Genomic DNA, 53,113 nt, shown 5'->3' with positions numbered 1-53,113 from the left:
CTACCACCCCCCCCATTCTTAAATTCCCCCCCCCCCCCCCCAACCCTTCCTGGTGGGGGGGGGCCCCCCCCCCCCCCCCACCTCCTTGGGTCACCAGGTGACGGGCAGTTCGTGCACGCCGTAGACCATCCCGTTGAACTTGAACGGGACCTGGTCCAGGTCGGTGGCCAGTTTCAGCGTCGGAACGCGCCGGTAAAGGGTGCCGTAGACCACCTGCAGCTCCATGCGGGCCAGCGGCTGGCCCAGGCACTGGTGCACACCGAACCCGAAGGCCACGTGGCGGCGGGCATCGCGCTGGATGTCGAGCCGGTCGGAGTCGGTGAACGCCTCGGGGTCGCGGTTGCCCATCTCGTTCACCATGATCAAGCCTTCACCGGCGCGCACGGTCTGGCCGGCGACCTCGAAGTCCTCCGTCGCGACGCGTAACCGTCCGTTGTGCACGATGTTGAGGTAGCGCAGGAGTTCCTCCACGGTGGAGGCGACGAGCGCCGGATCGTCGGCCTCACGCAGCAGGGCCAGCTGCTCAGGATGCTCCAGCCGGGTGAGAGTGCCCAGGGCGATCATGTTGGCGGTGGTACGGGACCCCGAGCAGTTCGCAGATCACCAGCGACGGCACCGGCAGCGCGAACGCCTCCACCAGGTCCGCCGGGTTCGGGCCGGCCAGCAGGTCGTCGATCAGCTCGTCCACGATCTTCTGCACGGACGGGCGCATGGCCTCGATGCGCTTGATGGCGAACGGCGCGGTCACCAAGCGCTGCCGCGCGGCGGCGCGCCGGTCACGGGCGATGGGTCACGGTGGCCTGTCAGAGTCCGACGATCGCGTCGGTCAGGCCGGCGGCCAGGTCCACGGGGGGAGCAAGCCGGGCCGGCGCTGGTTCAGGCCGACTGCACAGGGCGTGCCATGCCACGCAAGTAAATCAGATGATTTAGCCAAGTCAAGCACACGGTTTAACAGGGCTCAAGTCGTCCACTTGGCGGGGCCGCCTGCCGCCTCGCCTGGTCGGCGGGCTGGGCAGACGGCGGGCCGGTCACGAGCGGGGTGTCACCGGGGCCTGCCACAGGCCGACGATCGCGTCGATCAGGCTGGTGGCCAGGTCGTCCCAGGCCGGATGGAGGGTGGGGGCAGCGTCGGCGAGGGCGCGTTCCCGCTCGACGCACATCTGCACGATGAGGTGGCGGGCCATGGTGACGCGTTCGCGGCGGATCTCGTCGGGCAGGCCGGGCAGGGACCGGGACAGGCCGTCCCGGAACAACCGCAAGATCGGGGCGGCGGTCAGGGCCTCGTCGACCATGACCGCGTTGAGCGCGGGGTCGGCCATGACCTGCGCGGTGAACCGGGCGTACCAGGTGGGGCTGCCCAAGGTCTCCAGGTGTTCGGCGAAGGGGCGGACCAGGCACGACGCCCAGTCCCGCGGGTCGGCGGAGTCGCCGATGCCGGTCATCATGCGTTCGCGGATGCGCTCGATATGCCCAGCGTGCTTGCGGGCGATCGCGCGGATCAGGTCGGCCTTGGTGCCGAAGTGGTAGCTGACCGCGGCGTTGTTGCCCTGCCCGGCGGCCTCGCTGATCTGGCGGTTGCCGACGGCGTGCACCCCGCGTTCGGCGAACAGCCGCTCGGCCGCGGCGAGCAGGGCTTCCCGCGTCGCGCTGACCTGCTCGTCTCGTGTCATCTTCATGATCGTCGTCTTCTACCGCACCGGGACTTCGCGCAGCCCGCGACGGCCGAGTCCCTCAGGTCGTCGCAGGTCCTCGGCCGTGCACGGCGAGGCGTGATGGAAGGACAGCTTATGCAATAGGCCGATCAGCGGCCCTGCCCGCCGTTTGACAGCCGCCCATCCACCGCTTGAGTTAAATCAATCGATTGATTTAATTGCCCAGCGCCGCAGCCTTTCGATTCGAGGAGGAAAACAGTGACGACAATTCCGGAGTGCCTACCGTGCGTCCGGGTGGATCTACGGCATGACGGAGAACGCGTCCGGACCGGCGGATCACTTCTACCGTGACGTCAAGTTCCGGTACACGCGGGCCGGTGACGCGCAGCTCGGCTCCCCCGGCGGCCGGGTGTCGGGCGCCTACGACCGCAGGTGGAACGCGACGCTGGCCCAGGCCCGGCGGGCGATCGCGCTCGGCGGCCAGTTCATCATCCTTCCGCATGATTTATGGGGCGCGGACGGGTACCCGATCCCCCCGCTTTCCGGGCGACAACGGCAACTGGTCCGACTACGACGCCTTCCTCACCCGCCTGGTGGAACGGCTACCTCGACTTCGTCCGTGCCAACAACGTCATCCCTGACATCGTCAGCTGGCACTCCCTGCCCGGCGACCCGGTGGCCAACGTGGCGGCCGCCAACGCCACGCTCGACCCGCGCGGCGTCCCGCACCCGCGGCCGTACCAGATCAACGAATACGGCGCGTCCGACGAGCAGAACCCGGGAGACGGGTCGTGGTACATCGCCCGGCTGGAGCGCACGGGCACCGACGGGTCACGCGCGAACTGGGCGAGCGCCGGCAACCTGCACAACGATCTGGGCAACCTGCTCGTCCGCGACAGCGCCGGCCGGCACCTGCCCAAAGGCGAATGGTGGGTCCACCGCTTCTACGCCTCCCAGACCGGCCAGATCGTCTCGACGGCCCCGAGCGCCGCCTACGACGCCTTCGCCACCAAGGCGGCCTGCGTGGCCAAGGTCCTGATGGGCGGGACGAGCGGCAACATCGCCGTCGGTCTGCGCCGCCTCGACACCACCAGCGGCATCGTGCAGAACAACCAGGTCCGCGCGCTCGTGCAGCGCGTTCCGTACAACGGCGGCGGCGCGGTCCAGGGGCCGATCACCGTGCAGAACACGGTCCTGACGCTGTCGGGGAACGCGATCACGCTGAACCTGCCGCACACCAACGCCGACGACACGTTCATCGTCACGCTGCTGCCGCCATCGGACGGCGGCTTCCAGTCCGTGGCGATCGCGCAGCACTCCCAGCAATGCCTGGACAACACCGACCTGAGCACCGCCGACGGCAACGTGCAGCAGCAGTTCCCCTGCGAGGGCGGCGACCAGCAGCTGTGGAACTTCCGGCCGGTGACCGGCGTGAGCGGCACGTACACGCTGGTCAACCAGCAGAGCGGGAAGTGCCTTGAGGTGAACGCGGCGGCCACGGCCGACGGCACGCCGGTGAGCCGGCGGACCTGCCGGTCGGCCAGGCCAGTCCGCTCAACCAGACCTGGCGGCTCTGGGGCCGGTGACGGGTGCGGGCTTGGCACGCCGCCGCTCGTGGGCCGCGGCGAGAATGAGGTACGCGCTGGCCGTCCAGGTGTAGGCGCGGTCGCGCAGGCCCGCGCCGGTGCGGGCGTCGAAGTTCTCCGCGAATCCCGATTTCTCGCACAATGCGCGGAAGCGGGCGCTGATCTCGTCGGCCAGGTCCGGGAATCCGGCGCGGCGCAGGCCGTCCTCGATCAGCACGGTCGAGGGCGCCCAGATGGGGCCGCGCCAGTAACCGTCGTCCTGGTAGTGCTCCGAGGCGGGCAGCTCGGTGGCGGGCCCGAACGCGGTCAGGTGCCGCTCGATCCGGGCGGCCAGCGCCGCCCGGACGGGTCGCGGCAGCTCCTCCCCCAGCACGATCGGCATGAGGTCGAGCAGGCTGGAGCTGGACCAGGTACGTCGCGAGTGCGCACCGCGGGCGACGAATCGCTCGCCGTCCCACAGTTCGGCGAGGAGCGCGTCGCGCATCCGGTCGGCCTGTTCGGTCCACTTGGCGGACGCGCCGGGGTCGGGTGCCAGGCGGGCCAGCTCGCGCATCTGCAGCACGAGGAAGGCGGCCAGGTCAGCGGTCTCGACGACCCGCTCGGGATCGAAGGTGGTGGCGTTGTCCCAGCCGCTGTCGTTGCCGTGCTGGTAGTGCGGCAGCTCACGGCCACGGGCACGGCGGGCGTCGAGCCAGAAGGCGGTCCAGCGCTCCAGCAGCCGATAGACCTCGGCCGGGTCGGGCGCGGCAGGGAGGTGGCGCAGGGTCCAGCCGTGGATGGGCGGCTTGACGAAGTTGTACAGGATCTCGGAGTGGGTGACGGAGTCGGGCAGCGCGCCGGCGGCGTCCTGGTGGTCGAAGGGCAGCCGGTACTGGTGCCAGGCCAGCTCCGGCAGACCACCGGCGAGGGCGAGGGCGTTGAAGCAGTGGTCCCAGCTCCACACCTTGTCCATCCAGTGCTTGGACATGAGCACGGCGGGCCGGGTGACGAACCCGGCGGGGCGGACGGTGGCCGACCACAGCACGTAGGCGGCCAGCTCGGCGGCGGGCGTGCGGTCATTACGCCAGGACGCGACCGCCGTGGCGAACGCGTCGAACTCCGCCCGCGCCGCCTTGGCGACCTGCTCGAAGGCGTCGCCGCTGGTGTAGGGGGCGCGGGCGGTCTCGTACTCCTCGATGGCGATCTCCCACTCCCCGCTGAGGAGGAGACCGCGTTCGGCGGTGCCCAGCGCCTGCGTGCCGCGGTGTTCGGCCTGCCCGCCGAGGAGCGTGATCCGGTAGCGGCGGCCGGTCTGGTAGACGGTGAAGACGTACGAGCCGTCGACGGGGTCCTGGTAGAAGTACGGGCCGCTGAACGGCGTCAGGACGGGGTCGGCGGCCAGCAGACGGAGCCCGAGACCGCGACCCCTGACCCGTACGGTGTCGGGGCCGTCGTAGGCGAGGTCGATCCGGCCATCGTCCCGGCTCCAGGTGAGCTGATGCGGGGTGGCCGTGACGACGCTCTCGGCGCTGGGGATCAGCCGCAGGATCGCGTGCATGCCGGTCTGGTGCGAGACCAGGTGCACGTCCTCGGCGTAGGTCTGCTCCGCCACCACGGGCGAGAAGCCGAACCAGGAGCCGTGGAAGCTGAACGGGATGTCCCGCAGGGAGAACACCGGGCCTGAAGCGGCGACGGTCATGAAGTGAAAGGTCCCTTCTCAGTCTTTGACGGCGCCCGCGGTGACGCCGGCGGCGACATAGCGCTGGGCGACGACGAGCAGGATGGTGGCGGGGACGGAGGCGATCACGGCGGTCGCCATGATCGCGTTCCATTCCTGGTTGTTGTTGCCGATGTAGTGGTAGATGCCGAGGGTGATCGGCTGGTGGTCGCCGCCCTGGTCCAGAGTTGAGGCGAAGATGAAGTCCGACCACGCCCACAGGAACGCGAACAGCGACACGGTGATGAGCGAGTTTCGGCTGACGGGCAGCACGATCGAGACGAACGTACGCACCACCCCGGCGCCGTCGGTACGGGCGGCCTGCAGCAACTCCTCCGGGATACCGGACATGAACGTGGTCAGGATCAGCACCGCGAACGGCACGGCGAGGGTGGAGTCGGCCACGATCAGTCCGGGAACGGTGTTGAGCACGCCGCTGGACAGGAAGATGGCGTAGAAGCCCATCGCCATGATGATGCCGGGGATCATCTGCGCGATGAGCAGCACGAAGCTCAGCGCCCCGCCGCCGCGCGGGCGCAGCTTGGCCAGCGAGTACGCCGCCGGCGCCGCGAGCACCAGGGTCAGCGCCACCGTGCCGAGTCCGACGACCAGGCTCACCCCCAGGTAGGGCAGCTGCTGGTCCAGCACCGCCCGGTAGCCGTCCAGGGTGCCGTTGACGGGGAACCAGTTGGTCCTGCGCATGTCCTGGTCGCGGGTGAACGACACGTTGATCATCCAGTAGACCGGAAACAGCATCACGCCGGTCAGCACCAGCCCGATCGCGGTCTTGAGGTGCTTCATGCCGGGGTCTGCCTTCGCTGCGCGCGGATGTAGACCAGGCCGAAGACCAGCGCCATGACGATGAGCAGGTTCCCGACGGCGGCGCCGGGACCGAAGGAGGGCACCAGATTGCCGAACCCGAGCCGATAGGACCAGGTGGCGAACGTGGTCGAGGCCCCGCTCGGCCCGCCCTTGGTCATGATCCAGATGATGTCGAACACCTTCAGCGTGTAGACCAGCCCGAGCAGCAGCGTGATCGCCGACACCGGCCGCAGCAGCGGGAACGTGACCCGCCAGAAGCGCTGCCAGCCGTTGGCGCCGTCCAGCGCGGCGGCCTCGTAGATGGCCGGCGAGATCGCCTGCAACCCCGAATACAGCACCACCAGGTTGAACGGGATGCCGATCCAGATGTTGGCGATGATGACCGACCACAGCGACCAGTCCGGCGAGGTCAGCCAGTTCACCGGGCCGATGCCGAACCACGACAGCGCCGCGTTGACCACGCCGGAGTCACTGTTGAGCATCCACGACCAGGTCGAGGCGGACACGATCAGCGGCAGCAGCCACGGCACCAGGAACAACCCGCGCAGCGTGGCCGAAAGCCGGAAGTTCTTCAGGAAGAACAACGCCAGCGCGAGCCCGATGGCGAACTGGAAGGCCAGCGAGACCAGCGTGAACACCACTGTGTGCCACAGCGCGGGCCCGAAGGTCGCGTCGGCGAACACTTTCGCGTAGTTGGCGAACCCGGCGAACGGGGCGTCGCCCCGCACGAAGGAGCGCACGGTGTAGTTACGCAGGCTCAGCTCGATATTGCGGTAGAGCGGATAGGCGTAGAAGACCAGCAGGTACAGCACGACCGGGGCGAGGAACGCCCAGGCCGCCCACTGTCCGGACCGCGCGCGTGCCGCCCGGCGGCTCCGTGCCGCCTGATGAATTCGTGCCGCCCGGCGATTTCGTGCCGTCGTCCGGGCGGTACGCACAGGTTTCTGGATGGCTCGGCTCATGCTGCTACTGGATCGCGCTCGCCGCCGACGACTGCGCCGCCGCCATCGCCTCTTGCGGAGACTTCGACCCGCTCAGCGCCGCCTGCACCGCGCCCCACATGGGCTCGGAGATCTTCGGGTACTTGGTGCCCAGGTCGTCGCTGGTGCGGCCCTTGGCCGCCTTGACCGCCTCCACCCACACCCGCAGGTCGGGTGTGGCAGCCACCTGCTTGGCCTGCACCGCCTCCGTGGGCGCGATGTAGGACAGCGTGGTGGTCGTGGTGAGCGAGTTGTCGGCGCTGGTCAGGCAGGTCACCAGCTTCTGCGAGGTGGCGTAGCGCGCGGTGTCGGACTGGACGGGGATGCTGACGAACTCGCCGCCGGTGGGCGCGGGCGCGGTGCCGCCGCCCTTGGCGGGGACCGGGATGATGCCGTACGCGAAACCGGCCTTCTTGGCGTAGGCCAGTTGCCAGGTGCCGTTCTCGGCGAAGGCGAAGTCGCCGCTCGCGAACTCCTGCCAGCTCGTCGTCTGGGTGTTGTTGATGACCGAGTTGGGGGCGTACCCCTTCTTCAGCCAGTCGCTCCACAGCGCCACCGCCGACACGCCTTCGGGCGAGTCGAGCTTGGTGAGGTTCGCGCCGGAGCCCCAGAACCAGGGCAGGAACTGGAAGCTGCCCTCCTCGGTGCCGATCGCCGAGAACGTGATGCCCTTCTTGCCGGACGCCTTCACCTTCTCCAGCGCCCCGGTCAGCGACGCCCAGTCCTTCACCGAGGCGATGTCCACCCCGGCCTTCTTCAGGACGTCCTTGTTGTAGTACAGGGCGAGGGTGTTGGCGCCGATCGGGACGCCGTAGGTCTTGCCGCCGCTCTGACCGGCGGCCAGCAGGTTCGGCGCGATCGCCGTGACGTCGAGCTTGTTCTCCTCGGTGGTGGTGAGAACGCCTGCCTCGGCCAGCGTGGAAACGACGGGATTGTCGACGATGAGCACGTCCGGCGAGTTGCCCTGCTGAGCGGCCAGCAGCGCCTTGTTGGTCAGGTCGCTGGTGTCGTAACCGGTGCGCTCGACCTTGACGCCGGCGTCGGTGCCGCACTTCTCCAGCAGCTTCACCCACTCCGAGCTCTTGTCGTACTGCGGGTACGGGTCCCAGACCGTGTAGGTCCCGCCTCCGGCGGCCGGGCTCGCGCTCGCCGAAGCACCGTTGCCGCTTTCGGGCGATGACGAGCAGGCGACCAGCCCGCCCACGGCGGCCAGGACCGCCAGACTCGCGCCGGCCGCACGCCGGCTCCTTGCCGCTGATCTCATTGGGCTGACCTCCGCTGACAGGCGTTACGCGGCCGTTTCCCGGCCGAGTCGAATCGATTCGCCGAACCGATTCGCTGAAGATAGGCCCGCTTCCCGCGAGAGTCAATGGGAGGTGCGACTGGATCACTGGGATGTCGTGTGGGATGCGCGGCAGGCGGCATATCCTCGTCACGGACTCCGAGGACGTAGCATCTCGTGAACCGGTTCGACCTACCATGGTCGCCGGGCGGTGGATCGGACGAGGAGCACGGGTGAACATCGGAGAGATCGCCAAGCGGGCGGGCGTGTCGCGCAGCACCGTCTCGTACGCGCTCACCGGCAAGCGCCCGGTGTCGGAGGAGACCAAGCGCCGCATCCAGGCCGTCATCGACGAGCTGGGCTACCGGCCCAACGCCGCCGCCAGGGCGCTCAAGGAGGGCCGTACCCGCACCATCGGCCTGGTCATCCCGCCCGCCAGCCAGCGCCTGACCGACATGCAGCTCGGCTTCGTGGCCAGTGTGGTCGACGCCGCCGCCCGCGCCGACCTCGACGTCCTGCTGTCACCCTCGGGCGGCGAGCACGACCGCTCCTTCGAGCGCGTCGTCACCGGGCGGCGCGTGGACGGCGTCATCCTGATGGAGATCCGGCTGGAGGATGACCGGGTGACCCGGCTGCTGGAGAGCGGCCCGCCGTTCGTCGGCATCGGCCGTACCCGCCGGCCGGAGGACATGTCCTGGGTGGACATCGACTACGAGACGCTCATCGCCAAGTGCGTCCATCACCTGGCCGACCTCGGCCACCGGCACCTGGCGCTGGTCAACCGCAACGCCGAGTTGGTCGCCGCCGGCTACGGGCCGGGCCACCGCGCGCAGGCCGGCTTCGATCGCGCCATCGCCGAACGCGGCCTGCACGGCGTGCGGGTCTGCTGCGCCGACGACGCCCAGGCCGGACAGAGCTGCCTGCGGCAGCTGCTCGCCGACCATCCGGAGCTGACCGCCATCGCCACCATCAACGAGGCGGCGGTGTCCGGCATGTACCGCGCGCTGGCCGAGGCGGACTTGACCGTGCCCGGAGACTTCTCCATCGCCGGTGTCGCCGCCCAGCACTGGGCCGAGAACCTGCACCCGCCGCTCACCGCCGCCGACGTCCCCGCCGACGAGATGGGCGCCCGCGCTGTCGAGCTGCTCATCCAGCGCATCGCCGACCCGGCCACCCCGCACCGCCACCTCCTGATCGCCCCGCCGATCTCGCTGCGCGCCACGACCGGGCCCGCCCGGCCCCGCGCCTGACGACTAACGACACCGCCTGGACTCAGTCTGGGTCCAATCCAGGTCCGGTCCGCGTGACGGCGGCATGTCGCGAGCGTTTCCTGGCTCTTGACCACCGCGCCAAGAGACGCTTATGGCCTAGTCGAATCGATTCGACTTGCCTTTTGAGCGCTCCCCCGAACAGGAATGGATTCCCGGCTGTCGTTACCGGAGCCCTGGGTACGTTGCCGCGGACCTCGCGCGAGAACGTAGACGAACAGGACCGCCATGACCGCCGCGCCCGCCCACATGGCCTGCTGCCAGCCGTCGACGAAGGACTCCCGGGCGGCTCGGATCAGCGCCCGCGCCTGGGGACCGGCCCCGTCTGCGGCTGTGAGGGCGTTGACGACGCCCTCACGGGCGGCGTCGGCGCCTGGCACTCCGTCGAGGCGGGCATCGATGGCGCCGCGGTAGCCGGCGGTCAGGACCGCTCCGAGCAGCGCGACACCGAGCGCGGTGCCGAATTCCCGGGTGACGTCGTTGAGCGCGGACGCGACGCCTTGACGCGCACGCGGCAGTGCGGCGGTGATGGCCTCGGTGGCGGGCGTCATCGTCAAACCCATGCCGAGTCCCATGGCGAGCATGCCGGGGAGGATCGACAGGTAGCCGCCGTCGACGGAGACGAAGGTGGCCATGAGGACCAGCCCCGCGCCACCCAGGAAGATCCCCGAGGCCATCGTCGAGCGGCCGCCGACGCGCGCGGCCAACCTCGGGGCGAGGCCGGAGGCGAACATCATCAGCAGCGCCATCGGCATGAGCGCCAGGGTGGAGCGCAGGCCGGACCAGCCGAGCACCGCCTGAAAGTACGGAAAGAGGACCACGAAGATCCCTGCCTGCACGCCGAAGACGGCCAGGAGCGACATGGAACCGCTCGCGAGACCTCGCTCGCGGAACAGGCGGACGTCGAGAAGTGGCGCCGGACGGTGTAGCTCCCATGCCACGAATCCGGCAGCGGCGATGACGCCGACAAGGAGGCTCAGTAGTGTCGCGGGCGCGGTCCAGCCTCGTTCGGGGCCCTCCTGGAGGAAGAAGACGAGCCCGACCACCGCGACCACGGACGACAACGAACCGACGGTGTCGAACCCATGCCCGGACGCCTCGCGCGAGTTCGGCACGGATCGCAGCGTCATGACGATGGCGACGACGACGAGCACGACCGGCAGGGCGAAGAGCCACCGCCAGCTCGCCAGGTCGACCAGGATGGCCGACAGGTACATCCCCAAGATGCCGCCACCGCCGGCGACGCCGGTCCACACGCCGATCGCCTTGGCACGTTCCTCGTCCGGGAAGGTCGAGGTGATGACCGCGAGGGTGGCCGGCATGATCATCGCCGCGCCTACGCCGCTCAGGAAACGCGCGGCGAGCATGAGCTCGGACGACGTGGCAAGGCCGGCCGCCGCACTCGCCACGCCGAAGACGAGCAGGCCGGCGAGCAGCACCGGCCGGCGGCCCCACCGGTCGCCCAGCGCGCCGAGCGGCAGGAGCAACGCGGCCAGAGTGAGGGTGTAGATGTTGATGAACCACAAGACCTCGGATTGCGAGGTGTCGAAGGCGACGCTGAGCTCCGGCTGGGCGACGTTCAACCCGGACACCGAAGCGATGACGGCCATGAGCGCGACGCAGACCCCGGCCAAGATCGTACGTCGTTGCCGTGGGTCTTGGATGGTCGGGCCTGGGGCTTTCGCGTCTGAGGACGGGTGCGTACTCACGGGATTCCTTTCTCGAAGGCAGGGGGAATCGGCGCCGGAGCGGCCCGGTGTCAGGCCGCTGGGCTCACGAGCCAGGTACGGGTTCGGCGGGTTGCCGCCCATGGATCCGGGAACCCCGGCTGGCCTCTCTTGCCAGTGCCGCTCCCAGAAGTCCTTGTCGAATTCGTGCGCCATAGGTCGTCCCTCTCTGCGGGTGCGTTCCTCATGGTGCTGAGCGTTAAGGCGGATGTGCAAACGTCGTTGCCAAATGGCAAAATGGCGGGATGGATGAAGCCATTGACCGCACTCTCGACGCCGTCGGACCGAGGTTGAAACGCCTTCGGCTGCATCGGGATGTCACACTCGCCGACCTCGCGGCGGAGACCGGGATCTCCATCAGCACCTTGTCCCGGCTCGAGGCGGGCCTGCGACGTCCCACGCTCGAGCAGCTGCTACCGCTGGCTCGCGCCTACGGGGCCACCCTCGACGAGCTCGTCGACGCGCCGCCGACCGGCGACCCCCGTGTCAACCTGCGGCCCATCTCCCGTGGCGACGGCGCCGTCATCCTGCCGCTGACCCGGAGGCCCGGAGGGATCCAGGCCTACAAGTTCGTCCTCCCGGCCGGAAGCGACGACGCCGAACCCGACCTGCGCAGCCACGAGGGCTATGACTGGGCCTATGTCCTCAACGGAACGCTCCGCCTCGTACTCGGCGAACACGACCTCATCCTCAAGCCCGGGGAGGCGGCGGAGTTCGACACGCGCACCCCGCACTGGTTCGGGGCCACCAGCGCCGGTCCCGTCGAGTTCCTGAGTCTCATCGGGAGACAGGGCGAACGCACGCACATCCGCGCGGCACCGAGACCTGGCTCGGCCGAGTGAGAGAGCTCGGGGACCTCAAGCCCTAGAAACCGCGTCCACCGTCATCGTCTCGACCGGGTGCCGCCACCGCTGGTTCACTCTTGCTTCATCGTCCTTCCCTACCGTGGGGCTCGCGTCGGCAGGCCCGCACCCCGGAGGAGCGATGAGCAAGTTACTCGGCGGCCTCGCGCGAGTCGCCGTGGCAGCGGCCATCACCCTGGCATCGGCCGGGTGCGGGATGAGCGCCCTCCGCCATACCCCGTCCATCCTGGACAAGGACGAGCTGATCGTCGCGGTGAAGCCGGACCAGCCCGGCCTGGGCCTGCGGACCAACCAGGGCACCTTCGAGGGCTTCGACGTGGACGTGGCCACCTATGTGGCCGGCCACCTGGGCAAGAAGGTCTCCTTCGTCGCCACCACGTCGGAAGGCCGGGAGGCCAAGCTGAACTCCGGCGAGGCGGACATGGTGGTGGCCACCTACTCCATCAGCCCACCGCGCAAGATGCAGGTGACGTTCGCGGGGCCGTACTACGTCTCGCAGCAGGACATCCTGGTCCGCAACGGAACGACGAACATCGGCAACGTACGAGATCTCGCGGGGCGCAAACTGTGCGAGGCCCAGGGCTCCATCTCCACGTCGCGGATCATTGAAGGCCGTGGCGTGGCCGCCGTCCTGGTCCCGGCCCGCACCTACAGCGAGTGCGTAGACCTCCTCAGGTCCGGCGCGGTGGACGCGGTCTCTACCGGCGACCTGATCCTGGCCGGGTTCGCCGCCCGGGACAAGGGCGCGTACACCATCGTCCACGCCCCCTTCACGGAGGAGCGGTACGGCGTCGCCCTACGCCATGGCGACGTAGCCGGATGCGAGGCGGTCAACCGGGCCATCACCGCGATGTACCAGTCCGGAACGGCGCCCAAGCTTCTCCGCAAACACTTCGGCGCGACGGGTCTTTCGATATCCACCTCAGTGCCGCAGTTCGAAGGCTGCGCCTAAGAGGTCATCGGCGTTCCGCGGGGGCGCGGCTCAAGCGGATCATCGCCCGGTACAGGGCCGTCGGGGTGGGCGCGGGCGGCAGGGGCTCAGGGTTCGCGGGGTCCGGGACGGCGTACGACTGGATCATGCAGCCGACGAGCCGGCGCCACGCCTCCGGGGCCGCGCCGGCCGTGGCCGCGATGACACCGGCGTTGGCCATCAGCAGGATGACCAGGTCCTCGGTGGTGAAGTCGGGGCGCAGCCGACCGGCTTCCTTGGCCCGTACGACCAGCTCGCTGAAGCCGCGGTAGGCCTCGTCCCGCTTTGCCTCCATGGCCCTGGCGCTGGGAAAGGTCATGGTCAGCACCTCGGAGAAACCGCGATCCGCAGCCTGCATGCCGCAGACGGTCTCGATGTACCAGGTGAATCCATGCCAGGGATCGGGGTCGGCCAGCGCGGTGGCGGCGGCATCGGCGTACGTCTGCATGGTGTCGGCGAAGACGGCCGCGACGAGGTCCTCGCGAGCGGAGAAATGCCGGAAGAGCGTCGCGATTCCGACCCCCGCCTCGCGCGCCACGGAGGCCATCGAAGCCTCGATGCCGTCGCGCGCGTAGACCCGCCGGGCCGCGGCCAGGATGCGATCGCGGTTGTGCCGGGCATCAATGCGCAGGCTCTGGGCCGAGGGGTCTGGGGAAGCGGGGACGCGGCGGGCGGCAGGGCTCATGAAGCCATCATATCTAATCGGAATGACCTATCCGATTATGGTGTTACGCTGCACAGGACAAACGGATAGGCCATTCCGATTAGTTGAGGAGAGTCACCCATGCGCGCAGTCGCCCTGAGTTCCGTCCCCGCGAGCCCCGCCGTCACCGAGGTGGCCGCGCCCCGGCCCGAAGCCGGTGAACTGCTGGTGAAGGTCGCCGCTTCGTCGATCAACGGCTTCGACGCGGCGACCGCGGCCGGCTACCTGCAGCAGATAATGGAGCACCGCTACCCGCTGATCCCGGGCAAGGACTTCGCGGGCACGGTCGAGGCCGTGGGCGAAGGCGCCGAGGGGTTCGCCGTCGGGGACCACGTCTTCGGCGTGGCGATGAAGCCGTTCCTGGGCACCGGCTCGCTCGCCGAGTACCTTGTCGTGTCCGCCGCCTACGGTGTGGCGCACATTCCCCAGGGGCTCTCGACCGCTACGGCCGGAGCGCTGGGACTGGCTGGAACGGCCGCCCTGGACAGCGTCGACGCCGTGGACCCGCAGAAGGGCGAGACCGTCCTGATCTCCGGCGCCACCGGCGGCGTGGGCGCGCTCGCCGTGCAGGTCGCGGTGGCTCGCGGCGCCCGGGTGCTCGCCACCGCGCGGCCGGGTGCGGAGAGCGATTTCGTACGGGGGCTGACCGACGCCGAGATCCATCTGGTGGACTTCACCGGGGAAGTGGAGGCGCAGGTGCGCGCCCTGGCCCCGAACGGCGTGGACGCGGTGCTGCACCTGGCCGGCGACGGCGCGCAGCTGGCGGCGCTGCTGAGGCCGGGCGGCCGGCTCGCCTCCACTCTCGGCTTCGGCCCCGACGCGGTCCAGGGTCAGGAGGTCAGCGTCACCTCGGTGATGGCCGACCCGAACCAGGTCACCTTGGACAAGCTGGCCGCCGATGCCGCCGCGGGCGCCCTGCGGGTGCCCATCACCGCCACCTATCCGCTGGACCAGGTCGCCCAGGCGTTCGCCGACTTCGGCGCCGGCGCGCAGGGCAAGCTCGCGGTCTCCATCGCCTGAGTCTGTTTCCCTTCACCCAACAGGAGTTGATCATGCCCACCCTCGCCATCGTCGGCGCCGGCCCCGGCATGGGCCTGTCCATCGCCAAGCTCTTCGGCGGACACGGCTTCGACGTCGCCCTGATCGCCCGCAGCAAGGACAAACTGGATGGGCTTGTCGCCGAGCTCGCCGGCTCGGGCATCACGGCGGCGGCCTTCCCCGCCGACATCATGGACCGCGTCGCCCTGGCCGCCGCTCTGGAACAAGCGGCGGCGCACTTCGGCGGCATCGACGTACTGGAGTACTCCCCCGCCCCGCACACCCCGGTCCCGGGCATCACCATGGCCGGCCCGCTGGAGGTGACCGTGGACAATCTCCAGCCGCAGATCGACTACTACCTGTACGGCGCGGTCACCGCCGCCAACCAGGTGCTGCCCGCGATGCTCGAAGCCGGCGCCGGCACCCTCCTGTTCACCACGGGAGGCGGCTCCATCACGCCGAACCCGATGATGGGCAACATCAACGCGGCCGCCGCCGCCCTGCGCAACTGGGTGCTCAACCTCAACGGCGTCCTGGCCGACCGGGGCGTCTACGCCGCGCACGTGGCGATCAGCGTCTGGATCGGCTCGAACGCGCCGGCGGGCTTCCCCACGGCGGAGGCGGACGACATCGCCTCGGTCTACTGGGACCTGTACACCAGCCGCGACCGGGCCGAGCTGGAGTTCACGGGCTGATCGGGTTACTCGTGGGTGCTCCTGTCAGGAAGGCACCGGCCGTGCGGCCAGGACGGTGGTCCTGGCCGCACGGCCGCGAAACAAGGACGAAAGACCCTAACGTCCCCTCCCCGATCCGCTGATGCTGGGAAGCATGCAACTAGACGCGTCCGGCCTGCAGGTGCTCTCTCGCCAGGAGTGCCTCGACCTGCTGGACACGGCGCGGATCGGCCGGATCGTCTTCACCGACCGAGCCCTGCCCGCCGTCCAGCCGGTCAACTTCTGCCTGTACGGCGAGCACATCGTGATCCGCACCTCCGTCGGCTCCAAGCTGGCCGCGGCCACCCAGCGGAGCGTGGTCGCCTTCGAAGCCGACGAGTTCGACCCCGACGCGCGGACCGGCTGGTCCGTGACCGCGGTCGGGCACGCGCGAGCCGTACACGAGCCCGAGGAGATGGCCCGCCTCGCACAGCTCCCCCTGGTGCCGTGGACGCCGGGGAACCATGACCACTACATCATGGTGGCGGCCGAGCAGGTTTCCGGCCGCCGCATCACAGTGAGACCGACCAGCTGAGCCGGGTTCCGCCACCCTCGGGTGAATCGACGGTGAACGTGCCGCCCAGCCGGGTGGCACGCTCCTCCAGGTTGGCCAGCCCGCTGCGCCGGCCATCAGGCTCGATACCCACCCCGTTGTCGGTGACGACCAGGGTAAGCCGGCCGGCCGCCGCCTCCAGCAGGATGTCGGCCTTGGTCGCCTTGGCATGACGTACCAGGTTGGACAGGGCCTCGCGCAGCACGGCCGTCACCTGCTCGGCCACGGATTGGCTGACCAGTGTGTCGAGCTGCCCCTCCAGACGCAGTCCGGGACGGAAGCCCAGGTGCGCGGCGGCCCCGTCGACGAGCTCGGCGACCTGACCGCGCAGCCCGCTCGTCCCCGAGCCCTGAAGGGCGAAGATGCTGGCTCGGATCTGCCGGATCGTCTCGTCCAGCTCGTCGACCGCGTGCTGGACCCTGCTCGTGGCCTCGGGACGCTCGATCAGCCTGACGGCGCCCATCAGCGTCATGGCCACCGCGAACAGCCGCTGGATCACCACGTCGTGCAGGTCCCTGGCGATCCTGTCGCGGTCTTCCAGCAGGCTGAGCCGCTCCGCGGCGCGACGCACCTCGGCCAGCTCCACCGCGATGGCCGCCTGGCCCGCGAAGGCCCCCAGCATGTGGCCGTCGGCCTCGCTGAACGGCAGCCGCCCCGAGCGCTTGCTCATGGCGACCACCCCGCGTACCGAAGGCGGCGCGCCCAAGGGCACCAGCAGCCGCATGTCGCCCTCGGTGAGCGACTCGCCGCGGGTGTAGACCTCACCCGCCATCGTCGTTGCCACCGCGCACGAGGTGCCCAGCAGCTCGCCCGCCCGGTCGCCCTCGGCGATCTCCACTACCAGCCGGGTGCCGCCGTCGGCGGGCACCATCAGCTCGACCAGGTCGGCATCCGTCATCTCCTTGGCCTTGCTGGTCAGTATGACGAGGACGTCGCGCGGATCGGTGCCGGACAGCAGGCTGGTGGTGATCTCCGAGGAGGCCCGCAGCCACTTCTCCCGCCGCCGGGTCTGCTCGTACAAACGCGCGTTCTCCACCGCCACGCCCGCCGCGGTGGCCAGGGCGATGACGACGGCCTCATCCTCCTCGTCGAACTCTCCGCCACCCCGCTTCTCCGTCAGGTAGAGGTTGCCGAACACCTCCTCACGCATCCGGATCGGCACGCCCAGGAAGGTGCCCATGGGCGGATGGCCGGGCGGGAAACCGTAGGACTCCGGGTGATCGGCGATCCGCGCCAGTCGCAGCGGCCGGGCATCCTTGATCAACAATCCGAGCAGGCCGAGCCCGTGCGGCCAGTGTTCGATCTTGGCGATCTCTTCCTCGGTCAATCCCACGGGTATGAACTCGATCAGCGTGCTCTCATGGCCGATCACCCCCAGTGCGCCGTAACTGGCGTCCACCAGGTTGGTTGCGGTCTCCACGATCCGCCGCAGCACCGTTTCCAGATCGAGATCGCTGCCCACCGACACCACCGCGTCCAGCAGCGCGTGCACGCGGTCGCGCGTGGCGAGCACAGCGTTCAGCCGCACCTGCAGCTCAGCCAGCAGCTCGTCCAGCCGCATGGACGGCATCACCGATCCATCGCTCATACTCGCAGCTTCTGCCCGCACGATCGATCGGTAAAGCTCCCTCGAACAGCCCCGGTGGCCTATGAGGCGTGACGGCTAATCGGTGATATAGTACTGAGATGGTCTTGACGGGTGCTTCCCTGCAGCGGACGAGTCTGCGCGATCAGGCGCTGTCGGTGCTGAGGGAGGCACTGGTCACGGGCTCACTGGAGCCGGGCGAGGTGTATTCGGCGGCGTCACTGGCGACAGAGCTCGGGGTGTCCACGAGTCCGGTACGCGAGGCGATGCTCGCCCTGGTCGATGAGGGCCTGCTGGAGGCGCTGCCCAATCGGGGATTCCGTGTCGTGTCCTTCACCGAGCAGGACTTCACCGAGATCTTCGAGCTGCGCATGATGCTCGAGGCGCCCGGGGCGGGCCGGGCGGCCGAGTTGGGCTTGGGGGATCGTGTGGAGCGGCTGTCGCAACTCGTCGACGTCATCGAGCGGACGGCCGAGGAGCACGATCTGCCCGGCAACCTTCAGGCCGATCGCGACTTTCACCTCCTGCTGCTGGAGGCGACCGGGAACCGGCGACTGGTCGACTCGGTGGCGTGCCTGCGCGACCAGACCCGCCTGTACAACCTGCGCCGCCTCACCGCGGACGGCGACCTGGCCCGCTCCGCGGCGGAGCACCGTCCGTTGCTGGCGGCGGTCCTGAAGGGCGACCGTGCGCTCGCCGAAGAGCTGATGCGCCGGCACCTGTCGCACATTCCGGGTGACTGGTCGTCGGGCGGCGAGCCGCAGCGCGGGCCCACCACTTGAGGGCCGCCGCTTGAGGGTAAGAAGACTTCGCGAAGGAGCAGTGGTCCTCCCATGAGCGTTCTGTCGTCGATCAGCGGTCCGGCGGATCTCAACGGGTTAAGCCCCGCGGAGCTGGACCGGCTCGCCGCCGAGATCCGTGAGTTCTTGATCGACGCGGTCTCCCGTACGGGCGGCCATCTGGGGCCGAACCTCGGCGTCGTGGAGCTGACCATCGCCCTGCACCGGGTCTACGACTCCCCCACCGACCGCGTCATCTTCGACGTCGGCCACCAGGCGTACGTGCACAAACTGCTGACCGGGCGGCAGGACTTCTCGCGATTGCGGCAGGAAGGCGGGCTTTCCGGCTACCCGAGCCGGGTGGAGTCCCCGCACGACGTCGTGGAGAACCAGCACGCCTCGACCGCTCTCAGCTGGGCGTACGGGCTGGCCAAGGCCGACCGTCTGACCGGTCGGCGCGACCGCCACGTCGTCGCCGTGATCGGGGACGGCGCCCTGACCGGCGGGATGGCATGGGAGGCGCTGAACAACATCGCCGCCGACCCGTCGCTGCCGCTGGTGATCGTCGTCAACGACAACGAGCACTCCTATTCACCGACGATCGGCGGCCTGGCCACCCACCTGGCGGCGCTGCGCACCACCGACGGCTACGAACGGTTCCTGCGGCGTACCCGGGACATCCTCGACCGCACCCCGATGATCGGGCGTCCGTTGTTCGACGCTCTGCACGGCGCCAAGAAGGGGCTCAAGGACTTCGTCGCGCCGCAGGGTATGTTCGAAGACCTTGGCCTGAAGTACGTCGGCCCGATCGACGGTCACGACCGGGCGGCGGTGGAGCAGGCGCTGCACCTGGCCAAACAGTTCTCCGGTCCGGTGATCGTGCACTGCATCACGGAGAAGGGGCGCGGCTATCCGCCGGCCGAGCAGTCCGACGAGCGGTTCCACCAGGTCAAGGTGATCGATCCGGACACCGGCGTGCCGCTGCGCGTGGCCGGAGAGGACTGGACCTCGGTGTTCGCCGGGGAACTGGTGCGGATCGGTGCCGAACGACCGGACGTGGTGGCGATCACGGCGGCGATGCTGCGCTCGACCGGGCTGGAGCCCTTCGCCCAGCGCTACCCCGACAGGGTCCTCGACGTGGGCATCGCCGAGCAACACGCCGCCACCGCCGCGGCGGGACTCGCCACGGGCGGGCTGCATCCGGTCGTCGCCGTGTACGCCACATTCGCCAACCGTTGTTTCGACCAGTTGCTGATGGATGTGGCACTGCACCGGTGCGGGGTGACGTTCGTCCTGGACCGGGCGGGAATCACCGGCGACGACGGCGCCTCTCACAACGGCGTATGGGACATGGCCGTCCTCCAGGTCGTACCGGGGCTGCGGATCGCGGCACCCCGGGACGGCGAACGCCTGCGGGAACAGTTGCGCGAGGCGCTGGCCGTGGACGACGCGCCCACACTGGTTCGCTATCCGAAGGGAAGCGTCGGTGCCCCGATCCCGGCCATCGGGCGGATCGGCGGCATGGACGTGCTCCGGGAAGCCGCTGTTGATCGCCGGAGCACGGGCACCGAACCGGCGGCAGATGTCCTGATCGTGGCCGTCGGCGCGCTGGCTCCGCTGTGCCTGCGAGTCGCCGAGCGCCTGGCCGATCACGGCATCACCGCGACGGTGGTCGACCCGCGCTGGGTCAAGCCGGTCGATGACCTGCTGCCCGGCCTCGCCGCCCGGCACCGCATGGTGCTGACGGTGGAAGACGGGGTACGGGCCGGCGGCGTCGGCTCCGCCGTCGCGCAGGCCCTGCGCGACGCGGAGGTCGACGTGCCCATGCGTGACTTCGGGGTACCAGTGGCGTTCCTCGACCACGCCGGCCGCGATCGCGTGCTCGCCCGCCTCGGCCTGACCGCGGCGGACATCGCCCGCCAGGTCGAGGAGACCTTCCTTCGGCTCACGCGCCAACCCCAGGACGCCTCGTCCTCCTGACCCCTATGGATCAGGCGGATGATCATGGGTCGGTCAGGTCGGTGAGCGGGCGGCGGACCCCGTGGCTCTCGTCGGCGGCGATGCCGAGCCGCATGAGCATCTGCGGGTAGGCGCCCGCGCACATCCGCTGCCGGAGGAAGTCGCGTAGGTGCGGCTCCTCCAGCACCTGGGTGTGGAAGGCGGCGCTCACCCCTTGGGCCGAGGCGTGCAGCAGCACGTGTTGCAGCGCCTGCCCGGCCGCCAGCCAGGCCTCGCGGGTGTCCTCGCGGGTGGTCAGCAGCGCCACCACACCGGTGGCGCTTGACATGCGCTGGTCGGTGTCGGTGCCCCAGGGGCGCTGGTGGGCGTAGTCGCGCTGGGCGAATTCGCCGCCCGGCTGCTTGGGGTAGGCGTCGGCGGGCACGCCGTCGCCTCGGGTGCTTTCCGGTGGGCGCGCCCACCGCATGACCTCGAGGGTGAAGGGCCAGTCCTGCGACTGGACGGCCTGGGCCGCCTCGGTGAGCGCGGCCAGAGCCCGGACGGCGGCGGGCGCCCCGACCGGCGTGAAGGTCGCGCCCTCGGTGGCGGCCTCGCGCTGCCACTGTGCCACCAGCCGCTCGGGCACGGGCGTCTCGGTGAACCCCGCCCGGTGCGTACGCCGCACCTCGATCTGCCCGGCCAGCATGCTGGTGTGCTCGTCAGGCTCGACGGCCTCGCCCAGCCGAACCGTCGCCAGCAGCGAGGGCCGGTCGGGATCGGGCAGGATCCGCACGATCGGCTCGCGGCCGGCCTGGTGCAGCGCGGTACGCAGGTTGAACACGGCCGCCCCGCAGCTGATCAGCATTTCCCTGCCGCCAGGGTCTTCCAGGGCCAGTTTGCGATCGGTGCTCGCCCGGACGGCGATCTCCTGGCCCGTGACGGCGAAGGTCCAGGGCTGGGTGTTGTGCACCGACGGCGCCCAGCGCGCCGCCTCGAGCGCGATGTCGATGGTCATGTCGTTCTCCCTGGTCAGGCCGCGGATCGCCATGGCCCCCACGATCCGCCTGTGTGCCTGCTACTGGCCAGAGGCCAAAGTCCCATCGATCACGGCCATAGGGCACTCCTCGCCGCTCCCGCGGTCCGCCTCGGTCAGGGGCGCCAGGGCGTACGGGAGCCGGTCGGCCGGTCGGCGCGGCTGCGGTAGACGATGTAAGGGCGGGTCAGGTAGCCGACGGGCGCGGTGAGCATGTGCACCAGCCGGGTGAACGGCCAGATGGCGAACAGCAGCAGCGCGCTGAGGGCGTGCAGCTGGAACAGGAGGGGCGCGCCGGCCATCAGCAAGGGGTCCGGGCTGAAGGAGAAGATCGACCGGAACCAGGGTGAGATGGTGGTGCGATAGTCGTAGCCGCCGCCGATGACATTGGCCGCCACCGTGGCGGCCAGGCCGAGCACGATGGTGGCGCTCAGTACCAGGTACATGAGCTTGTCGTTGCGGGTGGTGGCGGTGAACACCGGTCCGACGGTGCGGCGCCGGTAGATGAGGATCGCCAGGCCGCCGAGGGTGGCGAGGCCCGCGACGGTGCCGAGCAGGACGGCGCCGGCGTGGTAGGCCGCCTCGCTCACGCCTACGGCCTCGGTCCAGCTCTTGGGGATCACCAGCCCGCCGACGTGGCCGAGCAGGACGACCAGGATGCCGAAGTGGAACAGCGGGCTGCCGACGCGCAGCAGCCGTGACTCGTACATCTGTGATGAGCGGGTGGTCCAGCCGAACTTGTCATATCGGTAACGCCAGACGTGGCCGAGCACGAACACGGTGAGCGCCACGTAGGGCGCCACCACCCACAGCAGGACGTCGACGGCGTTCACCGGGATGCCTCCATGACGGCGTAGGGCTCCAGTCCGACCTCCTCGGCGGGCGGTCCCTCGGCCGCCAGCCGCAGCGCGGCCTCCTTCTCACGCGGGCCGGCCGGGGGCAGCGTGGCGGTCACGGCGGCCACCACGTCGGCGTACGGCGAGCGCTCGTCCTCCAGCGCCGTGCGCAGGAGCTCCAGGCCCGCCCGGTGCTCCCGCAGCAGGCGCCGGGCCTCCCGCACGGCGCCGCGGGCCGACAGCTCGCACACCACCGCCACGTGGTCGGGCAGCTCACCATCGGCGACCTCGAAGCCCGCGGCGCGCAGGGCGTGCTTGAAACGCAGCAGCGCCCCGCCGCGCTTACGGGTGTCGCCGTAGGCGTAGTACGTCAGGTACGGGCAGCAGCGCCGCTTGAGGTCGAAGGTCGCCACGTAATGGGCGGCCAGGTCGGCCTGGGCGGTGCTCGCGACGTGGTCGAGGAAGGCGGTCAGACGGTCGCGGACCTCTCCGGCGGGCAGCGTGATCACCGCCTCGGCCAGCACCCGGCGGGCGCCGTACAACCGCTCGTCGGGGTAGCCGAGCAGCACGCTGGCCACCATGTGGGCGGTCCGCAGTTCGCCATCTCCCAGAGCCCTCATCATGATCCGTCCCGGTTTCTCTTCGGGAACAGCCCCTCAGGGGTGCCCTTGCCGTCCCAGTTGAGGAGGTTGACGCGGCCGCGCAGCTCGCCGACGTCCTCCAGATCGTCGCCGGTCTGACGCTCGCGCAGCGCGTGGAAGTTCTCCACCGCCACCGGGTCGGGCAGACCGGAGGACTCGCCGAACGGGCCGCTCATGCCGGGGCCGCCCTCGTAGTCGAGGCTGCAGCCGGTGGCGCTCTCCTCCAGTCGCGCGCCCTGCTCGGCGTGGGCCTTGGGGATGACGTACCGCTCGGCGTAGGGGGCCAGGGCGAGCAGCCGGTGCATGCCTTCGACCTGCCGGCCGCTCATCCCCACGGCGGCCGCGATCGACTCGTCGGGGTCCTGGCCGAGGTTGAGGCGGCGCATGTAGGAGCGCATGGCGGCCAGGCGGCGCAGCGCGGCCCGCACCGGTCCGGGGTCGCCGGCGGTGAACAGCTCGGCCAGGTAGCCGATCGGGATGCGCAGGGCGTCGATCGCGCCGAACAGGTTGCCGGCGTCCTCGCCGTCGTGGCCGGTGTTCGCCAGGACGTCGACCACGGGCGACAGCGGCGGGATGTACCAGACCATCGGCATCGTGCGGTATTCCGGGTGCAGCGGGAGGGCCACGCCGTACTCGAAGATCAGCTGGTGGATCGGGGAGTTCCGGGCCGCCTCCAGCCAGTCCTCGGGGATACCCGCGGCCCGGGCGGCGGCGATCACCTCGGGGTCGCGCGGATCCAGCAGCACGCTCTTGTGCGCCTCGTACAGATCCTTCTCGTCCGGGACGGAGGCGGCCTCCAGGACCCGGTCTGCGTCGTAGAGCAGCAGGCCGAGGTAGCGCAGGCGGCCCACGCACGTCTCCGAGCAGACCGTGGGGATGCCGACCTCGACCCGCGGGTAGCAGAAGGTGCACTTCTCCGCCTTGCCGGTGCGGTGGTTGAAGTACACCTTCTTGTACGGGCAGCCGGTCACGCACATACGCCAGCCGCGGCAGCGGTCCTGGTCGACCAGGACGATGCCGTCCTCGGAGCGCTTGTACATCGCGCCGGACGGGCAGGAGGCCACGCACGAGGGGTTGAGGCAGTGCTCGCAGATGCGCGGCAGGTAGAACATGAACGCCTGCTCGAACTCCAGCTTCACCTGGTCCGACAGCTTACGGAGAACCGGGTCGGCGGCGGTGAGCTCAGGGCCGCCGGCGAGGTTGTCGTCCCAGTTCGCGCTCCAGGTGATCTTCGTGTGTTCGCCCGTGATCAGCGACCTGGGCCGGGCGACGGGCGTGTCCTCGGAGGCGGGAGCCGAGAAGAGCCGGTCGTAGTCGTAGGTCCAGGGCTCGTAGTACTGCTGGATGGAGGGCATGAGCGGGTTGGCGAAGATGGTGAGCAGTTTCTTCAGCCGCCCGCCCGCCTTCAGCCGGAGCCGGCCGCGCCGGTTGAGTTCCCAGCCGCCCTTCCAGGTCTCCTGATCCTCGTAAGTGCGTGGGTAGCCCTGGCCGGGGCGGGTCTCGACGTTGTTGAACCAGACGTACTCGACCCCGGCCCGGTTGGTCCAGGCCTGCTTGCAGGTGACCGAGCAGGTGTGGCAGCCGATGCACTTGTCGAGGTTCATCACCATGGCCAGCTGCCCCATGATCCGCATCAGTAGTCGACCTCCTGAGAGCGGCGGCGGATCACGGTGACCTCGTCGCGTTGGTTGCCGGTGGGCCCGAGGTAGTTGAAGGCGAACGACAGCTGGGCGTAGCCGCCGATCAGATGGGTGGGCTTGATCAGCAGGCGGGTGAGGGAGTTGTGGATGCCGCCGCGCCGCCCCGACGTCTCGCTCTTGGGCACGTCCACGACGCGTTCCTGCGCGTGATACATGTACACGGTGCCTTCGGGCATCCGGTGGGAGACGACCGCGCGGGCCACGACGACCCCGTTGCGGTTGACCGCCTCGATCCAGTCGTTGTCGCGGATCTTCGCCTTGGCGGCGTCGGCCGGGCTCATCCAGATGGTCGGCCCGCCTCGGGAGAGCGTGAGCATGAGCAGGTTGTCCTGGTATTCGGAGTGGATGGACCATTTCGAGTGCGGGGTGAGGTAGCGCACGGCGATGCCGTCCGCCCCGGAGTCGCCGACGCCGGGCTCGCCGAACAGCGCGGTCATGTCGAGCGGCGGCCGGTAGGTCGGCAGCGCCTCGCCGGCCTCGTGGATCCAGTCGTGGTCGAGGTAGAAGTGCTGGCGCCCGGTAAGGGTGTGCCAGGGCTTGCGATGCTCGATGTTGATGGTGAACGGCGAGTAGCGCCGCCCGCCGGTCTCGCTGCCCGACCATTCCGGCGAGGTGATCACGGGCACCGGCCGGGCCTGGGTGTCGGCGAAGGTGATCTGCTTGTGCTCGTCGGCCAGCCCGTCGAAGGAGGTTCCGGTACGCCGGCCCAGCGTGGCGAACCCCTGGGCGGCCAGGTGCCCGTTGGTGGTGCCCGACAGGGCCAGGATGGCCTCGCACATGTCGCTGTCGCGGGCCAGGGATGGGCGGCCTTCGGCGCTGCCGCCGCGAACGGTGCCGGTCATCCGGCTCAGCCGGTCGATCTCGCCGGAAACGTCGTACGTCAGCCCCTTGGTCGTGGCGCCGAGCCGTTCCAGCAGCGGGCCAAGGGCGGCCATCCGCTCCGCCACCGCTCCGTAGTCGCGCTCCACCGTGACGATCTTGGGGAAGTCGCGTCCCGGAGTGGGCGGCCGGCCCGTCACGCGCCAGTCGTGCACCCGCCCGTGCGGGGTGGCCAGCTCGTCGGGTGTGTCGTGCGTCAGCGGCATGGCCACCACGTCCGTACGGGTTCCCAGGTGGGTCCTGGCCAGGGCGCTGAAGGCCTTGGCGATGGCGTGGAAGGCCGCGAAGTCGGTGCGGGTCTGCCAGGGCGGGTCGATCGCCGGGGTGAAGGCGTGCACGAACGGGTGCATGTCCGTCGAGGACAGGTCGTGCTTCTCGTACCATGTGGCGGCGGGCAGCACGATGTCGGAGAACAACGTGGTGGAGGTCATCCGGAAGTCCAGCGACAGCAGCAGGTCGAGCTTGCCGCGCGGCGCCCGCTCCGGCCAGGTCAGGCTCCGCGGCCGCTGTCCGGGCGCGGCCTCCTCGGCCCGCACGGCCGAGTCGGTGCCCAGCAGATGGCGCAGGAAATACTCGTTGCCCTTGGCCGAGGAGCCGAGCAGGTTGGCCCGCCACACGGTCAGCACGCGCGGCCAGTTCGCGGGCGCGTCGGGGTCCTCGCAGGCGAACCCGAGCCGGCCCGAGGCGACCTGCTCGACCACGTACGGCCCCGCCTCCGCGCCCGCCGCGGCCACCTCGTCGGCCAGGTCGAGCGGATTGCGGTCGAAGGTCGGGTACGACGGCATCCAGCCCAGCCGCGCCGACTGCGCCAGCAGGTCGGCGGTGGCCTTGCCGGTGAACGCGCCGTCGCCGAGCGGCGAGGAGAGGACATCGGCCGCGTAGGTGTCGTAGCGCCACTGGTCGGTGTGCAGGTACCAGTAGGCGGTGCCGATCATCTGGCGTGGCGGCCGCGACCAGTCCAGGCCGAAGGCGAGTTGCGCCCAGCCGGTGATCGGCCGGCACTTCTCCTGGCCGACGTAGTGGGCCCAGCCACCGCCGTTGACGCCCTGGCAGCCGGTCAGCGTGGTCAGCGCCAGGAACGAGCGGTAGATGGTGTCGGAGTGGAACCAGTGGTTCGTCCCCGCCCCCATGACGATCATGGACCGGCCGCCCGACTCCTCCGCGTTGCGCGCGAACTCGCGGGCGATCCGGGCCGCTTTGGCGGCGGGCACGCCGGTGATCGCCTCCTGCCAGGCGGGGGTGTACGGCTCCGCCGCATCGTCGTAGCCGGACGGCCAGCGCCCCGGCAGCCCGTCGCGGGCCACCCCGTACTGGGCGAGCATCAGGTCGTACACCGTGGTGACCAGATGACCGCCCACCCGCCGCACCGGCACGCCCCGCTCCAGCACCCCGTCGCCGTGCCCGTCGAAGCGCGGCAGGGCGACCGGCACCGCCCGCTCACCCAGGACGGTCAGCAGCGGGTCCACCTCGCCCAGGTCGAGGTTCCAGCGGCCCCGCGCCCGCTCGGAGTAGCGGAAGGCGAGTGAGCCGTTCGGCACGACCGGCTCGCCGGTCCGCGCGTCCAGCAGCACCGTGGCGAACGCCGCCTCCTCCCCTTCCTGCCCCAGGTCGGCCGCGGTGAGGAACTTGTCCGGCACGTACGATCCGTCCCGCTCACGCAGCCGGACCAGGAACGGCAGGTCGGTGAAGCGCTTGACGTAGTCGGTGAAGCCGGCCGTCGGCCGGTCGGCGAAGAACTCCTTGAGGATCACCTGCCCCATCGCCATGGCCAGCGCGCCGTCCGTGCCCGGGTGCGGGGCCAGCCACTCGTCGGCGAACTTGGCGGCGTCGTTGTAGTCGGGCGCGAGCACCACCACCTTCTGGCCCCGGTAGCGCGCCTCGGCCATGTAGTGGGCGTCGGGCGTGCGGGTGACCGGCACGTTCGAACCCCACAGCATCAGGTACGCGGCATCCCACCAGTCGGCCGACTCCGGCACGTCCGTCTGGTCGCCGAACACCTGCGGGGAGGCCACCGGCAGGTCGGCGTACCAGTCGTAGAACGACAGCATCGCCCCGCCGATCAGCGACACGAACCGGGCGCCCACCGCGTGCGAGGCCATCGACATGGCCGGAATCGGGGAAAAACCGGCCACCCGGTCGGGGCCGTAGGTCTTGATGGTGTGCACGTGCGCCGCGGCGATGATCTCGCATGCCTCGTCCCAGGTGACGCGCACCAGGCCGCCCTTGCCGCGGGCCGACTGGTAGCGGCGGCGCTTGTCCGGGTCTGTGGTGATCTCGGCCCAGGCGGCGACCGGGTCGCCCAGCCTCGCCTTCGCCTCCCGGTACATCTCCACCAGGACGCCCCTGGCGTACGGGAAACGGACCCGGGTGGGCGAGTAGGTGTACCAGGAGAAGGCGGCCCCGCGCGGGCAGCCGCGTGGCTCGTACTCGGGCCGGTCGCCGCCCACGCTGGGGTAGTCGGTCTGCTGCGCCTCCCAGGTGATCACGCCGTCCTTGACGTACACCTTCCAGGAGCAGGAGCCGGTGCAGTTGACGCCGTGGGTGGAGCGGACGACCTTGTCGTGGCTCCACCGGTCGCGGTAGAACGCGTCGCCTTGGCGTCCGCCGATCTGGTGCAGGGTCCGCAGGTCGCCGGAGACCGCGCCGGGCCGCAGGTGCCGGCCGAGTCTCAGCAGGGCGTCGCTGACCGGCCCGTCCATACCCGCCATACGCACAGCTCCTTCATCTAGCTCCTCGAAACCGGACATGCCTCTCCATCAGCGCTTTGATCGTCAGGTGAACGGCAAGCGGAGGTCCGCCGCGGCGTCCGGCACGAAGGTCTCCGGCCTGCGCGGCGGGCGCCGGTAGCCGGTGGCGGGCGGGCGGTGCGGGATCTTCAGCTCCGCCCGCCGTACCTCCTCATAGGGGATCGTGGACAGCAGGTGGGCCATCATGTTGATCCTGGCTCGCCGCTTGTCCTCGCTCTCCACGTCGTACCACGGCGCCTCAGAGATGTCGGTGTGCACCAGCATCTCGTCCTTGGCCCTGGAGTAGTCCTCCCAGCGATTGATCGACTCCAGGTCCATCGGCGACAGCTTCCACTGCCGCATCGGATCCGCCAGCCGGGCGTGGAAGCGCCGCTCCTGCTCCTCATCGCTCACCGAGAACCAGTACTTGCGCAGCAGGATCCCGTCCTCCACCAGCAACCGTTCAAAGATCGGACACTGGTGCAGGAATCGCGTGTATTCCTCCTGGGTGCAGAATCCCATCACCCGTTCGACACCCGCGCGGTTGTACCAGCTGCGGTCGAACAGCACGATCTCCCCAGCGGCGGGCAGGTGCTCGATGTAGCGCTGGAAGTACCATTGCGACCGCTCGCGCTCGGTCGGTGCCGGGAGCGCGGCGATGCGCGCCACGCGCGGGTTGAGGTATTCGGAGACCCGCTTGATCGTGCTCCCCTTGCCCGCCGCGTCCCTCCCCTCGAAGATCACGACCACCCGCCGGCCTCGCACGCGCACCCACTCCTGCAGCTTCACCAGCTCTCCTTGCAGGCGGAAGAGCTCCTTCTCGTACGCCTTGCGCGGCAGTCTCTTCGTCATCGGGCTTCCTCGGAAGACGGTCCGAACGGCACCGGTAGCGCGGCGGGGCGCCGCCTGGCCGTGGCACGCACCGCGGTGACGGTCAGCGCCAACGTCAGCACCGACACTCCGGCCAGCAGGGCCAGGCCCACCCCGTAGGAGCCGAACAGGCCGTAGACGAACCCCATCTCCACCGGCGGCACGAACCCGCCCAGCCCACCGGCGGCGCCGACCAGACCCGTGACGGAGCCGACCTTGTCGGCCGGGGCCGCCACCGCGACCAGGGCGAAGGTGGCCCCGCTGCCGGCGCCGAGCGCCGCGGCCATGGTCAGGAACGCGACCGTGCCCAGCGGCATCAGCGGCGGGGTGAACGCCAGGACCGTGGCGCAGAGCGCGACGACGGCGAACACGGCGGCCAGGACCCGAATCGGCCCGATCCGGTCCGACAGCCAGCCGCCGACGGGACGCGCCGCGACCGCCAGGATCACGAACCCGGCCATCCGGTCGGCCGCGTCGGCCTGCTCCAGGCCGTAGGCCGACTGCAGGTAAACCGGCAGGTAGACGGAGAACGAGACGTACCCGCCGAACGTCACCGCGTACAGCACGCAGGCCTGCCAGGTGATCGGCAGGCGCACGGCCGCGCCCAGCCGCGCCATGGTCGACTGGGCGGGCGCGGTACGGCCCGGAGCGTCCCGCAGCAGGAACCAGGCCACCATCGCGTAGACGGCGAGCACGGCCGCCGTCAGCAGGAACGGGGTGGCCGAGCCGCCGGTCCTGACCAGCTTGACCGTGGTCAGCGCGCTGATCGCGGTGCCGCCCATCCCCATGCCGAAGACACCGACGGCCAGGCCACGGCGCTCGGGCGGGAACCAGGCGCTGACGAAGGGCACCCCCACCGCGAACACCGTCCCGCCGATGCCCAGGAAGAACCCGCCCACCAGCAGCGCCACCAGCGAGCCATGCCCGGCCAGGCCGATGAACAGCACCGGGACGATGGTGGCCGCCGAGATCAGCGGGAACATCACCCGGCCGCCGAACCGGTCGGTCAGCGCCCCGACCGGGATGCGGCCCAGCGAGCCGACGATCACCGGAACCGCGACCAGCAGCGCCTGCTGGGCCGCCGACAGTCCCAGCAGTTCCTTGAAGCGCGGGCCCAGCGGGCTGAGCAGCGCCCACGCCCAGAAGTTCACCGCGAATCCCACGGTCGCCACCGCCAGCATCAGCGTCGGCCGACGGGTATCGGCGCGTGGGACTGCTCGGTCGGTCCTGTCGGTGCTCATCTAACCCGTTCCTGTCGTGTTCACCGGCTGCCACCTGCTGTTTTTGCCCTGCCTCATCCCCTCGCATCCCACAGCAGAAGCTCCATGCCTCCTAGGGGCGAAAGTCCTGCCTCTTGAGTGCTTTGGTCTTCACTCGCTTTTGGGACTTTGGCCTCTATTCCGTGGTTGACCTGGCCGGTTAGCGTCGGAGCATGATTCGGGTGTTCCTCGTTGACGATCACGAAGTGGTACGGCGCGGCGTGGCCGCCCTGCTGGACGCCGAGGACGACATAGAGGTGATCGGCGAGGCCGGGACCGCGGAGTCGGCGATCGCCCGTATTCCGGCGCTCAAGCCGGACGTGGCGGTGCTGGACGTGCGGCTGCCGGATGGCAATGGTGTGGACGTGTGCCGCGAGGCCCGTTCCAGGCTGCCGGAGCTGGCGTGCCTGATGCTGACCTCCTACGCCGACGACGACGCGCTGTTCGAGGCGGTGATGGCGGGCGCCGCCGGGTACGTGCTCAAACAGATCCACGGCTCCGACCTGGTCGGCGCCGTGCGTACGGTCGCCTCGGGGCAGTCGCTGCTCGATCCGCAGACCACCACGGCGATGCTGCAGCGGCTGCGGGAGCAGGCCGCCAGGAGGGACCCGCTGGCGGCGCTGTCGGAGCAGGAGCGCAAGATCCTCGACCTGATCGGCGGGGGGCTGACCAATCGGCAGATCGGCGTGCGGATGTTCCTGGCCGAGAAGACGGTCAAGAACTACGTGTCCAACCTGCTGTCCAAGCTCGACATGCAACGCCGTACCCAGGCGGCGGCACTCTCGGCACGACTGCGGACGGATCGGCGAGACTGACGGCCCGAGGCCTCGGATGGTCGGTCACGTCGTGATCCTCGGAGCGCCCACCACGGCCACCGGACAGCGAGCCCGGTGCAGGACACCGTGGCTGACCGACCCGAGCGCCGCCGAGGCGAAGCCGCCCAGTCCGCGCGATCCGACCACCACGAGCGCCGCCCTCTCGGACGCCCTGGACAGGGCGGGGATCGGGTGCCCCGGGACGATCGACTCGATCATCTCGACGTCGACGTACTTCTCGCGCCACGGTGCCAGGCGCAGCCGGATCTCCGCCTCCTCATCGGCCAGCGTCCCGGACAGGAGCGGGCCGTACCCCGTGGGCTGCGGAGCGAGCATCGGTGTCCGCCGGGCGTACACCGCACGAACCAACGTGCGCCGCGCTCTGGCCTGTTCCAGGGCGTATTCCAGCGCCGACTCCGCGAACGGGGAGCCGTCGAAGCCGACCACGATCTCCGCGTGACCGCCGGGGCCCGGCATCCGGACGACGACCACCGGGCCGCGCGCGTGCCCCGCCAGGCCGAGCCCGACCGAGCCCAGCACCAGTCCGGCGAATCCGCCGAGCCCTCTGCTGCCCACCACCACGCTGTCGGCCGTCTCCGACTCGCTCCTCAGCCGCTCGATCACCGCGCCCGTGACCAGAGCCGTCGAGACCTCCAGTTCGGGGATGAGTCTCCGTACCTGGTCGGCGGCCATGTCGAGCACATACGTGCACCGCTCTGTCAGCGTCTGCCGGTCACTGGCCGCGGTGGGCGGACGCTCGGCCGCCCAGGGTTCGCGCACGAGCACGATCCGCAGCGGAAGTCCCCTGCGGGAGGCGTCGTCGGCGGCCCAGCCGAGCGCCGATCCGGCCGATGGCGAGCCGTCCACGCCGACCACGATCGTTTCGCTCATCGTCGTCCCCCGTGGTCGGCGAGTCGCCGTTCATGGCCTGTCCGGGTGCGGCCGTACGACCGCGACCGGGCACGTGGCGTGGTGCAGCACGGCGCGGCTGACCGAGCCCAGCACCACCGAGGCGAATCCGCCCAGCCCACGCGACCCGACGACGACCAGGTCGGCCGTGGTCGCGGCCTTGATCAGGGCGCCGGCCGGGTGCTCGCACAGTTGCTCGTCGGTGATCTCGATGTCGGGGTACTTCTCGCGCCAGGGGCTCACCCGTTCGCCGGCCGTACGGACCTCGTGCTGGAAGGCGTTGTCCAGCAGGCTGTCGTAGGCGGCCGCGTACGGGGAGACCATCGGCAGTTGCCAGGCGTACAGGACGTGCAGCCGCGCGTGGCGGGCGCGGGCCTGCTCGATGGCGTACTCCATGGCGAATTCGGAGTCCTCCGACCCGTCATAGCCGATGACGATCCGGCCGTGCTCTTCCTGGCCGGGCCCGCGGACGATCACCACCGGGCCCCACGCGTGCCCCGCGACGGCGGTGCCGACCGAGCCGAGCAGCATGCCGCTGAAACCGCCGAGTCCTCTGCTGCCCAGCACCAGGCTGTCGGCCGCCGCCGACTCGCCGATCAGCTCGTCGACCAGGTTGCCGGTGTGCAGTTCCGTCGTCACCTCCACGCCGCCCGCCAGCTCACGCGCCCGGTCGGCGGCGGCATCCAGCGTGCCCGCGCAGTACTCCGCGCTGAACGCGGCGAGCCCGTACGGCCACGGCTCGCAGACATGCACGATCCGCAGGGCCAGTCCCCTGCGCCGCGCGTCGGCGGCGGCCCACCGCACCGCCGCTGTCGCCGGCTCGGACCCGTCCACGCCGACCACGATCCGTCTGGTCATCACACAACCCCTTCTCGAACTGGAACCTCAGCTCCAGCCTCGCGAAACAGGCGGCCGACCACAGGGGGCCGAAGTCCCGAATACGAGTGCCATTGGTCCCGCGATGGACCAATCCCCAGAATCCGCCGCCTTGACAGGGCCACGTCCCAACGTAGATCGTTTCGCAAAAGAAGTCCCATTCCTCGCAGGGCCGACCGTGGAAGAGCGCCATGAAGATGATCATCGGTGGGTTCGTACTGGCGGCGGTGGCGGGCGCCCTGTGGGCGCGAAGGCGCTACGTGGTGGTCACGGTCGAGGGGACGAGCATGGCCCCGACCCTCTCCGACGGAGATCTGGTTCTGGTACACAGGCGCCGGATCGACCAGGTCACCACGGGCGACGTGGTCGTGCTCGAACCGCCGCGCACCGCCGCGGGGCTCGGACCGCCGGGACGGGACGGCCGGCACTGGAACATCAAGCGCGCCGTCGCGTTACCCGGTGACCCCGTGCCCCCGGGGATCGGGGACGGCGTGGCCCGGGTGCCCGCCGGCGCGCTGGTCGTCCTGGGTGACAACATCGACAGCGTCGACTCCCGGCAGCGCGGGTTCTTCGACGCCGACCGCCTGCTCGGTGTCGCGCTGCGCCGGTTGGGCGGGCCACCGCTGTAAAGCGGGTACATCGTGCGGTTTCGACTTCTCGGGCCGATGCGGATCCAGGTCAACGGATCGCCGGTCAGGATCACGGCGCCCAAGCAACGTACCGTTCTCGCCATGCTGCTGGCCCGGGCGGGTCACGTCGTACCGATCAGGTCGTTGGTGGCGGAGGTGTGGGACGAGCGGCCGCCCCGCTCCGCGGTGGCGAACCTGCGTACGTACCTCATGCAGTTGCGCAAGCTGCTGCCGGATGAGGAGCGGCTGGTCACCTCCGACGTCGGCTACCTGCTGCGGGCCGGACCGGAGGAGCTCGACCTTCTGGAGTTCGAGGCTCTGTCCGCGCGCGGCCGCCAGGCGCTGGCCAAGCGCGACACGAGCGCCGCCGGGGAGGCATTCACCAAGGCCCTGGCCCTGTGGGAAGGGACGGCGGCGGAGGACGTGCCGCTCGGGCCCACGCTGCGCGAGGTGGTCGCCCGCCTCACCAACCACTACCTGGGCGTGGTGGAGGAACACGCCGACATCCAGCTCGCCCTCGGCAGGAACGAGCTCGCGGCCGCGCGGTTGCGCGAGGTGATCCGCCAGTATCCGCTGCGCGAGCGGCTGCACGGTCAGCTCATGACGGCCCTCTATCGCTGCGGAGACGTGGTCGGCGCGCTGGACGCGTTCGGGGCCGCCCGCCGGGTCCTGGCCGACGAGCTGGGCATCGATCCCGGGCCGGACCTGCGCCTGCTGCAGCAGGCGATCCTGCGCAGGGACACCGCCCTGCTGGCGGCCGACCGAGACACCGCGGCCGTGCCCGTCGCGGACGGGCGCCCGCGCCCACGTCTGCTTCCCCGGGCGCCCCTGGCGTTCGTGGGCCGCTCGGCCGAGCGGGCCTACCTGCACAGTGTCCTGTACGGGGAGGCGGGCGCGGCCGTGATCGGTTCCGGCGCGGGTCCGCCCGTGGAGACGCCGCACGGTCCCGACGCGGCGAGCCCGCCCGTGGTGGCGTTGCACGGGCCCGGTGGGGCGGGCAAGTCGGCGCTCGCCCTGACGGTGGCGCACAGCGTGGCCGACCGCTATCCCGACGGCCAGCTCTACGTGGATCTCCAGGGATCCACGCCGGGCCTGCCCCCGTTGCGGCCGGCCGAGGTGCTCGGCCGTTTCCTGCGCGCGCTCGGAGTGCCGCCCGGCGACGTCCCGGCGGCACCGGCGGAGGCGGCCACCCACTACCAGTCGCTGCTGGCCGACCGCCGCGTCCTGGTCGTCCTCGACAACGCCGTCGGCGCCGCCCAGGTGGCGCCGTTGCTGCCGGCGGGCGGCGGCTGCGCGGCGCTGGTCACCAGTCGCGCCGCGCTGACCACCATGGACGCCGTGCCCATCGCCGTCGGCATGCTCGACGAGGTGGAGTCGGTGCGCCTGCTGAGGTTGCTGGCCGGTCCCGAGCGGGTGAGCGCCGAGGCGCGAGCGGCCGCGGAGATCGCCCGCTGGTGCGGCTTCCATCCGCTGGCCCTGCGCATCGCCGGTGCCCGGCTGGCGGGCCGGCCCGACTGGTCGCTGGCCCGCTTCGGCGAGCGGCTGGGCGACCAGCAACGGCGGCTGGACGAGCTCCAGGCCGCCGACCTGCGGGTGCGAACCTGCTTCGAGGTCGGGTACGGGACGCTGACCAGCACCGCGAAGGCGGTCTTCCGGGCGTTCGGCGTGCTGGAGGTGCCCGAGGCCGGCGTCGAGCTCACCGCCGCGCTGGCCGACGTCGACCAGACGACTGCGGAGGCCGCGCTCGACGAGCTGACCGAGGCCCGGCTGCTGGAGCCGGTCGGCGACGGCCGGTTTCGCATGCACGACCTGCTGCGGCTGTTCGCCGCGGAGCTGGCCGCCGCCCATGACGCGCCGCGCGAGCGTACGCGGGCTGTCGGGCGGGCCCTGGAGTGGTACCTCGATCGCCTCCGCCGGCTGCAGACCCTGCTGCAACCGCATTTGATGCCCGTCAGCGGGGGTGGGAACGCCTCCGATGTGGGCCTGCCGGATCTCGCCGCGGCCCTACTGTGGCTGGACACGGAGCTGCCGTGCCTGGTGGCGGCGGTCGTACAGGCGGCGAAAGGTGAGCAGGGCGGCTTCGTCATCGAGCTGACGGCACTGATCAAGGCCATCGCGATGAAGAGCGGCTACTGGCGGGAGCTCGAGACCATCGCGCGGCTCGCCATCGAGGTCGCGCGGCGTGACGGCGACCGTGCCGCGGAGGCGGCCACGCTGGCGACGCTGGGCCTGCTGGAGTGGAAGTCCGGCCGGCCCGAGGCGGCCCGCGCCCTCCTGCACCGGGCGCTCGACCTCTGGCGGGCCGTGGGCGAGCGCGGTGAGGAGGGGCTGGCGCTGCACAATCTCGGCTGGCTGTGCATGCAGACCGGGGATCTCGACGCGGCCTTCGAGCACATCGGCGCGGGCCTGCTGCTGCTGGAGACGTACCGGCCGAACCGGGTCGGACTGGTCTCGCACAACCTGGGCGAGGTGCTGCTCCGGCTGGGCCGCCACACCGAGGCGGCGGACCGCTTCGAACGGTGCCTGGCCATCCGGCGGGCCGATCGCGACCTGTACGGCGAGAGCATCACCCTGGCCGCGCTCGGCCGCGCCCACTGCCTGCTCGATCAGCGGGACAAGGCACTGGCGGTACTGGCGGAGGCGCTGGTCCGCTGCGAGGCGACCGGCAACCGGGAAGATCAGTGGGAGGTACTGCTCAGCAGGTCCGAGATCCGGCTGCGGCAGGGCGATCCGGCCGCGGCGGTGGCCGACCTGACCCGCGTCCTTGAGCTGACCACCAAGATCGGCGACGCGTACGGCCACGCCGCCTGCCTCCGCCAGCTCGCCAGAGCACGCGCGGCCCTCGGCGACCCGCGTGCCGCGGCGGACGCCGGCAAGGCCGCGGGACTGTTCGCCGATCCCGCGACGCGCTGCGATCCGGTGCTGGAAAGGCTGCTCACCGCCCGGTTGTAGCGCGGCTGTATGGGGTGCTGTATGCCGCCCGAATAGGTTTCGGCTAACCGCATCGCTACGAAAGGAACGAGTCCATGACTGCTGTTCTTGGCCGGCTCGGCGACCGGATTCTCGGCAAGCTGGTGCCCAAGGCGTCCGCGAAGGCGGCCGCCGAGTGGTACGTCCACTGCTACTGCCGGGAGCGCTCCGACTTCCGCAAGATCTGCACCACCGCCGGCGGCACGACCCGATGCGGCGCCTGCTACGCGTTCAGAGTCTGCGGCGGCTAAGTAGGACACGCAGGTCTGGCGGCGGCGGCCACCCGCCGCCAGACCCCGGCTCGCTCGAAGTGAGGTTGTTTCCTGATGGCTTTCCTGGTTGCCGCTGTCGTGTTCCTCGCCCTCCTGTGCCTGTTCAACCTGGTGCTCAACCTGGGAGTGCTCCGCCGGCTCCGCGAGCACACCGCTGAGCTGGAGCGCCTGGCCGGACACGCGATGCTCATGCCGTACGATCCCGGCGTCCTGATCGGTCGCACGCTGCCCGAGGCGGCGGCGGGCGCTCGGCTGGTCGGCTTCTTCGACGTCGGCTGTAGCACGTGTCACGAGCGCGCGCCGCAGTTCGCCGAGGAGGCGGGCAAGCAGCCCGCCCTGGCGGTCATCACCGGTGATGGCGCGAAGGTGGCCGATCTCGTCACCGTGGTCGGCGGCGTGTCGAGCGTGATCACGGGCGATGAGGCCGGCAGTCTGGCGCACGCCCTCGGCGTGGAGGCATTCCCCACCTTCCTCCGGGCCGACCAGGAGGGCAGAGTGCTGGCCGCGGACACGGAGCTCGCCGCCATGGCCACCGCCGGATGATGCCGGACCGGCTGCGGCGGGCCGCCACCCTGGGGTTGCTGTGCTGGCGGGCGGGACCTGTGCTGGCGGTGTCCCAGCTGGTGGTCACCGTCGTGGCCGGGCTGCTGCCCACGGGCGCCTTGTGGGCGACGAAGCTGCTCATCGACGGGCTGGCGACGGGCCTCGCGGAACGGGCACTGGGCCCGGTCGCCGGGCTCGTCGCACTGGGGCTGGCCTCCGGAGTGCTGCCGCACGTCACGGGATACCTGCGGGGCGAGTCGGACCGCCGGCTCGACCTGTTGCTGCAGGACCGCCTGTACACGAGGGTGAACGAGTTCCAAGGGCTGTCACGCTTCGAGGACCCGGCCTTCCTCGACGAGTTGCGGATGGCCACGCAGGCCACGGGCGGCGCGATGGGGCCGATCACCTCGGGCCTGTTCGACCTCTGCCGCAACCTCATCGCCCTGGCCGGGCTCCTCGGCGCTCTGACCGTGCTGAGCCCGCTGATGGCCGGGCTGGTGGCGGTCGCGGCGCTGCCCACCCTCGCCGCCAGGATGTCCCTGGAGAAGCGGCGGACCAGGATGCTCGCCGGGCAGTCGGCGGCGGCCCGGCGGCAGATCTTCTACTCCTCCTTGCTCACCGACGTGGAGGCCGCCAAGGAGGTACGGCTCTTCGGGCTCGGCGACTTCCTCAAGCGCCGGGTCATCGGCGAACTCACCACGATGCAGACGGCCGAGCGGCGCCTCGACCGGCGCGAAGCGCTCACGCAGTCGTCACTGGCGACCCTGTCCGCCCTGGTCAGCGGCATCGGCTTGGTCTGGGCGGTGTACTCGGCCCTGTCCGGGCGGCTGACCCTGGGCGACGTCACGGCCTTCGCCGGCGCGGTGGCCGGCACCCAGGCCGCCCTCATCGCGACCGTGGAGAACGCGGCCAACGCCGGCCACTCACTGCTCCTGTTCGACCACCACGAGCGGGTGATGTCACTCTCCGACGACCTCCCACCACCGCACCGCCCGGCCGCGCTGCCCGCCCTGCGGCGCGGCATCGAACTGCGCGACGTGTGGTTCCGGTACGCCGAAGGCCACCCCTGGGTGCTGCGCGGCGTCGACCTGACCATCCCCCACGGCGCGTCGGTCGCGTTGATCGGACTCAACGGAGCCGGCAAGAGCACGCTGATCAAACTGCTGTGCCGCTTCTACGATCCCTCCCGGGGGGCGATCTTCTGGGATGGCGTGGACATTCGCGACGTACCGCCGGCCGACCTCCGCGCCCGGATGGGCGTGCTCTTCCAGGACTACATGAGCTACGACCTCACCGCGGCGGAGAACATCGGCGTCGGCGAGATCGAGGCGATGTCCGACCGGAGCAGGATCCAGGCCGCCGCCGAGATGTCCGGAGCCGACCAGACCGTACGGGCCCTGCCGCACGGGTACGACACGATGCTGAGCCGGATCTTCTTCGGCCCGGAGGACGAGGCCGGAGTGGTGCTGTCCGGAGGCCAATGGCAACGGCTGGCCCTGGCCCGCGCACTCGTCCGCGAACAGCGCGATCTGCTCATCCTCGACGAACCCAGCTCGGGGCTCGACGCGGAGGCCGAATACGAGGTGCACCGGCGACTGCGCGAGCACCGGGCGGGCCGTACCAGCCTGCTCGTCTCACACCGGCTCGGCGCCGTGCGGGACGCCGACCTCATCGTGGTGCTCGACGACGGGCGCATCGTCGAGCGGGGCACCCACGACGACCTCATGGCCGCGGACAGCGGCTACGCCCGGCTGTTCGAAACCCAGGCCAGCGGCTACCGCGTCGAGGCGTAGCGCCCACCCGCGAGCCTCCGGCAACTCGAATCTGGCCGCACGGTGAGCTCCCGCCCGGCAACGGTGCGGCAGCATCGAGGCATCAGCGTGAGCGGAGGCGGTACGTGGACGGATTCGTGTCGATGATCTTGGCCGCATTGGCGGCCGGTTTCGCGGCCGGTGGGCTCTCTCTGCTCTCCGACAGGACTCAGAGAATGGTGGAAAGCATGCGGAGGAAGACATCGCGCACCGAAGCGCCGGCCGTGTCCGCCGACGAACGGGATCCGTTGAGCGGGATTCAGGTCGACGCCGAGCACTCTGTCCTGCAGGTCAACGCCAACGGAGGCGTGCAATACGTCAACTGCACCCTCGGTGCGTCCACCGTCCCTCCGGGTCCTGGAGAGGGCATTGACCGCAACCATTGAGTGGGGTCACCCAGAAGACTTGGCGGCCGAGTGCTATCTCCGTCATCAGCGTGGTGAGCCGCCGCCCCCCCAAGCCGCCCCCGTGCCGGAGGATCCAGAAGAAGAGCACAGTCCCCAGGAGGGTGAGCCACAGCGCGAGGGCGGGTCGAGCCGCGCGTCCGCTCGCGTGGTCTTCCGACGGCGGAAGCGAGCGCGGCCGCCACGACGGCTGTCCGCTGCCGAACAGCCGTCGAATCGCCAGCCGAAAGAGCAGCGGCCACCGCCTGCCCATTCGGACAACCGATGGCAGGCCTGGCAATCCACGCGAACGTTGTACGGGTGGGAGCCCGCCAAGGGCACGGAAAACCATCAACCGGCCGCGGAACAGGACATCATCTGGATCAGAGACTGCGTCGGCATCCAAATCGGCAAGCACAATTCACAGACCACCACCTACGACATCGTCCTCTCCAAAATCTCTGTCCTCCTCGACGAGAGAGCCATATCGGCGCTGCTCGCCCTGATCTCGCAGGGAGCAGAAGACGGATTTTCCACCGACCTCCGGCTTCCGGGCCTCCCATCTTTTCCCGGGTCGTCCACCGAATCATTCACGAGGACGCACCCGGACGACGCGCGCCTGATCATTGTTCAGCGGTCCTGCGGCGTGCAGATCGGCAACCGGTGTTTTCAGCGCAATAAAATAACCATGCTCGTCGACGGTTTCGCGATCCGCATCGACAGCCTGCACCTGCGGAGCAAACGGCTGGCGGGAATGCGCCGCCTGCTGGCGAACCCGTCGGACAGGGCCGCCGCCTCCATGATCGCCAACGACATCGTGAAGCAGGCCGTCGCCACGCTCATGGCGCACCTGGAAAAGGAATTCGATCGCCTCGTCGAGAAATCCTTGATCACCGGCCTGCGCTCGCTCTACCGGCGGGTCGGCGTGTCGATGGGGTTCCGCAACAGGGTCCGCCTTCGTAGACGTTTCGACACCCGCGCCATAAGAATCGCGTACCTCTGCCAATTGCTCACCGAACAGATATTGCGCTATGCGGAGCGCCAGGGCAGAGCCCGTCGAACGGCGGAAGAGCGCCATCGCCGTCCCGACACGCCCCGTACGAGGGAAGGATCATCCAGGAAACGGGCGCGAGAACAGCACGGACCGCGAGCCCGTACCAGCGAGGATTTCTCAACGGGGCGGCCCGGTGACGCTGATCGCAACGGGCGGAACCCGTCCAGCGCGGAACGGGTCCCCACCGACCGAGATGCCACAGCGAGGCCCGGCGAACGAGACGCCCACAGCGGCCGGCCGGGGTCCCACCACAATCGCCCGGGCCAACGACCCGCCGAGGAATCCGCCCGCGACACTGATGCGCCCTCCACCGCCCCTCGGCGCTCGGCGTATGCGCGGCCCGCCGCCTCTCGCCGACCCGCTCTCACCACGCCGGCGGAGCAGGATGGCCGCGAGAACGCGGGGCCGCCGCCATCGATGCCTGGTCCCAGCAGGCCGCGAAGGCCGACCGCCCCGCCCTCGACGCCGAGCGCGCCATGTGACGGCAGGCTCCATGACGACCTGCCTCCTGTGCTGGGCCGGGGCGAGCAGGAAGACCGCCGAGTGAGATCCCTTCTACCCTTCGAGCCTTTCCCGGCTCGGGAGCCTGAGTCTCGACCATTGCCCACGGAGCTCGCAGGAGAGGACGTGCGCGGGCGGCCGGACTTACCCGCCGTGGAGTGTCACGGCCATCGAGAGATCGAAGGTGGACCATCACGACCGTCGCCCGACTCCCGTGATCTGGGCTACGGAGGCCGATGAGCGGCCGGAACCGGACGACACTCGGTGACGACCTGGCTGGAATGCCCGGTGAATGCCCCGCTGGTGCCCTGGGACAGGGTTCTGTTCGTACATAGAGTCGAGCCAATCCCGCAGACGCCATAGGAGTGATCCCCTTCGCGCGAAAGGATGTGCCGTGCGCAGCAGACGTACCGTTATCGGGCTGGCGTTGATTCTCGGCAGTCTCGCCGGGCTTGTCCCCTCAGCAGCCATCGCGGCATCTTCCACGGCCGCGATTTCGGCCCGGCCTCAGATCTGCAACCCCTCCTGCACCTGGAATTCGCAAGTAACGACACAGCTGATCGCCACTCAGATCCTGGCGCAGAAATACCAGATCCTCGTCCAGGAGGGCTACACCATCCTTTCCGCGCAGGTGCAGGCGGCAACTGGCGGCCACCGGGCGCACCTGGTCTACCGGTAGGGCTGGCACGCTCCCTGGGCCGCCTCAGTCGCTCTCGACCCGTCCCAGCGGCTCGGGCTCGTCCGCCAGCGCGGTGCGCGCCGCGAGCCAGTTCGGGTCTTCGGGGTTGAAGACGTGGCGAAGGTAGGCCCAGGTGAGCCGCTGGATCAGGGCGACACGTCCGGGGTGTTCGTCCGTCGTCTCCGCGACGTCGTACCCGGAGACTCCGCCGAGCGAGTGCTCCGCCCCGAACAGAGTGAGCAGGCTCTTGCCGCCCGGACTCAAGAAGTAGGGGTCGGTGAACCACTCCGGCCCTCGGGCGGTCAGGTGGGACTGGTCTCGGTCCCCCGCGACCACGAGGGCCGGCGTGGTCATGTCCGCGAAGCTCGGATTCATGAAGGGGAAGTGCTCGGCCGCGAACGGACTCAGCTCGGCTCCGCCCCGGCCGGGCGTGGCGAGCAGCACCCCCGCCTTGATCCGGGAGTCGGACATGTCCTCTCCCGGTTCGCCCTCGGGATCGAGGACTCGCGCGCCCAGCAGCATGCTCGCCGTCTGGCCGCCCCAGGAGTGCCCGGCCGCGGCGATGCGGCCGCGGTCGAGCCGCCCGCCGAGACCGGGTACGGCGGCTTCGAGGAGATCGAGCTGGTCGAGGACGCGCTTCATGTCCTCGACCCGGTAACGCCAGATCAGCGGGGTACGGGGATCTTCTGGCGGCAGGCTCAGCGTCCGCGAGTCGAGATGGGTGGGTTGAATCACCACGAAGCCGTGAGCGGCCCAGAAGTCGGCCAGCGGGGCATAGCCGTCCGACGACCAGCCGAAGCCGTGCGAGAAGACGATGACCGGCAGTTCGCGCCCGGCCGTGGGCGCGGACACGCGCACCCGCAGGTCCTCACCACGGCCCGGGGCCGACAGCACCACCGGCTTCACCGAGACGACCGGAGTGGGCACGCTGACGGCCACGTCACCATCGCCCGCGGCCGGGACCGCCATGTCTGTTTCAATCATGATTTGGATGCTCCTTCATTGGTCTTTGGTCATGAACTGGTCGGCGAGCCACCGTGCGACGTCGGCGGGATAGGGCGCCGACAACCCGAGGACGATGTGCCGGAAACCGGCGTCGATCGCTTCGCCGATCGCGTCCCGGGTGGTGCCGGGCTGGTCGTAGGAGACGGGCAGGTGGATCGAACGGGTGATCGAGGCGGGGTCGCGACCGATCTCGGCGCAGTAGCGGTCCAGCAGCGCGCTGCGGCTGACGACGTCGTCGATGTCGCCGCCGGGGATGTTCCACAGGTCGGCGTGCTCGGCGACCACGCGCAGCGTCGCGGACGAGCGTCCGCCGATGAGGATCGGCGGGTGGGGGCGCTGGACCGGCTTGGGGTTGCCGAACGCGTTGGTGACCTGGACGTACGTGCCGTGGAAGTCGAACGGTTCGGTCTCGGTCCACAATCGCCTGATCACCGTGCACGCTTCGGCGAGGCTGCCCACGGCGTGGGCGGTGTCGTGGAAGGGCAGGCCGTGTGCTTCGTACTCGCGCCGGGCCCAGGGCACGCTGGGTCGTGAGCCGACGCCGATGCCGAAGTCGAGCCGACCGCCGGAGACGATGTCGACGGTCGTGGCGATCTTGGCCAGCATCGCGGGCGGCCGGATGCGGTTGCTGGTCACGAGCACGCCGAGCCGCAGCCGTCGGGTCTGTGCGGCGAGGGCCGAGAGCAGCGTCCAGCCCTCGTAGATCGTGCCGTTCGGGTCGCCGAAGATGGGCAGGAGATGATCGAACAGCCACGCGTGTTCGATCTCGGGGATCGTGTCCGCCTCGCGCCAGACCCGCAGGACGTCGTGGTAGTCGACCTGCGACGGGGCGGTCATGATCCCGAAGCGGAGCCGGGTGGTATGCGGCATTGAGGGCTTTGGTCCTTTCGACACTGGGCGCTACCAGAGATTAAACGGAACGGGTTTCCGATATGCGCAGCCGACGCCCATTGCATCGACTTACTCGCATCCCCCTGCAATCCCAGGCATGAGTGTGATGCGATGGCGATGCGTGGGTTGGCCGTCGGTCGGCGCTCTGGCATCATGAGTAAACGGAATCCCGTTCCGACTACTATAAGGAACACGGTTCCGGTTCGCAACCCAGCAGTGGAGGGAACGGTAACGGTGAACGACGGCGACGGAGGCGCGGGCCCCCGCAAGCGGGCAGATGCCCGGCGCAACGAGAGGACGCTGCTCGACGCCGCCGCGGCCGTCTTCGTGACCTCGGGCGTCGAGGCGCCGGTGCGCGACATCGCGGCCAGGGCGGGAGTCGGGGTGGCCACGATCTACCGCCACTTCCCGACCCGAGCGGATCTCATCATCGCCGTCTACCGGCACCAGGTCGAGGCCTGCGCCGAGGCCGGTCCAGCCCTGCTGGCGGCCGTCGCGAGCCCTTACACCGCGCTGGGGCGATGGATCAACCTGTTCGTCGACTTCCTGGTCACCAAGCACGGACTCGCCGCCGTACTCCGCTCCGACGACGCCGGCTTCGACGCGCTGCACGCCTACTTCCTCGACCGGCTCGTACCCGTGTGCGGCCAGCTGCTCCAAGCCGCGGCCGCCGCCGGCGAGATCCGCGCCGACGTCGACGCCCTGGAGCTCATGCGCGGCGTCGGGAACCTCTGCATCGGCGCGGAGAACGATCCCCGCTACGACGCGCGGCGGCTGGTCGAATTCCTCATCGCGGGACTCCGCCTACCGCACCAGGGCTTTTGACGCTGTGCTTCAACCCCGCCCGTTTCCGACTTTGTTGGCCGATTCGGTTGATGATTGCCGGGTCGCGGGAGACGCTGAGGGGACTCGGGCCGCGGAGAGGACGAGGGAGGTTTCGTCGTGTCTCTGCGACCTAGATCCGCTGTTCAGATCCCCGAGGCGACGGTCGCGGTGGCACGAGCGGCGTTCCCCAGGGGATGTCTGGCCATCCGGTTACGAGATGAACTGGGTGTGCTGTTCAGCGACGAGCAGTTCGCCGATGCCTTCCCGCGTCGGGGCGGGCCAGGGCGGGCACCTGGTGAGCTGGCGCTGGTTACGGTGCTGCAGTTCGCCGAGGGGCTGACCGACCGGCAGGCCGCCGATGCGGTGCGCGGGCGGATCGACTGGAAATACGCCCTGGCCCTGGAGCTGACCGATCCGGGATTCGACTTCTCGGTGCTCAGCGAGTTTCGGGACCGGTTGATCGAGCACGGGATCGAGGCCAGGGTCTTCGACCTGCTGCTGGATCGCTGCTCGAAGCTGGGGCTGCTGCGTGCCGGTGGACGGCAGCGGACCGATTCCACGCACGTTCTGGCGGCGGTACGGACGTTGAACCGGATGGAGTTCGTCGGGGAGACGTTGCGGGCTGCGCTGGAGGCGCTGGCCGCTGCTGCACCCGGCTGGTTGGCGGAGACGATTGCCCCCGAGTGGATCGAACGCTATGGGCGTCGAGTGGACTCCTACCGCTTCCCCAAAGGAGAGGATGCGCGCACCCGGTGGGCCACCACGGTGGGACAGGATGGGTTTGCCCTGCTGGAGGCCGTCCACGCGGGTGATGCCCCGCGCTGGCTGCGGGCCATCCCCGCGGTCCAGACCTTGCGCGTTGCCTGGATCCAGCAGTATCACCGCGACGACAAGGGGGTGCGCTGGCGGGAGGGCAACGATCTCCCGCCGGCCAGAGTACGGCTGTCTTCGCCCTATGACCGCGATGCTCATTACGGTCTCAAGCGTGGTGCGGGCTGGTGCGGTTACAAGGTGCACCTGAGCGAGACCTGCGAGCCCGATCAGCTGCATCTGATCACCAATGTGCATACGACGGATGCCACTGTGGTCGACAGCGAGGTCACCGAGCAGATCCACTTCGATCTGGCCGGGCGGGGGCTGGGGCCCGGCACCCACGTGGTGGACGCGGGCTACGTCACCGCCACGCTGATCTTGACCGCGCGCCAGGATAAGGCGATCGACCTGCTGGGGCCGGTCGGGCTGGATACCCATGCCATGGCCAAGCAGGGGCTGGGCCAGGAGGCGTTCACCATCGACTGGCAGACACGCACGGCGACCTGCCCCGGTGGCGCGACCAGTGTCTCCTGGTCCGACCAGCGCAAACCCAACGGGACACCGATCACCCGGTACATTTCGCCATCACTGACTGCGGCCCCTGCCCACTGCGCGCCTCCTGCACCAAGGCCGACGGTCACCGCTACGGGCGCAGCCTGACCTTGCTACCCGCCGCCCAGCAGCAGATCCTCGACCAGCGCCGCCGCGAGCAGGAGACCCAGGCGTGGAAGAAGCGCTACGCCATCCGGGCCGGGGTCGAAGGCACAATCTCCCAAGCCGTCCGGACAGGCGGAATCCGCCGCACCCGCTATCGAGGACTGTCCAAAACCCGACTCGCGCATCTGCTGACCGCCACCGCGATCAACCTCACCCGCCTGGACGCCTGGTGGACCGACACTCCGATCCGCGGCACCCGCGCCACTCACCTGGAACGACTCGGCGCTGAACTCGGCCTAGCCGCGTGAACCGAATCGGCCAACAAAGTCGTTTCCAGACGAAGCCGCCAGCCTGCTACCGGGCCTCCTGGCAGCTACCCGGACCGGCCTTCCACCGGCAAGCGACAACGAGCTTACAAACAACAAGATCCACCGCTACGTCGCGGCTTCACCCACTGCTCTGTGGGCACACGAAAAGGCCTCACTGTGAAGGGCTACCCGCACGAAATAGCCCTCGCCATCTGGATACGTGAGCACCCCGGCGTCCGCGTCGTCTGCCGTGGCAGGGCCGAGGCTTACGCCGAGGGGTCAGAACCGGCGCACCGGAAGCAACGCAAGTAGCCAACAGGCGGCAGTGCGCCATGCGGCGCCTTATCGTATCCCCGACCAGTCGGGAGCAATTCGGAGGGAGGTTCTTGGGTCTGAGGGCTTACCCGATCCGGAAACGGTGAGGGGACCAAAGCATGCCAGGAAATCGGCGGCCGGGTCCAGGCAGCAGGGACGGAACGTCGAGGGACCCGCGTGACACGGTGAAAGCTGGATTGCCAGAACCCTAATTCCCCAGAAGATTCAAGGTCGAATCTGTCGAAAAGCTTCCCGTAACCGACGCCGCACCCTGCGACAGCTTTATGCCATGGTCGACGCAACCTCCTGAGCGCGGAGACGCATAGCGCGTTCTACCGTCGTCTTCAGGCATTCGAGCGCGTCTGGCGCGATTGGCGCCGATTTCGCGGACGTTTATCTGATCGCCTAAGTAGGCGAGCAAGACTCACACCGCCAATCACGCCTATGGAGGCCCCCGTCGCGAAAATAGTCGTTACAATACGCATAATCTTATAAAGGGCTTCCTTGCCCACCTCTTTTGGCACTCTCTTGAGGCCTTCCTCAGCCGCCTTATATCCCTTTTTCCGCGCTGAAGCTGTTATCCAACGGAGAACGCGGTACGGGCGCGTTTTCGCGGCGTCGGGTAGATTGGCATCGTCCCTTTCTGCTAGCGCCACCACGCTAGTGACAATCTTTCTAAAGTAGCGACTTGCGGTTCCGCCCTGATCGTCGTTACTGCTTTGTGCTGAAGAGTCGCGCAGAATGGAATAGGCCACGGCTATTAGTCGCCCGAACACTTTTCCATTGTCTATTTTTGCACTCGCGAGCAGCGTCTTGTCGGTTTCATCTTTTAGCTGCTCTAGATCTTCGAGCATTTGGGAGCGGAGAGTTTCCGCATTCCCCACGCTGCCTGTCCCTCGGCCATCTTCCTCTGCAAGGATAGCTTCGTGGAGTTCCTTTTCCCATTGTTGGCGGCGACCGTCGCCAGGGAAGAGTAGAGAGAGTATATGATGTGCAGCGTCAAGTCGCCCCCATATGAAGTCGGATCTGCGCCATTCGGGGTCGATGAATGCGCCGAAATGCATTAGGCGAATGCCGTGCAACTTGCGATCCCCTAGATCGGCAAAGCGATCCTGCCAGAATAGAGGGCTCATATGGTCCGGGCCGAGTCGTAGAAAATCGAACTTAGGCGTAAGTGATTCGATAATCTCTGAATGTGGCGCAAAAGCTCGCGTGAGGACGTCTACCGCAAGGCAGAGAGATACGACTTCTTTCGGCCCGCTCCACGCTTTCCTGGAATTGATTTGGTTAGCCGTGTCACGATATTGTTGCGCTGCTATTTCTATTAGGCTTCCCAACTCGGCTGGAACTTTTAGCGCTTCAAGCACCGTGTCGAGATGCTTGTTCAAGTCTTTCCAGGTAAGGGAGGCCGGCCTGGGGATGTTTCGAAGCTGGGAAAATACCGCCTCTTGTACGGCTAGAGCCTTGCGGTACTGATCCGATATGATGGCGGCTCCATCGATCAGTATTTTCTGCTTCCCTGGGTCTTTCTCTACATCCTCATCTTTGAGACACATGTGTAGGTGGGTGCTGAGCGTCTGAAGAGCCCGAATAGCAGAACTAAGACCCCAGCGCCATTGATCTAGGTCTGGAACATGAATTTCGTCGCCGTCCCGCGGAAGCCATTTTTGCGGTTCTTTGAGAATATTTTTTATTTCGTCAGACTTGGGTTCGGGCGGCGCGATGAGTGGTATCTCGGTGTCCGCGTCGGCGATTTTCTTTAGAACCTCTTGCAGTACGGCTACCGCCCTGTTATGGCGATATTCGTCAAGTAGATTCTTTGCTGCGTCGAGATACTTCTCACCTCGCTCTTTCTCCTTGCTCAGCCGATCAAACAAGTCCAGGTGTATGTCTCGGATGCTGTTGCTTAGACATGCCTCGAGTTCCTCCGCACTGGAACGAAAGTCAGCTTCTTGGGGATAGCGTCTTGCGTTCAACAGCGCGTCTATCCATGATATATCCGTGCTCTTTTTGTGAGTGATATTCTCCTTTCCTACACGACCAACAGAAGGCACCACGTAGACAACTACTCGCTTGATAGGTCTATCAAGTTTGCGTTTGGAGATGGCTTCAAGAACCGGCCCAAATGGTGCGTTGTTGAGGACGCCGCCATCCATCACATTGCTTGCCGGGTGATGTAGAGCTGATTTAGGATAGTAACGATAGTCGATCATGGGTGCTTCGTCGACGGGCCCGAAAGCAACAGGAAAGCTTGCGGTGGCGCGGGCCGCCTGCATGAGTGCTTCGATGTTTTCCGGTGCAAAATCGTTTCGGGGATTGTCATCACTGGCCCAATTCCAACCGCTATCTGTTTCCTTATAGGTCACAGCGTTCTTGTCGTACTGAAAGCGATAGATGCGACGGTGGTCTCGAACGTCGAAGTGCCCTTCGAATCCGTCCTTGAAAGATCTGCTTCGGCCGTCCAGAGCGGTTGCGGTCATGAAGAGTGTGACGGATTCTTCTCTTGGCTCCTCGCGGGGATGTTTGACCGGATCTATTTTCATCAGGGCCTTTTTGATCTCCTCTTCAAAATATTTGCCGTCTAGTAGACTGTTTCTTGGATCCACCGATCTAGCCGTTAGATTCTCTAGGTCGGCAGATTTTTCCCAGAGTTCGAGGAGATCTGGGAGCTTCGCTTCTTGCCCGATGGCGGTCGCCAGAAGAGTGCCGTTCAAGCCTCCTGCCGACGTTCCTGCCACGACATCGACTAGCACACTCGCATTTTTTCGATTGGCAAGTGCCTTCCATTTCCCATAGACGATACCCTCTGTCTCAGAGGCCGGCGTAGCCGAATTAGATCGGGATGCCCTGCAGAGCAGGTCTAGCTCGTGAGTTACGCCAGCCATCCAGACGGCAAGACTAACTCCCCCATTAAGAACGAGGGCAAGGCGGTATTCGGTTCGATCGGCCATACGCTTGTCTTCATGCCCTGTAGTCATGTTTGGCATCATAAATTGAGTAATGCTCAAAAGGGCGGCGCCACGCCGCTGCCTGGGCAAAGATACTTATGCGAATGGATTGTCCATATTTCATTTCAATTTTTCCAATTCTTTGCGTCGGCGAGTCACGGTGAATGACGGGTTGGTCACCGACAGACTTTCGGGTCGTGAAGTCGATCACTACTTCCCCCGAGGTGGTCTGTGTCCCTTCGTCCCCGTTCCGGTGAGCAGGTTCCGGCTTTGACCGCGCGGGTCGCGCGGGCGAGCAATCCGGGCGGTACGACGGCTATGTGGGTGAGAGACCGGCTGGATGGGCCGTGGTGCGACGAGAACTTCGCCGACTGGTACCCGCGCGATGGGCGCCCCGGTCTCTCGCCCGCTCAGCTTGCCACCGTCAGTATGCTGCAGTTCCTGCTCGATCTGTCGGACCGGCAGGCCGCCGAGGCGGTCCGCCGCAGCATCGATTTCAAATACGCCCTGGCCTTGGAGTTGGACGATCCCGGCTTCCACCACAGCGTGCTGGCTGACTTCCGTGACCGTCTCGCCCAGGGCGATCGCGCCGACCGCCTCCTGGACCTCGCGCTGGCCCGTCTCAAAGATGCCGAGCTCGTGCGCGAGCGCACCACGCAGCGCACCGACTCCACCCACGTGCTGGCTTCGGTACGCGATCTGACCCGGCTGGAGTTGATCACCGAGGCGGTACGGGCAGCGCTGGAAGAACTCGCCGGTATTGCCCCGCACCTGCTGGCCGGCCTGGTTGACGAGGAGGGGGGACGCCGTTATGGCCGTCCGGTTCGCCTAGGTAAGAACCCCACCCGGCCCAAGACCAGGATCACCACCACCGGAAACGACGCCTTGCGGCTACTGGAACATCTCTATCGGCACGGAGCAGGTCGTGCGTTCGGTCCGCAGGTCCAGGCCCTGCGGCAGATCATGGTGCAGAACTACTACCACTACACAGCGAGCCGTCTACACTGGCGCACCGACGACGACGGCGGACTGCCGCCCTCGTCCCGCGCGATCGTCTCCCCCTACGACACCTCAGCCCGCTACGCCCGCCGCAGGCAGATCACCCGCTGGACGGGGTTCGTCGCCCATCTCACCGAGACCTGCACGCGCGACGGCGCAAAACGTGATCACAAATGTGGCCACCTCCCCGGCGACCACGAACGACGCCCAGACCCTGTCCGCGATCCACACCCGCCTGGCGCGCCGCGAACTGCTGCCCGCCGAGCACCTTGTCGACGGCGGCTACACCTCCCTGGTCCACCTGGAACAGGCCGCCCGACAACACCAGGTCACAGTCACCGGACCGCTGCCGGGCAACCCCACCCACCAGCACCGCAGGAACGAAGGCTTCGGGCGGGATGGCTTCCACATCGACTACGACCGCCGACAGGTGACCTGCCCCCAGGGCCAGGTCAGCAGGGGCTGGCACGGCCCCTACCCGACCTCCTCGCCCACCGCGGCCCCGCTGATCGCGGCGCGGTTCACCAAGGGCCAGTGCCAGCCCTGCCCGGTTCGTGCCAAGTGCACCACTTCCCGAGAACAGGCCCGGAACGTGGGCTTTCCCCCACGAGAACTCCGCGACCTGCAAATCCGCGTCCGCGCCGAGCAGCAGACGCCCGAATGGCACGCCCGCTATGCGGTGCGCTCCGGAGTGGAGAGCACCGTCAACGAGTTCGCCCACGGTATGCGCCGCTGCCGCTACCGGGGAAGCATCCCCGGCCCGACCCACCAACAGCCTTCCAGGACTTCCTAGACCAACAAGGGATCCCCCGGCTGAAATCCTGGCGAGCCACCAGCGGCTGACATCGACAGTCCAAGATCCCCGACAGAGTCAAGCTAAGTGGTCCCGGTCGTAAGTCCTTCGGGGGTCAGTGTCCGAGGTAGAGGCCGCAGGCGCAGTCGAGGGCTTCCTGGGGTGTGCCGGCGGACATGCCGGTGGGCAGGATCTGGTTCTCGTATTTGCCGCTGCTGGCGAGGTAGAGCCCGAATCCCCAGGTGGAGGCCGAGCCGCCGTAGCGCAGCCGGATGAGGGGTAGCCGGTCGCCGTCGGCCAGTTCGCCTTCGATGTAGGCGAACTGGCCGTGGTAGCGGACGTGCAGGCTACTCAGCTGGGGCCAGTGGTCGCGGGCGTGTTGGCGCAGCCGCTGAGCAAGGGAAGTCTTGGTCGAGTCTGGGATCGCGGGCATGAGAGGTATCTTGCCGCCCCCGGCGTGTCGATCATGGTGGGGTGGGTGGATCGGGCAGGGTCGGGCGGTCCCCCGAAGATCTTCCCGAGAGTCCCCGAGTGCCCCTTCCCCGTGCCCGCCAGATCGTCCTGGCCGCGTCCCAGCGGCATCGGCTCAAGAAGCTGGCCTACTCCCGCACCGCCCCCTACCAGCAGGTCGTCCGCGTCCGGATCGTGCTGGACGCCGCCCGCGGCTACTCCAACGCGCGTATTGCCGTCCGGCAGCAGGTCCATATCGACACCGTCCGGACATGGCGCGGCCGCTATGCCGACCAGGGGATAGACGGGTTGACCGACCGACCCCGCTCGGGCCGGCCACCCCGTTTCACCCCCGCCCAGCGGGCCGAGGTCAAAGCACTGGCCTGCCAACTGCCGGCCGAGACCGGAGTGCCGTTGTCGCGGTGGAGCAGCAGCGAGCTGGCGGCCGAGGTGACCGGCCGGGGCATCATCACGGCGATCTCGGCATCGACCGTCCGCCGGATCCTGGCCGCTGCCGTGCTCAAGCCCTGGCAGCACCAGTCGTGGGTGTTCATCCGCGACCCGGGTTTCGCGATCAAGGCCGCCCGGGTGCTGGACCTCTACCAACGGGTCTGGGACGGCCACCTGCTGGGAGACGACGAGTACGTGATCTCCTCGGACGAGAAGACCTCGATCCAGGCCCGCTGCCGCTGCCACCCGACCCTGCCACCGGGAAGAGCCCGGATGATGCGGGTCAGCCACGAGTACGACCGTGGTGGATCGTTGGCCTACCTGGCCGCCTACGACGTCCACCGCGCCCGTGTGTTCGGGCAGTGCGCGGCCAAGACCGGGATCGTCCCATTCATGACCCTCGTCGAGCAGGTCATGACCACTGAGCCCTACGCGTCGGCGAAACGTGTGTTCCGGGTGGTCGACAACGGCTCCAGCCACCGCGGCAAGGCCGCCTGCGACCGGCTGGCCGCACGGTTCCCCAACGCAGTGATGGTGCACACCCCCGTGCACGCCTCGTGGTTGAACCAGGTGGAGATCTTCTTTTCCATCGTGCAGCGCAAGGTCTGCTCACCCAACGACTTCACCAGCCTTGACCAGGTCGAAGACCGGCTTATCGCCTTCGAGCGTCGTTACAACGAGACCGCCCGGCCCTTCAAATGGGAGCTCACCCCGGCCGACCTCGAGGACCTGCTGGCCCGGATCGAGCGACACGAACAGAAAGAGCACTCCCAGCAGCCCACCGGCTACGCCCACCAGCCTGCCGCACTACCAGCAGCTACGTGAACCCCGAAGAACTTACGGGCGAGACCACTAAGTGGCCTTGCCTGGAAGTCTCTCGGGGGTTGACTTTCGGATCTGGTGTGGTCAGTCCGTGAGGGGGGTCACGTAGAGGTCGCAGGCCAGGTCGAGGGCTTCCTGTGGGGTGCCGATGAACCAGGGGGTGGGTTGGTACTTGCCGTTGCTGGGGGTATGGATCGCCACTCCCCAGTAGTGAGCCGAGCCGCTGTAGCGCAGCCGCATCAACGGCAGCCGGGCGCTGTCGGCCAGTTCACCTTCGACGTAGGCGAACTGGCCGT

The 53,113-nt window shown here is 68.8% G+C and carries 44 protein-coding genes and 4 pseudogenes; 23 read left to right on the top strand and 25 right to left on the bottom strand.

All coding sequences use genetic code 11. From position 1 onward, the window contains the following. Nucleotides 1-90 precede the first annotated feature (90 nt). The 3 genes from AB0L53_RS47890 to AB0L53_RS47880 form a co-directional block, all read right to left on the bottom strand. A complete protein-coding gene (locus AB0L53_RS47890; protein ID WP_364010018.1) occupies nucleotides 91-564 on the bottom strand; it encodes a cytochrome P450 in 474 nt (157 codons plus the stop codon). Further along, a complete protein-coding gene (locus AB0L53_RS47885; RefSeq protein WP_364010015.1) occupies nucleotides 524-748 on the bottom strand; it encodes a hypothetical protein in 225 nt (74 codons plus the stop codon). Before AB0L53_RS47885 ends, AB0L53_RS47890 begins: the two co-directional genes overlap by 41 nt. Nucleotides 749-1,028: 280 nt before the next feature. Further along, complete coding sequence (locus AB0L53_RS47880; RefSeq protein ID WP_364010012.1) at nucleotides 1,029-1,676, bottom strand: TetR family transcriptional regulator; 648 nt, start codon at nucleotides 1,674-1,676, stop codon at nucleotides 1,029-1,031. Nucleotides 1,677-2,159: 483 nt separating this feature from the next. Here AB0L53_RS47880 and AB0L53_RS47875 point away from each other — a divergent pair. After that, a pseudogene (locus AB0L53_RS47875) lies at nucleotides 2,160-3,131 on the top strand (RICIN domain-containing protein); the annotation flags it as partial. Nucleotides 3,132-3,206: 75 nt separating this feature from the next. Here AB0L53_RS47875 and AB0L53_RS47870 read toward each other — a convergent pair. Genes AB0L53_RS47870 through AB0L53_RS47855 form a run of 4 tightly spaced genes read right to left on the bottom strand, consistent with a single transcriptional unit; the run spans nucleotide 3,207 to nucleotide 8,000 of the window. Beyond that, the gene (locus AB0L53_RS47870) at nucleotides 3,207-4,916 is read right to left on the bottom strand and encodes a hypothetical protein (protein ID WP_364010009.1); all 1,710 of its coding nucleotides are present in this window, start codon (nucleotides 4,914-4,916) and stop codon (nucleotides 3,207-3,209) included. An 18-nt stretch (nucleotides 4,917-4,934) separates the two neighbouring features. After that, on the bottom strand, nucleotides 4,935-5,735 hold the full coding sequence (locus AB0L53_RS47865; RefSeq protein ID WP_364010006.1) for a carbohydrate ABC transporter permease: 801 nt from the start codon (nucleotides 5,733-5,735) through the stop codon (nucleotides 4,935-4,937). After that, nucleotides 5,732-6,718, bottom strand: a complete 987-nt coding sequence (locus tag AB0L53_RS47860; RefSeq protein ID WP_364010004.1) for a sugar ABC transporter permease — start codon at nucleotides 6,716-6,718, stop codon at nucleotides 5,732-5,734. The genes AB0L53_RS47865 and AB0L53_RS47860 overlap by 4 nt, the downstream gene beginning before the upstream one ends. A 4-nt stretch (nucleotides 6,719-6,722) precedes the next feature. After that, a complete protein-coding gene (locus AB0L53_RS47855) occupies nucleotides 6,723-8,000 on the bottom strand; it encodes a sugar ABC transporter substrate-binding protein (protein ID WP_364010001.1) in 1,278 nt (425 codons plus the stop codon). 251 nt (nucleotides 8,001-8,251) lie between these two features. Between AB0L53_RS47855 and AB0L53_RS47850 the strand changes: the two genes are divergently transcribed. Beyond that, the gene (locus AB0L53_RS47850) at nucleotides 8,252-9,268 is read left to right on the top strand and encodes a LacI family DNA-binding transcriptional regulator (RefSeq protein WP_364009998.1); all 1,017 of its coding nucleotides are present in this window, start codon (nucleotides 8,252-8,254) and stop codon (nucleotides 9,266-9,268) included. Nucleotides 9,269-9,378: 110 nt separating this feature from the next. Here the strand turns inward: AB0L53_RS47850 and AB0L53_RS47845 are convergent, their stop codons facing one another. Continuing rightward, nucleotides 9,379-11,097: an MFS transporter gene (locus AB0L53_RS47845; RefSeq protein WP_364010240.1), complete on the bottom strand. Its 1,719-nt coding sequence runs from the start codon at nucleotides 11,095-11,097 to the stop codon at nucleotides 9,379-9,381. Nucleotides 11,098-11,258: 161 nt separating this feature from the next. Between AB0L53_RS47845 and AB0L53_RS47840 the strand changes: the two genes are divergently transcribed. Together AB0L53_RS47840 and AB0L53_RS47835 are read left to right on the top strand one after the other, a co-directional pair. After that, nucleotides 11,259-11,855 carry an XRE family transcriptional regulator gene (locus tag AB0L53_RS47840; RefSeq protein WP_364009995.1) on the top strand — a complete coding sequence of 199 codons (597 nt, stop codon included), beginning with the start codon at nucleotides 11,259-11,261 and terminating at the stop codon, nucleotides 11,853-11,855. Nucleotides 11,856-11,997: 142 nt separating this feature from the next. Continuing rightward, nucleotides 11,998-12,828, top strand: a complete 831-nt coding sequence (locus tag AB0L53_RS47835) for a glutamate ABC transporter substrate-binding protein (protein ID WP_364009992.1) — start codon at nucleotides 11,998-12,000, stop codon at nucleotides 12,826-12,828. 4 nt (nucleotides 12,829-12,832) lie between these two features. On the opposite strand, the gene AB0L53_RS47830 is transcribed toward AB0L53_RS47835, so the two are convergent. Then, entirely contained in the window at nucleotides 12,833-13,531 is a 699-nt protein-coding gene (locus AB0L53_RS47830) for a helix-turn-helix domain-containing protein (RefSeq protein WP_364009990.1), read from the bottom strand. Between the two features lie 99 nt (nucleotides 13,532-13,630). On the opposite strand from AB0L53_RS47830, the gene AB0L53_RS47825 reads away from it, so the two are divergent. From AB0L53_RS47825 to AB0L53_RS47815, 3 genes are all read left to right on the top strand, one after another. Next, nucleotides 13,631-14,569 carry an NADP-dependent oxidoreductase gene (locus tag AB0L53_RS47825; RefSeq protein WP_364009987.1) on the top strand — a complete coding sequence of 313 codons (939 nt, stop codon included), beginning with the start codon at nucleotides 13,631-13,633 and terminating at the stop codon, nucleotides 14,567-14,569. 32 nt (nucleotides 14,570-14,601) lie between these two features. Beyond that, entirely contained in the window at nucleotides 14,602-15,282 is a 681-nt protein-coding gene (locus tag AB0L53_RS47820) for an SDR family NAD(P)-dependent oxidoreductase (RefSeq protein WP_364009984.1), read from the top strand. A 133-nt stretch (nucleotides 15,283-15,415) separates the two neighbouring features. Continuing rightward, entirely contained in the window at nucleotides 15,416-15,835 is a 420-nt protein-coding gene (locus AB0L53_RS47815) for a pyridoxamine 5'-phosphate oxidase family protein (protein ID WP_364009981.1), read from the top strand. Here the strand turns inward: AB0L53_RS47815 and AB0L53_RS47810 are convergent. Continuing rightward, entirely contained in the window at nucleotides 15,813-17,441 is a 1,629-nt protein-coding gene (locus AB0L53_RS47810) for a GAF domain-containing protein (protein WP_364009979.1), read from the bottom strand. The two genes, AB0L53_RS47815 and AB0L53_RS47810, sit on opposite strands and share 23 nt — an antisense overlap. 98 nt (nucleotides 17,442-17,539) lie before the next feature. Between AB0L53_RS47810 and AB0L53_RS47805 the strand changes: the two genes are divergently transcribed. Together AB0L53_RS47805 and dxs are read left to right on the top strand one after the other, a co-directional pair. After that, the gene (locus AB0L53_RS47805) at nucleotides 17,540-18,220 is read left to right on the top strand and encodes a GntR family transcriptional regulator (protein WP_364009976.1); all 681 of its coding nucleotides are present in this window, start codon (nucleotides 17,540-17,542) and stop codon (nucleotides 18,218-18,220) included. 51 nt (nucleotides 18,221-18,271) lie between these two features. Next, nucleotides 18,272-20,197, top strand: a complete 1,926-nt coding sequence (gene dxs / locus AB0L53_RS47800; protein WP_364009973.1) for a 1-deoxy-D-xylulose-5-phosphate synthase — start codon at nucleotides 18,272-18,274, stop codon at nucleotides 20,195-20,197. A gap of 22 nt (nucleotides 20,198-20,219) precedes the next feature. Here the strand turns inward: dxs and AB0L53_RS47795 are convergent, their stop codons facing one another. The 7 genes from AB0L53_RS47795 to AB0L53_RS47765 all read right to left on the bottom strand — a co-directional run bounded on the left by AB0L53_RS47795 (nucleotide 20,220) and on the right by AB0L53_RS47765 (nucleotide 30,081). After that, the gene (locus AB0L53_RS47795) at nucleotides 20,220-21,203 is read right to left on the bottom strand and encodes a hypothetical protein (protein WP_364009971.1); all 984 of its coding nucleotides are present in this window, start codon (nucleotides 21,201-21,203) and stop codon (nucleotides 20,220-20,222) included. Nucleotides 21,204-21,304: 101 nt separating this feature from the next. After that, the gene (gene narI, locus AB0L53_RS47790) at nucleotides 21,305-22,021 is read right to left on the bottom strand and encodes a respiratory nitrate reductase subunit gamma (RefSeq protein WP_364009968.1); all 717 of its coding nucleotides are present in this window, start codon (nucleotides 22,019-22,021) and stop codon (nucleotides 21,305-21,307) included. Then, nucleotides 22,018-22,647, bottom strand: coding sequence for a nitrate reductase molybdenum cofactor assembly chaperone (gene narJ / locus AB0L53_RS47785; protein WP_364009966.1), 630 nt, complete (start codon nucleotides 22,645-22,647; stop codon nucleotides 22,018-22,020). Before narJ ends, narI begins: the two co-directional genes overlap by 4 nt. Beyond that, nucleotides 22,644-24,299, bottom strand: a complete 1,656-nt coding sequence (gene narH, locus AB0L53_RS47780; protein ID WP_364009963.1) for a nitrate reductase subunit beta — start codon at nucleotides 24,297-24,299, stop codon at nucleotides 22,644-22,646. The genes narJ and narH overlap by 4 nt, the downstream gene beginning before the upstream one ends. Then, the gene (locus AB0L53_RS47775) at nucleotides 24,299-27,952 is read right to left on the bottom strand and encodes a nitrate reductase subunit alpha (protein WP_364009961.1); all 3,654 of its coding nucleotides are present in this window, start codon (nucleotides 27,950-27,952) and stop codon (nucleotides 24,299-24,301) included. Before AB0L53_RS47775 ends, narH begins: the two co-directional genes overlap by 1 nt. 63 nt (nucleotides 27,953-28,015) lie before the next feature. Continuing rightward, nucleotides 28,016-28,822, bottom strand: a complete 807-nt coding sequence (ppk2, locus tag AB0L53_RS47770) for a polyphosphate kinase 2 (protein WP_364009958.1) — start codon at nucleotides 28,820-28,822, stop codon at nucleotides 28,016-28,018. Further along, the gene (locus AB0L53_RS47765; RefSeq protein ID WP_364009955.1) at nucleotides 28,819-30,081 is read right to left on the bottom strand and encodes an MFS transporter; all 1,263 of its coding nucleotides are present in this window, start codon (nucleotides 30,079-30,081) and stop codon (nucleotides 28,819-28,821) included. Before AB0L53_RS47765 ends, ppk2 begins: the two co-directional genes overlap by 4 nt. A 191-nt stretch (nucleotides 30,082-30,272) precedes the next feature. Between AB0L53_RS47765 and AB0L53_RS47760 the strand changes: the two genes are divergently transcribed. Beyond that, on the top strand, nucleotides 30,273-30,914 hold the full coding sequence (locus tag AB0L53_RS47760; RefSeq protein ID WP_364009953.1) for a response regulator transcription factor: 642 nt from the start codon (nucleotides 30,273-30,275) through the stop codon (nucleotides 30,912-30,914). Between the two features lie 24 nt (nucleotides 30,915-30,938). Here the strand turns inward: AB0L53_RS47760 and AB0L53_RS47755 are convergent, their stop codons facing one another. Both AB0L53_RS47755 and AB0L53_RS47750 read right to left on the bottom strand, forming a co-directional pair. Then, nucleotides 30,939-31,805 (bottom strand): universal stress protein, encoded by an 867-nt coding sequence (locus AB0L53_RS47755; RefSeq protein WP_364009950.1) that lies wholly within the window; start codon nucleotides 31,803-31,805, stop codon nucleotides 30,939-30,941. A gap of 30 nt (nucleotides 31,806-31,835) precedes the next feature. Beyond that, nucleotides 31,836-32,681: a universal stress protein gene (locus AB0L53_RS47750; protein WP_364009947.1), complete on the bottom strand. Its 846-nt coding sequence runs from the start codon at nucleotides 32,679-32,681 to the stop codon at nucleotides 31,836-31,838. Between the two features lie 209 nt (nucleotides 32,682-32,890). Between AB0L53_RS47750 and AB0L53_RS47745 the strand changes: the two genes are divergently transcribed. The 6 genes from AB0L53_RS47745 (at nucleotide 32,891) to AB0L53_RS47720 (ending at nucleotide 39,310) form a co-directional block, all read left to right on the top strand. Next, complete coding sequence (locus AB0L53_RS47745; protein ID WP_364009945.1) at nucleotides 32,891-33,328, top strand: S26 family signal peptidase; 438 nt, start codon at nucleotides 32,891-32,893, stop codon at nucleotides 33,326-33,328. Nucleotides 33,329-33,340: 12 nt separating this feature from the next. Continuing rightward, the gene (locus AB0L53_RS47740) at nucleotides 33,341-36,280 is read left to right on the top strand and encodes a BTAD domain-containing putative transcriptional regulator (RefSeq protein WP_364009942.1); all 2,940 of its coding nucleotides are present in this window, start codon (nucleotides 33,341-33,343) and stop codon (nucleotides 36,278-36,280) included. 74 nt (nucleotides 36,281-36,354) lie between these two features. After that, on the top strand, nucleotides 36,355-36,549 hold the full coding sequence (locus tag AB0L53_RS47735) for a hypothetical protein (protein WP_357960560.1): 195 nt from the start codon (nucleotides 36,355-36,357) through the stop codon (nucleotides 36,547-36,549). Nucleotides 36,550-36,624: 75 nt separating this feature from the next. Next, the gene (locus tag AB0L53_RS47730) at nucleotides 36,625-37,113 is read left to right on the top strand and encodes a hypothetical protein (protein WP_364009940.1); all 489 of its coding nucleotides are present in this window, start codon (nucleotides 36,625-36,627) and stop codon (nucleotides 37,111-37,113) included. Then, entirely contained in the window at nucleotides 37,110-38,906 is a 1,797-nt protein-coding gene (locus AB0L53_RS47725; protein WP_364009938.1) for an ABC transporter ATP-binding protein, read from the top strand. The genes AB0L53_RS47730 and AB0L53_RS47725 overlap by 4 nt, the downstream gene beginning before the upstream one ends. Before the next feature lie 104 nt (nucleotides 38,907-39,010). Continuing rightward, nucleotides 39,011-39,310 carry a hypothetical protein gene (locus AB0L53_RS47720; RefSeq protein ID WP_364009935.1) on the top strand — a complete coding sequence of 100 codons (300 nt, stop codon included), beginning with the start codon at nucleotides 39,011-39,013 and terminating at the stop codon, nucleotides 39,308-39,310. A gap of 583 nt (nucleotides 39,311-39,893) precedes the next feature. Here AB0L53_RS47720 and AB0L53_RS47715 read toward each other — a convergent pair. Beyond that, a complete protein-coding gene (locus tag AB0L53_RS47715) occupies nucleotides 39,894-40,385 on the bottom strand; it encodes a hypothetical protein (protein ID WP_364009932.1) in 492 nt (163 codons plus the stop codon). A gap of 871 nt (nucleotides 40,386-41,256) precedes the next feature. On the opposite strand from AB0L53_RS47715, the gene AB0L53_RS47710 reads away from it, so the two are divergent. After that, the gene (locus AB0L53_RS47710) at nucleotides 41,257-41,541 is read left to right on the top strand and encodes a hypothetical protein (RefSeq protein ID WP_364009929.1); all 285 of its coding nucleotides are present in this window, start codon (nucleotides 41,257-41,259) and stop codon (nucleotides 41,539-41,541) included. 24 nt (nucleotides 41,542-41,565) lie between these two features. On the opposite strand, the gene AB0L53_RS47705 is transcribed toward AB0L53_RS47710, so the two are convergent. Together AB0L53_RS47705 and AB0L53_RS47700 are read right to left on the bottom strand one after the other, a co-directional pair. Next, the gene (locus tag AB0L53_RS47705; RefSeq protein WP_364010237.1) at nucleotides 41,566-42,510 is read right to left on the bottom strand and encodes a chlorophyllase; all 945 of its coding nucleotides are present in this window, start codon (nucleotides 42,508-42,510) and stop codon (nucleotides 41,566-41,568) included. Nucleotides 42,511-42,540: 30 nt separating this feature from the next. Next, nucleotides 42,541-43,416 carry an LLM class flavin-dependent oxidoreductase gene (locus tag AB0L53_RS47700; RefSeq protein WP_364009926.1) on the bottom strand — a complete coding sequence of 292 codons (876 nt, stop codon included), beginning with the start codon at nucleotides 43,414-43,416 and terminating at the stop codon, nucleotides 42,541-42,543. A 255-nt stretch (nucleotides 43,417-43,671) separates the two neighbouring features. Between AB0L53_RS47700 and AB0L53_RS47695 the strand changes: the two genes are divergently transcribed. Beyond that, nucleotides 43,672-44,262, top strand: coding sequence for a helix-turn-helix domain-containing protein (locus tag AB0L53_RS47695; RefSeq protein WP_364009923.1), 591 nt, complete (start codon nucleotides 43,672-43,674; stop codon nucleotides 44,260-44,262). 117 nt (nucleotides 44,263-44,379) lie between these two features. After that, nucleotides 44,380-46,040, top strand: a pseudogene (locus AB0L53_RS47690) (IS1182 family transposase). Between the two features lie 659 nt (nucleotides 46,041-46,699). Here AB0L53_RS47690 and AB0L53_RS47685 read toward each other — a convergent pair. Continuing rightward, entirely contained in the window at nucleotides 46,700-49,240 is a 2,541-nt protein-coding gene (locus AB0L53_RS47685) for a DUF3376 domain-containing protein (RefSeq protein WP_364010234.1), read from the bottom strand. Here AB0L53_RS47685 and AB0L53_RS47680 point away from each other — a divergent pair. The 3 genes and pseudogenes from AB0L53_RS47680 to AB0L53_RS47670 all read left to right on the top strand — a co-directional run bounded on the left by AB0L53_RS47680 (nucleotide 49,223) and on the right by AB0L53_RS47670 (nucleotide 51,095). Continuing rightward, a complete protein-coding gene (locus tag AB0L53_RS47680; RefSeq protein WP_364010256.1) occupies nucleotides 49,223-49,471 on the top strand; it encodes a hypothetical protein in 249 nt (82 codons plus the stop codon). The two genes, AB0L53_RS47685 and AB0L53_RS47680, sit on opposite strands and share 18 nt — an antisense overlap. Before the next feature lie 150 nt (nucleotides 49,472-49,621). Next, nucleotides 49,622-49,846, top strand: a pseudogene (locus AB0L53_RS47675) (transposase); the annotation flags it as partial. 619 nt (nucleotides 49,847-50,465) lie between these two features. Then, nucleotides 50,466-51,095, top strand: a complete 630-nt coding sequence (locus AB0L53_RS47670) for a transposase (RefSeq protein ID WP_364009920.1) — start codon at nucleotides 50,466-50,468, stop codon at nucleotides 51,093-51,095. Between the two features lie 115 nt (nucleotides 51,096-51,210). On the opposite strand, the gene AB0L53_RS47665 is transcribed toward AB0L53_RS47670, so the two are convergent. Next, nucleotides 51,211-51,528, bottom strand: a complete 318-nt coding sequence (locus tag AB0L53_RS47665) for a hypothetical protein (protein ID WP_364009917.1) — start codon at nucleotides 51,526-51,528, stop codon at nucleotides 51,211-51,213. Nucleotides 51,529-51,626: 98 nt separating this feature from the next. Here AB0L53_RS47665 and AB0L53_RS47660 point away from each other — a divergent pair, with 98 nt between their 5' ends. Further along, nucleotides 51,627-52,820, top strand: a complete 1,194-nt coding sequence (locus tag AB0L53_RS47660; protein WP_364009914.1) for an IS630 family transposase — start codon at nucleotides 51,627-51,629, stop codon at nucleotides 52,818-52,820. A gap of 81 nt (nucleotides 52,821-52,901) precedes the next feature. Here AB0L53_RS47660 and AB0L53_RS47655 read toward each other — a convergent pair. Continuing rightward, nucleotides 52,902-53,113: pseudogene (locus tag AB0L53_RS47655) on the bottom strand (hypothetical protein); the annotation flags it as partial.

The sequence above is a fragment of the Nonomuraea sp. NPDC052129 genome, from assembly GCF_040680095.1.
GTDB lineage: Bacteria > Actinomycetota > Actinomycetes > Streptosporangiales > Streptosporangiaceae > Nonomuraea.
The sequence above is the reverse complement of the archived record's forward strand: the minus strand, read 5'-3'. Positions and strand labels throughout refer to the sequence as shown.

Bases quoted from the DNA above. Each gene is read 5' to 3' on its own strand.
- AB0L53_RS47755 (WP_364009950.1), bottom strand. From the start codon at position 31,805: ATGAGCGAAACGATCGTGGTCGGCGTGGACGGCTCGCCATCGGCCGGA.
- AB0L53_RS47760 (WP_364009953.1), top strand. From the start codon at position 30,273: ATGATTCGGGTGTTCCTCGTTGACGATCACGAAGTGGTACGGCGCGGC.
- AB0L53_RS47750 (WP_364009947.1), bottom strand. From the start codon at position 32,681: ATGACCAGACGGATCGTGGTCGGCGTGGACGGGTCCGAGCCGGCGACA.
- AB0L53_RS47775 (WP_364009961.1), bottom strand. From the start codon at position 27,952: ATGGCGGGTATGGACGGGCCGGTCAGCGACGCCCTGCTGAGACTCGGC.
- ppk2 (WP_364009958.1), bottom strand. From the start codon at position 28,822: ATGACGAAGAGACTGCCGCGCAAGGCGTACGAGAAGGAGCTCTTCCGC.
- AB0L53_RS47735 (WP_357960560.1), top strand. From the start codon at position 36,355: ATGACTGCTGTTCTTGGCCGGCTCGGCGACCGGATTCTCGGCAAGCTG.
- AB0L53_RS47890 (WP_364010018.1), bottom strand. From the start codon at position 564: ATGATCGCCCTGGGCACTCTCACCCGGCTGGAGCATCCTGAGCAGCTG.
- narJ (WP_364009966.1), bottom strand. From the start codon at position 22,647: ATGATGAGGGCTCTGGGAGATGGCGAACTGCGGACCGCCCACATGGTG.
- AB0L53_RS47715 (WP_364009932.1), bottom strand. From the start codon at position 40,385: ATGGCGCTCTTCCGCCGTTCGACGGGCTCTGCCCTGGCGCTCCGCATA.
- AB0L53_RS47805 (WP_364009976.1), top strand. From the start codon at position 17,540: ATGGTCTTGACGGGTGCTTCCCTGCAGCGGACGAGTCTGCGCGATCAG.
- AB0L53_RS47835 (WP_364009992.1), top strand. From the start codon at position 11,998: ATGAGCAAGTTACTCGGCGGCCTCGCGCGAGTCGCCGTGGCAGCGGCC.
- AB0L53_RS47860 (WP_364010004.1), bottom strand. From the start codon at position 6,718: ATGAGCCGAGCCATCCAGAAACCTGTGCGTACCGCCCGGACGACGGCA.
- AB0L53_RS47825 (WP_364009987.1), top strand. From the start codon at position 13,631: ATGCGCGCAGTCGCCCTGAGTTCCGTCCCCGCGAGCCCCGCCGTCACC.
- AB0L53_RS47705 (WP_364010237.1), bottom strand. From the start codon at position 42,510: ATGGCGGTCCCGGCCGCGGGCGATGGTGACGTGGCCGTCAGCGTGCCC.
- AB0L53_RS47745 (WP_364009945.1), top strand. From the start codon at position 32,891: ATGAAGATGATCATCGGTGGGTTCGTACTGGCGGCGGTGGCGGGCGCC.
- dxs (WP_364009973.1), top strand. From the start codon at position 18,272: ATGAGCGTTCTGTCGTCGATCAGCGGTCCGGCGGATCTCAACGGGTTA.
- narH (WP_364009963.1), bottom strand. From the start codon at position 24,299: ATGCGGATCATGGGGCAGCTGGCCATGGTGATGAACCTCGACAAGTGC.
- AB0L53_RS47795 (WP_364009971.1), bottom strand. From the start codon at position 21,203: ATGGCGATCCGCGGCCTGACCAGGGAGAACGACATGACCATCGACATC.
- AB0L53_RS47870 (WP_364010009.1), bottom strand. From the start codon at position 4,916: ATGACCGTCGCCGCTTCAGGCCCGGTGTTCTCCCTGCGGGACATCCCG.
- AB0L53_RS47810 (WP_364009979.1), bottom strand. From the start codon at position 17,441: ATGAGCGATGGATCGGTGATGCCGTCCATGCGGCTGGACGAGCTGCTG.
- AB0L53_RS47815 (WP_364009981.1), top strand. From the start codon at position 15,416: ATGCAACTAGACGCGTCCGGCCTGCAGGTGCTCTCTCGCCAGGAGTGC.
- AB0L53_RS47880 (WP_364010012.1), bottom strand. From the start codon at position 1,676: ATGAAGATGACACGAGACGAGCAGGTCAGCGCGACGCGGGAAGCCCTG.
- AB0L53_RS47730 (WP_364009940.1), top strand. From the start codon at position 36,625: ATGGCTTTCCTGGTTGCCGCTGTCGTGTTCCTCGCCCTCCTGTGCCTG.
- AB0L53_RS47725 (WP_364009938.1), top strand. From the start codon at position 37,110: ATGATGCCGGACCGGCTGCGGCGGGCCGCCACCCTGGGGTTGCTGTGC.
- AB0L53_RS47855 (WP_364010001.1), bottom strand. From the start codon at position 8,000: ATGAGATCAGCGGCAAGGAGCCGGCGTGCGGCCGGCGCGAGTCTGGCG.
- AB0L53_RS47820 (WP_364009984.1), top strand. From the start codon at position 14,602: ATGCCCACCCTCGCCATCGTCGGCGCCGGCCCCGGCATGGGCCTGTCC.
- AB0L53_RS47840 (WP_364009995.1), top strand. From the start codon at position 11,259: ATGGATGAAGCCATTGACCGCACTCTCGACGCCGTCGGACCGAGGTTG.
- AB0L53_RS47665 (WP_364009917.1), bottom strand. From the start codon at position 51,528: ATGCCCGCGATCCCAGACTCGACCAAGACTTCCCTTGCTCAGCGGCTG.
- AB0L53_RS47700 (WP_364009926.1), bottom strand. From the start codon at position 43,416: ATGCCGCATACCACCCGGCTCCGCTTCGGGATCATGACCGCCCCGTCG.
- AB0L53_RS47845 (WP_364010240.1), bottom strand. From the start codon at position 11,097: ATGGGCGGCAACCCGCCGAACCCGTACCTGGCTCGTGAGCCCAGCGGC.
- AB0L53_RS47865 (WP_364010006.1), bottom strand. From the start codon at position 5,735: ATGAAGCACCTCAAGACCGCGATCGGGCTGGTGCTGACCGGCGTGATG.
- AB0L53_RS47765 (WP_364009955.1), bottom strand. From the start codon at position 30,081: ATGAGCACCGACAGGACCGACCGAGCAGTCCCACGCGCCGATACCCGT.
- AB0L53_RS47830 (WP_364009990.1), bottom strand. From the start codon at position 13,531: ATGAGCCCTGCCGCCCGCCGCGTCCCCGCTTCCCCAGACCCCTCGGCC.
- AB0L53_RS47685 (WP_364010234.1), bottom strand. From the start codon at position 49,240: ATGGCTGGCGTAACTCACGAGCTAGACCTGCTCTGCAGGGCATCCCGA.